Source organism: Chitinophagales bacterium (assembly GCA_020636495.1).
Lineage (GTDB): Bacteria > Bacteroidota > Bacteroidia > Chitinophagales > Chitinophagaceae > UBA5543.
Genome location: JACJXQ010000008.1, coordinates 1 through 57,671, shown reverse-complemented (window position 1 = coordinate 57,671; position 57,671 = coordinate 1). Strand labels below are relative to the sequence as shown.

The following is a 57,671-nucleotide window of genomic DNA, read 5'->3' as shown; positions in this document are numbered from 1 at the left end:
TATTGTGCGTGTATGCCGGCAGTGAATGTAAGTGCATTGCTCGGGCGGTATTTGTATTGGATGTAACCTTGTAACAGGTCAGTTCCGCCAACAAAATTAAGCCTGTGTTCCCATGTCTGTAAAGTGGGAGGATATTGGCGACTGCTGTCAACAAAATTCAGGTGGTAATAGTTGTTGATGATACCTGCCTTAATAGTATGCCTGTTTGATATTTTTTTATTGATGTACCAGTGTGCTACAGTGGTGTTTTTTACAAAGCGATAACCAAGTATGTATTTGAGAGAATCTACCTGGAAGTTATTATCCCTGAATACTTTGTAGTGTGTTGCATTGATATCTGAAGATGTTTCAGCCACAGTTAGTTTGGTGTAAGTGGATGAATTGATGATGTAGCTGAAGGAGCTGCCGATGATGCCTGTGTTGCTGCCAAAATACTGGTCGCGGTCCGACTCGCCATATAGCTCTTCTGGTTGTTCTGTCTGGTTGCTGACGATCAGGTCGATCTTGCTCAGACCACCAATGCCGAATATAGAAAGGTTGGCTTTTTTGCCCATCGGGAAGTTAAGTTTAACTGCAGCATCCTGGTAATTGGGAACTGAATTGGTACCTATCTTGATGTGCAGCCCTTCAAATAGCTTTAGCGTAGAGTATCGGTAAGTAACAAGATAGGAAGACCTGCTTTTCCTGGATATGGGCCCTTCGGCTGCAAGCTCAGTACCCAGCAAACCTATTTGCCCGGTCAGTTCGTGCCGGTCTGTATTACCATTTCGCATTTTCAGGTCAAATACACCTGCGGTAGAATTACCATATTCTGAAGGGAATGCACCCATGAAGAAATCACTGTTGGCTAGTGTTTTACTATTCAGCATAGAAACAGGTCCGCCTGTTGTACCTGAAACAGCAAAGTGGTTAGGATTCGGTATATCTATATCTTCCAGCCGCCACAACACGCCCTGCGGAGAGTTACCCCTGATGACGATATCATTACGCGAGTCATCAGCACCCACTACGCCGGCAAAGTTTGAGGCCATACGGGCAGGGTCGGCGCGGCTGCCGGCATATCTTTCCGTTTCCTGTACATCGAAGGTCTTAGTACTTACCAGTGCCATTTCATTGATATGGTCGCGCCTGTCTGATATGATCACTTCATCCATCTTACTGGCAGACTCTTCCATTTCAATATTAAGAATAGTCTCTTTGGCAGAGGTGACAAGTATGCCATTCAGTGTGGATCTGCCATAGCCCAGGTACGAAGCTTGTAAAGTATGTTTGCCAACAGGTACTTCTTTAAGGATAAACCTCCCCTGGTCATCGGTCACTGTGCCCATATGCGGTTCAACATCTGTAATTACGATAGTAACACCTATCAGGGGTATTCTTGATTCTTTATCGGTAACGCTGCCTTTTACTACCTGTTTGTATTGCGCAGATAAAGACAAAGGGAATATAAGCCAGGTAAAAACAAAAGAAAATAGTTTCTGCATGCTATGTTTTATGTCTGTTTAAACTTACTTCTTTTATTTATTAAGAGGAAATATCATCCATCGGAACAGTGGCTGCAGAATACCGTACAAGAATTGTAGAAAAGATATTATATTAATAATCAAATAGTTGCGTCAATAGTTCTTATTTGACTGATTATAAGCAGGTTAAAAATGATAACAGGTACTATGAAATGATCAAGATTAGGTTTAACTTTTCATTAAACCATAGACCTTTTTACCAGTCATTACGTCATAAATACAAGACTATGGGCAAAGTCAGCCGTCGCGAATTCTTCGAAGAAATGATAGCGACAAAAGCGGATCAGGCTACAACTGTTGCAGGCAATGATCCTATATATGAGAAGTATGCCAACAAAGAACTTCCCCGGGGATTAAGCAAAACAACAGGCTCGCTGAATGAATACACCGGGCAATGGACGGATAAAGAAATCATTCATCTGCTCAGGCGTACCATGTTCGGTGTCAAATATGAAGACGTGGTAGCATTGCGAACCAAGACCATGGTGCAAGCTGTAGATGAATTGTTGTCAGCACAAACAACGCCCGCCCCGCCTGTAAATAACTACAATACTTCGTCTTACTTTGACCCCACAGGAGTAGCACTCGATGATACCTGGGTAACTGCTCCTTACGGAGATAGTACGGTAAACAGTTTTCGTCGTTTGTCTATGACCAACTGGTGGATAGGCAGGATGATATACCAGCCGGAGAGAAGGATAACGGAAAAGATGACCTTCTTCTGGCATAACCATTTTGCAACAGAATATACAGTGGTGGCTTACGCCCACATGATGTACAATCACCACATGATATTGCGTAACAATGCACTAGGTAATTTCAAAACACTGGTAACCGCCATTACCAAAGACCCGGCTATGCTGCGGTACCTTAATGGTTACCTGAACACCAAAACAGCACCTGATGAGAACTATGCGCGTGAGCTGTTTGAGTTATTCACGTTGGGTAAGAATTACACACCTATATACACAGAAGACGATATTAAAGCGTCTGCCAAAATACTTACAGGTTGGCGATATAAAACAACTGACTGGTCAAGTTATTTCAGCTCAACACTGCACGAAACATCAGATAAGCAGTTCTCGTCTTTCTTCAACAACAAAGTGATTACGGGTAAGACAGGGTCAGCCGGTGCGCAGGAAACAGATGAACTGATAGACATGATCTTTTCAAAGTTCGAAGTAGCCAAATTCATTGTTCGTAAGCTGTACCGTTTCTTCGTATACTATGATATAGACCAGACCACCGAGAGTACGGTAATATTGCCACTGGCGTCGCTTATGATGAGTACGGGTTGGGAAATAAAACCTGTACTGAATAAGTTGCTGAAGAGTGAGCATTTCTTTGACGTATTGAGCAGGGATTGTTTTATACGAACACCAATAGATTATGTGGTGGGTACATTCCGTACGTTTGATATACAGTTGCCTTCAGGCTGGCGCTCTGATAATGAATATAAAGTATACAACTATCTGCGCAGCTATATGTCGCAACTGGGGCTAGAGCCGAACCTGCCACCTAACGTTGCCGGCTGGCCAGCCTTTTACCAGGAGCCTGATTATTACGAGAAATGGATCAACTCCACCACCATGCCACGACGCATGCAGTTTATGGATATGATGCTCAACTCAGGTTTTTCTGCAGGTACAGGTACCGCTATTAAGATAGACCCCATGTGGCTTGCGAAGAAATTCTACAGCCCGGCAGATCCTAACTTGCTGATAGATTTCTATACCGACCTGTTGTTGGGGCTGGGCTTGTCCAAGACACTTAAGGACACTTACAAGATAAGCACCTTGCTGACAGGACAAACGCAGGATTACTACTGGAGCAATGCCTGGGCCACATATATCTCTAACCCCAACACTACCAACACCAATATTGTGAAGACCAGGTTAGTGAGCCTGCTGACGGAACTGACACATTTGGCTGAACACAATTTATGTTGATCATTAAAAACTGCTACAGATGAAACGCAGGGACTTTTTGAAAGTATCGCAGGCAGCCACGCTTGCTTATATGATAAACGGCACACCAATCGGTGCATATGCCAGGAATCCGTTATTGGAATTGCTGGCTAAACAAACAGCTGCCAATGGAAGGGTGTTGGTGATGATTCAACTGAATGGTGGTAATGATGGCCTGAATATGGTCATCCCGTTGGATAAATATTCTGAACTCTCCGCAGCAAGGAGTAATATACTCATACCCCAAAACAAGGTACTGGCACTGAATAATACGATAGATACCGGGCTGCATCCTGCAATGACAGGCATAAGGGACTTGTATAACAATGGTTACGTGAACATTTGTCAGAGTGTTGGTTATCCCGACCCTAACTTTTCGCATTTCAGGGCTACCGATATATGGATGTCCGGCTCCGACTCAAACCAGTATGTAGATACAGGCTGGCTGGGGAGGCACCTGGATGAAGCATATCCAGGTTATCCCGTCAATTATCCTAATACCACCATGCCTGATCCGCTGGCTATACAGATAGGTTCAGGAGTATCTAACCTTGTGCAGGGAGCTAATGTCAACCTGGGTATGTCCATAGCAAGTATTGATAGTTTTTACAATATTATAAACGGAACGGTAGACCCTGCACCCAACACGCCTGCCGGGCATGAACTTTCATTTATCCGGTACATCAAGCAGCAAACAGAAACTTATACCAAAGTGATACAGGCTGCTGCTCAAAACGCGAACAATATCTCTAACAAGTGGCAGACAGGTAACAGGCTGGGCGACCAGTTGAAAATTGTTTCACGCCTGATAGCAGGAGGATTGAAAACGCCGATATACATTGTGAACCTGGGCAGCTTTGATACACACTCGCAACAGACAGATGCTACGGATACGACCGTGGGTAACCATGCCGACCTGCTGGGTTATATATCAAATGCAGTAGAGGCGTTTTTTGATGAAGCCAAGCTATTGAATTTCGAAGAGCGAGTGGCCGCAATGACCTTCTCTGAATTCGGTCGTAGGATCAAGTCGAACGCGAGTGGTGGTACTGACCACGGTACTACTGCCCCGGTAATGGTATTCAGCAAATACGTGAACCCCGGATTGATAGGCACTAACCCTACATTGCCTAAAAATGCAGCTGTGGGCGATAACCTGCCACTACAGATAGACTATCGCACGGTATATGCTGCTGTTCTGGCCGACTGGTTCCAGATAGATACACAAACAATGAACAAAGTACTGATGAAACAATACGCTGTTCAGCCGATCTTCCAGAAAACCAATAATATTGACGAGACCACGGTCTCTGGCAGCGACGAGATACTGGGCCAAAACTATCCTAATCCATTCCGCAGCACTACTACCGTGACCTTCGGTTCTGACGGTGGTAATGTAACACTCCAACTATTTGATGTAAATGGCAGGCTTTTACAAACACCGGTTCAAAAGCAGATGGATAAAGGAAAACACAGCGTAACGCTGCAAAGAGGTGACCTGCCGCCGGGTGTTTACTTCCTGAGACTGACCAATGGCAGAAACCAGAGTACCAAGCGGATGAATGTTGTGGATTAATCCGCCCAGTCGTGCTTTCTGAGTTGTTTTTTCAGTGAGTCGCGGCGTTTTGATTCTTTGCGGCGCTCTTTGATGGCGTTGGGCAGTTTGGTGGCTTTACGCTTTTTAGGTCGCAGCAATGCTTTCTCTACCAGCTCCGTCATTTTCTTCAGTGCTATCTCTTTGTTCTCCAGTTGAGAGCGGGTCTCACTGCTCTTCACCACCAGGTTGCAATCTTTATTGATACGCTTCATCAACTTGTCCAGTATCAATATCTTTTCTTCAGGGGTAAATAGTTTTGAGTCATCAACATTCCAGATGGCTTCTACTGCCGTTTCTACCTTGTTGACGTTCTGTCCGCCTTTTCCTCCGCTCCGCGATGTGTTGTACTTTACTTCTGAACTAATATCTTTCATGGGTATTGTCCTCTTTATGTATGTTATTCAATTGCTCAAGAATAGTCAAAAACTGTACCAATTTCGCACAACGTTATCCTGCCCTGATTGCTCAGTACTGGCAAGTAATACCCTGAAAGACGCATGTTTACTGGCAAAACACCATTTCGGCACATGAAATTACTATTGCAATTTTACATTATGATAACATTAAGCAATTATGTCAATGTGGCTTTAATATTCTTCGCTACTGTCATCATCACCGCCAAAGCTCATGTTCATCATGCTACCCAGTATGTCGCCAAAACTATAGCCACCCGTCTCTACTCCTTGTTTGCTGATGAGTGAGAACTCTGCCAGCCCATGCAGCAGAAACTCCATCAGCAGGGAGGTCTGTACCTCGTCGGCTTTGGGGTAGTACTTTTTCACCGCGCCGTATAAGCCGTCTACTTTATACAATGCATTGCGGTATTGTTCGTCGCTGCAGTCGTTAGGTAGCATGATATCATTCCCTTTGCCAAACCAGTCAATAATAGGCTGGTAAGGGTTAGACCTTGCTTTGGCTGTTTCAGGATTACGTCCCGCTTTTTTGAACGATTGCGGGTCGGGGAAGTAAGTGATAAACAAGCTGCGGATGGCTTTGCCCAGCAGACTGTAGGCCACATTAGTTGGGCCTTCCTGTTCACCTTCGTACACCAACTCTATTTTCCCGGTTATTGAGGGTATCACGCCTGTAAAATCGGCTATGCGTGCCTGTGTGGTGCCATCACCATTCAGTAGTGCCCTGCGCTCAGCAGTGCTCACCAGGTTCTCATAAGCCGATATGGTCAGCCTGGCTGAGACCCCGCTTTTCTGGTCTACGTATTCGCTTTTGCGTGCCTCCATAGCTATCTGCTCTATCAGCAGTTGGCACATATCGGGCATGCTTACCTTAGCTGCCTGTTCATCAGTAATATCAGCCTCCTGTTCGGTAATAGCTTTTGATATTTCTACCGTCCTTGGATAGTGCGTCACGATCTGGCTTTCTATCCTGTCCTTTAGTGGTGTTACGATGCTGCCCCTGTTGGTATAGTCTTCGGGGTTGGCCGTAAAAATAAATAGTATGTCCAGCGGCAGGCGCAGTTTAAAACCGCGTATCTGTATATCTCCTTCCTGTAGTATGTTGAAGAGCGATACCTGTATCCTTGCCTGCAGGTCAGGCAGCTCGTTGATCACGAATATACCCCTGTGTGAGCGTGGTATGATACCATAATGTAACACCCTTTCATCTGCAAAGCTCAGTCGCAGGTTGGCTGCTTTTATCGGGTCTACATCGCCTATCAGGTCAGCTACGGACACATCAGGTGTCGCCAGTTTCTCTCCGTACCTGTCGCTGCGGTGCAGCCAGCCAATAGGTGTGTCATCTCCTTTTTCCGCTATAAGTTCACGCGCATATATAGATATCGGCGCGAAAGGATTGTCGTTTATCTCGCTTCCATCTACCACGGGTATCCACTCATCCAGCAGGTTAGTCATTTCGCGCGCCAAGCGTGTCTTGGCCTGTCCCCTTAGCCCTAGGAACAGGATATTATGGCGGGATAATATGGCCCTTTCCACATCCGGTATCACAGTATCTTCATAACCCAGCACACCTTTAAAAACTTCTGTTTTATCCTGTATTGCTTTGATGAGGTTCTCTCTGACCTCTTCCTTTACCGTTTTGAATGAATAGCCTGATCGCTTCAGTTCGCCCAATGTCTTTATCGCAGGTTGTTGCATAATATCGTATTGTGTAGGTAATAAAGGTACAAGATGTAACGATGCGGACAGGAAACAGTTGCCAATAGGCGTATAAATAAATTCTTATGGTTGGTACCAACTGCTATTTCCATAGCAATTCTTCAAAGGTCTTATCCAGCTTGAAAAGTTTACGGTCTTTTATTTCTTCTTTTTGTTTCAGGTAGGCTTCATATTCTGTTTTGTCTCTTACAGATGTCCATGTACCTGTAAAAGTGGTGCCTTGTAGCTTCAGTTCCATAACACCCAGCTCTTCTTCTGATAATACAAAAGTTCCGTCAGGTTTCAGCTCTACCTCCAGCATAATATAGTCATCCAGGTCGCCGAATTTATACATGGCTTCCCAGGAACATATCGTTTCCGGGCAGCTACCCTTCAATGCGCGCATATACAGTTCTACTGGAATATTCTTGTCAAAATATCCTGTGTATAGCCTCCGTTCGATGATGTCTTTGTAAAAGGTCTGTGGTTTATCTTCTTCATCTTCATCGTAAGCCGAAGCCCCTCCGGGATATAATTTGTTCTTCCTGATGCTGTCCCTGGCAGCCAGTATGCTATCCAGCAGCCCCAGTTCTTTGGCCCGCATCAACCGTTCCAGTTCTTTACTTTCTATGGCCAGCGATTCTTCATATTCTATTGCGCTGCTGGCTTCAAGAATATTGAGTATTGTGCCTCCATACCATTTGTCGTTAATGAGGAATATATCACGTATGGCAATACCATATCGCTTGCGTGTAAGCATGTCCCGAATGAAAATATATCCTTGTAAACGTATAGGCGCTATTAGTTCAAACCCGATCAGTTCGTATGGCAATCGTTGTTTATCCAATTCAAATTTTGCTATTAGGATATCACCCCAATGCACACCTGAGTCTGCTCCTTTCTGCCTGACAAAATTCATCATATCGATGATCTTAGGGTTCATTTCAGGGTCAAACTTCTTTATATGGCGCATATTGTTGCGTATCCTGTATATGCGTTCCTGCTGAAAACTGTCTTTGGGCTGAAAGGCAAAAGCCACCTCAGCTATTAACTTATAGGTAGGGAAAAGTGAAGCGTATGCTGAGTCATCGCCCGTTTGCAGGTAGGTAAGTATATCATATACCAGTTCTTTTTCTGTGGTACGCTGTGCCTGCGCGTGTGCAGCTGCAAACAAAAAAAGGAGGAAACATAATATGTAACGGCTTAACCTCATTTAAAGGATATTCAGGCTATCCTTTAAAAATACGAAAACTATACCCGAATGCGAAACAAAGAAATGTTATAACAGCTCCAGAACCTTCTCAGGTGGCCTGCCTAATATGGCCTTGTCTCCTTTAATGAGTATGGGTCTTTCTATAAGTATGGGGTGTTCGGCAAGTATCTTCAGCCACTCTTTTTTAGTAAGCTTTTTGTCCGCATAATTTTCCTTGTACAAAGGCTCTTTCGTGCGCACCAGCTCTATGGGTTTGCAGCCTAGTTTTTTCATCAGTTCCGCCAGTTCTTTTTGCGTTGGTGGATCTTCGAGGTAAAGCCTCAGTTCAGGTCTTACGCCGTGATCTTTGAGCATTTTCAGAGTGGAGAGGCTGGTACTGCAATTTGGCTTGTGGTATAATATATAATCAGACATTTATTGTTTTTAGCTTACAACTGTATCTCTTTCACATCATCGGCTATTGTAAGGCGGCCTTCGGTTTTGGCCTTTATCTCTTCAATGGTTACTCCCGGTGCATATTCAATACACACAAAGCCATCTTCTGTAATGTCAAATACTCCTAGGTCGGTAACCACTTTTGTGATGCAATTCACACCGGTAAGGGGCAGCGTACACTTCTTCAGCAGCTTGCTTTCCCCGGCCCTGTTGGTGTGTTGCATGGCTACAATAATGTTCTTTGCGGCTGCTACAAGGTCCATAGCGCCACCCATACCTTTCACCATTTTACCGGGTATTTTCCAGTTGGCTATATCCCCGTTGTCAGCTACTTCCATAGCGCCCAGTACGGTCAGGTGCACTTTGCCCGCACGTATCATACCAAAGCTCATAGCACTATCAAAAATTGCTGACCCGGGTAATGTAGTAATAGTTTGCTTCCCCGCGTTTATCAGGTCGGCATCTTCCGCTCCTTCAAAAGGGAAAGGTCCCATACCCAGTAACCCATTCTCACTTTGCAATACTACATTTACACCATCGGGTATGTAGTTGGCTACCAGAGTAGGTATGCCAATGCCCAGGTTTACATAGAAACCATCTTTCAGTTCTTTGGCTATTCTCTGAGCTATCTGCTCTTTATTTAGTCCCATGTTTAATTTCTTTTTCTTGTTGTGCGTTGCTCAATACGTTTCTCATAATTCGATCCCTGGAAGATGCGATGCACATATATGCCGGGGGTATGGATAAAATTCGGATCCAGTTCGCCTGGTTCTACCAGTTCTTCAACCTCGGCAATGGTAATTTTGCCGGCCATAGCCATCATAGGGTTAAAATTGCGGGCAGTATCCTTGTATATCAGGTTGCCCATAGTATCGCCTTTCCATGCTTTTACTATAGCAAAGTCTGAATCGAAGGCTTCTTCCAGCAGGTATTCTTTGCCGTTGAAAGTGCGGGTTTCTTTTCCTTCTGCCGCTTCTGTACCTACACCTGCCAGCAGGTAAACGGCTGGCATGCCGTACCCGGCAGCCATGCAACGTGTGGCAAGTGTGCCTTGTGGTACCAGGTCTACTTCAAGCTCGCCACTCAATAGCTGGCGCTCAAATTCCTCATTTTCACCTACATAGGATGATATCATTTTCTTTACCTGCTTTGTTTGCAGCATCAGCCCTATACCGAAATCATCTACTCCTGCATTGTTAGAGATACAAGTAAGGTTATTCACTCCCTTGCGTACCAGGGCAGCAATACAATTCTCAGGAATACCACATAAACCAAAGCCGCCCAGCATCAGGGTCATGCCCGATTCTATGTCTTTTATTGCTTCGTCTGCGTTGGCTACTACTTTGTTCATCAGTCAGAATATTTGCGCTAAAATAGTTAATAGTTTACAGTTTGGCGACAGGATAAACAGCTGATCATTTATTCTATTGGACTTAAGAAAAGAAATATTGATATTATGGCATAGATATTGTGATTAATATTATGCTGATATTTACATCCTTATGATACGCTATACTTGGATCCTATTAATAGCCCTAACCTTTGTTTTGGTAGCTACCGGCTGCCAAAATCAAAAAAGCAATGTTATTCCTGAAAAGGAAACCAAAGAGGAAGAAGGGGATGGGACGACTCCGCCCTATGATTTTACCTGGTCAGACGAAACTGTTTCCGACAGGACGATCACTTTTACGTCGAATGTAACAGATAAGAAACTATTGTGGGACTTTGGCGACGGTTCCACTTCTGCAGAGTTGAAACCTGCGCATCAATACAATAAAAAAGGTTTTTATACGATCAGTCTTACTGTTGATGGTGATACGGCTAATACAGTAACCAGGGAGATAGGCGTAGGCTACCCGATTTACTTCGGATATACAGGATTACTCCTGGTGGGCGAAAAAATTGTTTTCGAACCTAAACAGAGCTTTGGTACAATACCTGAGGGTACTAAGTTCCTCTGGAGTTTCGGAGATGGCCAGACCTCAGAAGAGCCTGCGCCTGTTCATATATACAAAGACACAGGTCTCTACAATCTCAGTCTGAAAATAAACAACAACTACAATGCGTCGGGTTATTACCAGATACAGATTTCAGGCAGGCCTGTCAATGCAGAAAATATTGCCGGTACACGCACATTTAAGTTTACACATATTGTAAAAGGTGGAGGGTATGATACTACGTACCAGTTGCCCGACCAGGCTGTCAACATACAGTATATCAATCCATTAACGATTCACCTGGCTAAAATACCCGGCTGCAATGCTCCCGAAACGGACTTGACATACAACAAAAAACTATCAAGCAACACGGTACATGTATATTCCTATCAACAGGATTATACAGAGATGAAAGTATATTATGATTACGTAGCGGATACTGTTATGATCTATGATCGTTTTACTTATGTAGGGCCCAACAGTTCCGGAGGTGTTGTCATTTATTACGATAATATAGGAAGGGACCATTAGCTACATCTTTTCTTTTGGCAACATTTTAACAATCCTTGTATATATATTGCGCAACTATTGCAGTTAAGGCATGTTATAGGTTTAAACAAATTACTCCGGTAAATACAGCCGTTGATAAGATGTGCTTATTGCAATGCAAAAAACTATAATTTCGATATCCAATACATACACACAAAAACACAGATTTATGAAAGCAGCATCACTAGCGCTTACTACATTGGCACTCGGATTTTTAATGACCGGTTGCGTAAGCCAGAAGAAATATAAAGAACTGCAGGGCAGGTATAATTCTGTTCAATCACAGAATTCTGAAATGCAAAAGGAAAAACAGGAATGTTACTCCAGTCTTGCTTCTTCTAAAACAAGGGTAGCAAGCCTTGAAGAACAACTGGCTTCTGAACGTTCTAACCTGGTGAACCTGCAGTCTGCACTGGAAAAATGTCTTACGTCGTCTACACAAGGAGGTGTCAATATATCTAAGTTATTAGATGAGATAAAAGCATCTAATGAATATATTCAGCACCTGGTGAATCTGAAGAACAAGAGTGATTCTTTGAATATGGTACTCACCAACAACCTGACACGCTCGCTGAGCAGGGAAGAGATGCGTGATGTGGACGTACAGGTACTGAAAGGTGTGGTGTATATTTCATTGTCTGACAATATGCTTTACAAGTCGGGCGATTATACAATATCTGACCGTGCGGGAGAAACTCTCAGCAAGATCGCAAAGATCATCAAAGACCATAAAGACTATGATGTACTGATAGAAGGTAATACAGATAATGTGCCCATCAGCAAACCTAACATACGTAACAACTGGGATCTGAGTGCACTCAGGGCATCATCAGTGGTACAGGCTTTGCAAAATACCTACAATGTCGACCCCCAAAGGCTTACAGCAGGCGGACGCGGTGAGTATAATCCGATAGCTGATAATAGCAGCGAAGCAGGAAAAGCCAAGAACAGGCGTACACAGATCATCATTACTCCGAAACTCGACCAGTTCATGGATCTGATAGGTGAAGCACCGGAAGAAAGTAAACAATAATTTCTTGTAATTAATATCAGGCAAGGCCCCGCAACAGCGGGGCCTTTGTTGTACATAAGATATATTTACACCTATGAAACTTTACTCTGTACTAATACTGGCTATACTTACATCAGGTTGTTATGACGAAACAGCCCATTCAACAAAAAGTACCACACATGAGCATTATGTAACCTCGCTGGCTGATATGCATAAAATTGTAGTGGGCAACGGGGAGACCGTATACCAGGCCGAAGGCAGGAATATTGATATGGAAACTATGTCGTTTGTGATCACAGAAACACGACCGGGAGGTGGGCCACCCTTGCATGTACACCCGGTAGAAGAAGCGCATGTTGTATTAAGTGGTACAGTGAAGTACTTTATTGCCGACAGTGTATTTACCGTATCTGCTCCCTTTATCGTTAATATACCACCCAATGCCCCGCATACATTTATAAATGCCGGTGATACGGTGCTCAACCTTATAGGAGTTTTCGGGCAGGACAACTATGGCCCGTACAAACCGATGGGGGACAACCCCTTGATTAACTAAGTAAATAGCAACAAAAAAGCGGTATGATATCATACCGCTTTTTTGTTATAAATGCTTTACTGTTAATACCACCAGGGTATTTTGTTAGATTCTAACCTGTATATCAGTTGAATTGAGAAGGTAGAATAACCGTCTAACACGTCCTTGTTACCACGAGGAGAACCGGGAGCGTTAGTGTAAGAAGGCTCAATGTACCATGACTTATCGTACACCTGCTTAGCTATAGCTGCATCTTTCGGATCCAGGTACCTGTCATAGTAATCAGGAGATAAGTAAACACTGCTTACATTATCCAGCCTGTCAGTTGTGGTCAGGCGGTAGCTCCATTCAACACCAATGTTCATTTGTTTACCAACATTCCAGCGCAGACCTGCACCTACAGGTACGCACAGCTGCCACAGATTCCTGTTGATAGCGTTTGAATTTGGCAAACCTTCACCTTCCAGTTTCAGATCTTTGGTATACACCCATTTTTTATGTCCTGTCAATGGATCGATAAGAGATGTTTGCGGCCTGTAATGGAAAGCACCTGCCCCAAATGCTATATATGGTTGCATTTTTTTGTTGGCCATTTTCGATTCTGAGTTGAACCTCAGAGGCATGATCTCAAACATTACTGTACTTTCCCACACATTAGCACGGGCATCCTGATTGCGTAAATAGCGTTGAAAAGCATCGTCTTCAACCGATTTAGCCTCTTTGGCTTTGTTAATATTCCAGTCGTCGTTGGCATACAGTGTACCATAATTCAGGTTGATCCTGAAAGCTAATGACGGGTGTGCACAGAAACGCATGAAAATACCGCCCATGAAATGGGGTTTGCTCCAGTAGCGTTCGTTACCATAGTGGTCTATTACACTCTGTGTACCTACGTCGCCCCACAGGTCAGACAATCCGAAGTTCATACCTACCGACACACCGGGGTTCTCAACATACTTTCTGGGTATGGCAGGTTGTGCGTAAGCCGATATCGTGGTTGCGCTGATTCCTATTACCAAAAGGCTACGGATTAAACTTTTCCGCATGATCTCAATGTTTTTTAGAACGATGAAGATATAAAATATTATTTCCCGCTAAAAGCGGCTTTTCTTTTTTCTAAAAAAGCAGTAGTTCCCTCGCGCATGTCTTCTGTTTCAAAACATTCGCCGAAACGTGCCACCTCATTATCAAAGCCACTCGGATCTGCTTTCGCAGCATCGTTAACACAAGATATAACTTTTGCGATAGCAATGGGAGCTTTTGACTGAATTTTTTGCAATATTTCTTTGGCTTTGCCCAACAGGTCGGCCTGTGGAACCACATGATTCACAAGACCTAAGGCCTGTGCATCAGCAGCGCCTATCATATCTCCGGTCATCATCAGCTCCATGGTCTTGCCTTTTCCTATCAGTTGTGTCATCCTTTGTGTACCGCCATATCCGGGTATCAGGCCCAGGTTCACCTCAGGCTGGCCAAACTTCGCATTCTCAGAAGCTATGCGAAAATGGCAGCTCATAGCCAACTCGCAACCACCACCCAGCGCAAAGCCGTTTACCGCAGCCACAACGGGTTTCGGGCAGTTCTCAATCTTATTGAAAACACCATCCTGGCCTGTTTTGGCCAGTGCAGCACCACCTTGGGCATCCAATGATATGAATTCAGAAATATCGGCACCGGCAACAAATGCTTTCTCGCCAGCACCTGTTAAGATGACAGTTTTTACATCCGCATTATTCATCACTTCGTCCATAGCCTGCGACAACTCGTTTATCACGTCTTTGTTTAATGCGTTCATCTTGTCAGGACGGTTGATAGTAATGGTCATGATACCATCCTGCAGGTCAGTCAATAATGTTTGATACATACTTTTCTTTGTAATTTATATTCGATTATAATAATTCTTTTCTATGCTCTGCTACCCAACCGTTAATGTAGTCAGCAATTTCTGAGGTAGGTGCGCCGGGGGCAAAGAGTTTGCCCACACCCATGTTGTTCAGTTCTTTCATGTCCTCTTCGGGTATGATACCACCACCTGTAAGCAACACATTATCCAGCCCTTTTTCTTTCATCAGGGCTATCACCTTGGGGAAAACTGTCATGTGTGCGCCGCTTAGGATGCTTACGCCAATGGCATCCACATCTTCCTGCAGTGCGGTGTTCACTACCATTTCTGCCGTCTGGCGCAGGCCTGTATATATTACTTCCATACCTGCGTCGCGCAGGGCGGTTGCAATTACCTTTGCTCCCCTGTCGTGTCCGTCCAGCCCTATTTTGGCTACCAATACCCTTACCGGCCTTTGCATACTGTCATTGTTTTATCAAAAAAATGCCCGTAAATGTAATAATAAATAAGTATTGTTAGTTTTATGTCATAAAGCCTTTATATGAAGCGCCTTACCCTGCTACTTTCTATCCTCATTTGCCTTTCTTGGTTCAGTTGTCAAAAAGAGCCGGGGCAAGCTGTGCCTTATGCAAATGATACTTCAGGTATTGACATCCCTTCTGTTCCCCTTGATACGCCTGCAGCCGTGCCTCCCAACCCTGCCGATACATTTGTGGGGGTGTATTACGGCACAACACGCAAAACATATATTCTGTCTCAGCCTCGCGGTCCTGTAATAGACAGTTTTGATACCACTTACGCAGATAAGGTGGTGATATACAAGGATGCAACAGACAAGTATAATACGTTCCATATTATATACCCTGTATTGTCTCACTCGGACTATACATATTATGATACCCTGAAACTAAAATATGACCTGACCAATATTTATAATTACTCATTTAACATGAACGAATATATACAGCTTAAGGTTTTTACCGGCACTGACAGTATTTACCTTAATTATGGTGCCGGGGCAAACTGGTATGGAGAGTCGGTCATCTTCTCCGGTAAAAAGTAACGTGGCTACAGGCTTAGTGCCACCCGATGCCATTCACCAATTTCCCCCCTGAATAGCTTACCTTTGCCACCTGCCAAAACAAGAGCGGTTTATGAGCGAAGAAAAGTCACTCAACTTTATTGAAGAGATCATAGAAAAAGACCTTGCCGAAGGAAGGTATCCCTATATACACACCCGTTTTCCGCCGGAGCCTAACGGCTACCTGCACATCGGGCATGCCTCATCTATATGCCTCAACTTTGGCCTGGCCAAAAAGTATGGCGGCAAGTGCAACCTGCGTTTTGACGATACCAACCCCGTGACCGAAGACACTGAGTATGTAGACAGCATAAAGCGCGACATACTGTGGCTGCTGGAGGCCATAGGCATACAGTGGGATGGCGAATACTACGCCAGCGACTACTTTGAGACCTTGTATGAATACGCTGTTAAGCTCATCAAAAAGGGCAAGGCCTATGTAGACGACAGCAGCGCCGAGGAGATAGCCGCTACCAAAGGCAACCTGACCGAACCCGGCAAGGAAAGCCCCCACCGCAACCGCAGCGTTGAGGAGAACCTGCAACTGTTTGCCGAAATGCGCGAAGGCAAATACAAAGACGGCGAAAAGGTGCTGCGTGCCAAAATAGACATGGCGCACCCCAACCTGCTGCTGCGCGACCCCCTCATGTACCGCATCAAACATGCGCACCACCACCGCACGGGCGACAAGTGGTGCATATATCCTATATACGACTTTGCCCACGGGCAGAGCGATAGCATCGAACATATTACACACTCCATCTGTACGCTGGAGTTCATACACCACCGCCCGTTGTACAACTGGTTCATCGAGCAGCTGGAGATATTCCCGTCTCGCCAGTATGAGTTTGCCCGCCGCAACCTGACCTATACGGTTATGAGCAAGCGCAAGCTGCTGCAACTGGTGAACGAGAAGCACGTGGCCGGCTGGGACGACCCCCGTATGCCTACCATCAGCGGTATGCGCCGCCGTGGTTACCCCGCACAGGCTTTGGTGAACTTCAGCGATACGATAGGCATTGCCAAGCGTGAGAACATCACCGACATTGCCCTGCTGGAGTTTTGCGTGCGCGAGCAGTTGAACCAGACCGCCAACCGTATGATGGCCGTGCTGGACCCTATGAAGCTGGTGATCACCAACTACCCCGAGGGACAGACCGAAGAGCTGCATGCCGAGAACAACCCTGAAGACCCGGAAGCGGGCAGCCACGTGAAGCCATTCAGCCGCGAGCTGTGGATAGAGCGCGACGACTTTATGGAGGAGCCTCCGAAGAAGTTCTTCCGCCTGGGGCCGGGGCTTACCGTGCGCCTGAAGCATGCCTACATCATAGAGTGTACGGGCTTTACCAAAGACGACAACGGCAACGTGACCGAGATACAGGCCACATATATACCCGAGAGCAGGAGCGGCAGCGATACCAGCGGCATGAAGGTGAAGGGCACCATACACTGGGTGAACGCCGCTACGGCACACACCGCAGAGGTGCGCCTGTACGACCGACTGTTTAAGGTAGAGGACCCGGCCAATGCTGAGGGTGACTTTAAAGACCACATCAACGAGGAGAGCCTTGAGGTGCTGCCTGCGGTGTATATAGAGCCTGCACTGGCCACGGCGCAGCCGGGCGATACCTTCCAGTTTTTGCGTAAGGGCTATTTCTGTGCCGACAAGGACAGTACTCCCGAAAAGCTGGTCTTCAACCGTACGGTGGGCCTGAAAGACTCATGGGCTAAGGAACAGAAGAAGGGGTAAGGACCCTCCGAGCCTCCCTGAAGGAAGGTGTTGTTGCATTTTGTTGTGTTTTGTACCGTTTTATTATACGTTTTTTCTAACCCGCTGTTTATCAGCGGGTTTCTTTTTTGTGATGTTGCAATTTGTTGTGATCGCACATGCTTTTTTCCACTCACGTCACTGCGAGGAACGAAGCAGTCTCACGGAATAGTGGGTAAGTAATGTTCCTTTTGTTTCCAGATTGTTTCCATTTTTGTGGGTGGGGGCAACAAAATATTCTGTGCAATGGGTTGATATACATGCTATTGCGCGGGGATTGTTTCCAAATGTTTCCTGGAAAGCGGAAAAAATAAAAAAGCGGGGTAAGCGCACGAAAAATACAGGGCGGTGTTCTCACAGGCGATATGTCAAAGAGCGGGAATAGCGGGGCGCTATTATTATAGCAAATATACGTAAAATGTGCAATTTTATGAAATTTAATGTTAGATCAGTTTTAAGTACAACCTATAATAGTCTTTATTATTTTCAGAATACTTTATAGAAGATAATGTTAGCCAATCGAATAGGTTGTTTATTAAACTCCTGTAGTCATACACGGTATAGTATTCAAGCTCATTGTTTTGTTTTACAACATAGCAATTATCCCTCAGCCATTCTGCACGCCATACAGTAGTAGTGAAGTTAGAGGCAACTATTGCCTCTAAAAGTCGAAATAATTTTGCATTGAAAAACCTAAGCTGAAAATTAGCAGGGTAATGAGGTAAGCCAACCTTCGCCGCTTGAGATATCGCTTGTTTGAGAGGAATGCCGTTTATACTATTCAACATAATAAATACTAAGTATTCAGGCATGTGCGTGTCTATTACTCTTAGGTTGCCATCTAATATCTTGTTGGTACAAAATATACCTGGACAGGTATGGCCTTCAACCATGTTTTTGAGATAGTTCCTGTCTTGTATGGTGAATATATACGGAGTGTCATCAAAATACTCATTAATGAATGTTTTAAGGTTGATGAATTTTATGTTGCCAGTTGGTTTATTTCTTATAAATGTGTTCATAATGATATTCTAGAAACTGCTTATCAGGTAAGAATTTATGGGGTTTTATTATTGGTTTTTTGTCAAATTGCGTAAAGTATTCATTGATAGTGGCATCCTTATAGTCTGCTAATTGTTTCGATACTTGAATAGTATAGTTTGGTAATACTGTTATATATCCTTTATCAAAAGCTTTGTCGTGTAAGGCATTCAAACACAAACCGTTTTGTGGGTTTGTTCTATTTTTCTCATCGTCTTTCCACGGTACGATGTGACTAGCAATTAATAAGCCTGGAACTTTTAAACCTGTTATACAGCATGTTTGTTCGTATTCTGCTAATACTGCTTTCCGAAAGAAATCCTGATATATCCTTGTTTTTACTGATCTTATTTTGGTCTCTCCTTTGGGCAGGTCATTAATATCAATATCCAGTAATGATTCGATAGGTTTCTTTTTTACCTCAGCTATCATTTTAGTGCTTTCGTAAGCAAGTTTGTTCCAATTGGCATGGAACTCATGCCAGATTTCTTCGTCTAATTTGCTTCTATTTCCAAGACCTTTTACTCCTCGTGCTTTAAGCTCAGGGTCTAGGCTGCCAAAGTTGCCCAATTTGCGAGCTACCGCGCCGGGTGTACGTCCAACAATTTTTGCTACTTCCTGAACTTTAGCGTTTCGTGAATGAGCTTGACCAAACGGTATTTCGCAATATAGCTTAAAGGCTATAATAGTTTGTTCACGTGTCCATACATCTGTTCTTGGCATAGAGTGAAATTTTCATGAATTTACTCCCTATTATTAGAATACGAAAGTATTGATACTATATAGTCCGTACAATCGGAAATAAGTGAACTTTACTCCTCGCAAGCAAGGAATGTACAAGCGCATTCCTCATTCAAACAAAAATGTACTTGCAACTTGCCATTGGTATGGAGAAAGCAGCCAAAGTCTGTTCTGCTAGCACATATATGACATATTGTAGGTTGGTCGTTTAGTAGAATGAATGAACTTGTATCAAGCATGATACAAAGCTATAAATGTAATTCCTATCTACATTTGCTTTTGCGTCACTTCAAACTGTTATGACGAGATTGCTTTGTCGATATTTGCCTTCGCAAATACCTCCGCGCAATGACGGACGGTAGGAATTACTTAAACTGTGTCTCAATACTGCCCATCCATTATTTTCCGCCGGGCGGCAACCCAAAGAGATAACTTTACGTATATGGATAAAAAAAGTGTCTCCCGATGCTGACGCCATACGGTGTATGGCGCTCCTTCCATAGTGTAGCCCCCGCATTGCCGGGGGCTTTTTGGCAAAAAATGGGTGATTTCCCCCTTTTTCAGAGGTGGGGTATGGTGTACCTTTGCTGTGTTAATAGCGGTATTTATATCCCTGTTATGAGGAGGAAGCCGTTATTGCTCTGTTATAAAGCCCCGCATGTGCGGGGCTTTTGTTTGCCAGTACCCATTACGCATAAAAAATTGACTTTTAACTTAACTTTCCCACATCTGTGTATTTCTTTTCGTGGCAGGCAGCGACAGCTTGTTTAATTTCGGTGTAACCTTAAAAAGGACAGAAGTATGGATATAGAACATTTAATGCCGCATATAGAGGCGCTGGTTTTTGCCAGCGAACGCCCCATAACACATATGGAGATGGTAGACTTGCTCAGCCAGACGTTTGAGGAACCTGTTGAGGGTGAGCGCATCTCGGCCTGTATAGATGCTATACGCGAGAAGTACGCCGCGGGCTACTACCCCTTTGAGCTACGGGAAGTAGGCGGGGGCTACCAGTTCCTGACCAAAAAAGAATACCACAAGACCGTACTGCAACTGAACGGCGACAAACATATCAAGAAATTATCGCTGGCGGCTATGGAGACATTGGCTATCATTGCTTATAAGCAGCCGATAACCAAAGGCGAGATAGAGTTCATTCGCGGTGTGAGTGTAGACTACTCCATACAAAAGCTGCTGGAAAAAGAACTGATAGTGATAGCGGGCCGCAAAGAGGACGCCGTGGGCAAGCCGCTGGTATACAGCACGTCGAAGAATTTTATGGATTACCTGGGCATCAACAGCCCTGAAGATCTGCCGGCACTGAAAGATATTACGAACATTGAAATAGTAATACCTACCAACGGCACGGATGCAGAGCCGGGGGAGCACCCCGAAGCCCTGATGACAGTGGGGGCTGACGGCACACTGAAAGAAGAGTCCGGGGAGTAAGAGAGGGGATTTTAATAAGTAGCAAAACCATGTTCCGCATAATGGAACATGGTTTTGTTGTTTAATAGTACCTTTGCAGCCCAAACAGAAAAATATGCAAACCGGTCGTTGGTTATTATCCATTACAGCAATAGTGCTTTTTGTGCCTGCCATGGCGCAAAAGGTATCGGACAAGAAAGTTGTCAAACAACTGAAAAAAGACATCGGCTACCTGGCTTCGGACAAACTGGAAGGTCGCCGCACAGGCTCTGAGGGCGAAAAGCTTGCCTCTGACTACATCACTAAATACTATGAACAGCAGGGCATTGCTACTTACAAGAGTAAGGATCTGTACCCGTTCACCTTTACCATAGGCCGCACGCGTGGCGCCGATAATCATATGACGGTGAATGGTAAGGAGCTGGTAAAAGGTGAGTGGTTCCCGATATCGTTCAGCGCCAATGGCAAGGCCGCCAGCGATGTGACGCCCGGCGTGATGGAAGGCGGAAAGATATGGATGGAGCCTATGTTTGAAGATGAGGAGCAGTCCAAAGACCCGCACTTCAACTGGGAGAAGGATGCTTTTGAGCGTTGCGAAGAAGCGGTAAAGCAGGGCGCGAAAGCGGTAGTGTTCTACGATGAGTATGACGCTAAATATCCTGCGGTGTTCAACAAGAAAACCGAGTATGAGGCGCTGAGTATTCCTGTGGCTTATATCACTTACAAGGGTTATAAGCAATATGTGTTCCCGCACCTGGGAGCGTCTGTACAGCTGGCTTTTGAAGCTGACCTGAAAGACAAAGAACTGACGGGGCACAACGTATTGTTCAGCATAGACAACGGTGCCAAGTATACCGTGGTGCTGGGTGCGCACTACGATCACCTGGGCCATGGTGAGGACGGCAACAGCCTGTATGCCAAGAAAGACGGTTCTATACACAATGGTGCCGATGACAACGCCAGCGGTACGGCTGCCCTCATGCAGATAGCAGGATGGGTGAAAGACGCAGGGCTGAAAAATTACAACTACGTATTTATGCACTTCTCGGCCGAAGAACTGGGGCTGATAGGCTCGAAGAAGATAGTGGAAGAACTGGGACTGGACAGCAATAAAGTAGCCTATATGATCAATATGGATATGGTGGGTAGGCTGAACGACAGCACGCATTCGCTGACGGTGGGTGGTGTAGGTACTTCGCCCGTATGGGGCAAGGTGGTAAACACCAACGATGAGCGTTTTAAGATTGGTTTAGACAGTTCAGGTGTAGGTCCTTCTGACCATACTTCTTTTTACTACAAGGGGATACCTGTGTTGTTCTTCTTCACGGGTACGCACTCTGATTATCATAAGCCAAGCGATGATGCTGATAAGATAAATTACGAAGGTGAAGCTGCGGTGATGCACTACATATTTGACATTGTGAAGCAAATGGATGGTATGAGCAAACCCGCCTTCAGGGAAACCAAGCAGACAACGGTAGGAAAAGTTCGTTTTAAAGTAACGCTGGGTGTGATGCCTGATTACGCTTTCAACGACGGCGGACTGAGGATAGATGGAGTGACCGATGGTCGCCCGGCCGCAAATGCGGGCCTGAAAGGTGGCGATATTATCATCAAAATGGGTGATAATGAGATACGTGGCATACAGACCTATATGGAGGCGCTGGGCAAGTTTGAAGAAGGCGACAAAACAACCATCACTTTCAAGCGCGACGGCAAGGAAATAACCAAACCACTGGTGTTTACACCCAAACCGGAATAAGAGATAAGCATATTGACAGAAAGGGCATAAGTGTTTTCACTTATGCCCTTTTTTATTTCATGTGCTAGTGAAACAGGCACGATGTATGAGGCTATGCGTTATAAACTGTTATATAACAACGATTTATTTGTTTTTTTACGTTTTGTAGAAAAATGCAGACCTTCGCCCACATTACAGAGGATAATTATTTCATTACATAAGTTTTAGCGGAGGATAAGCATGCATCTTAAAACGGTGTTCAGGGTAACGTTTGTGTACCTGGTTTTTGGTATTTTGTGGATATACTTCAGCGATAGTTTACTGGAGCGGATATTCAGCCATAATGTAGCGTTACTGTCTAAATTACAGACATTCAAAGGGCTTATCTATGTTGGTGTTACCGCATTGTTGCTGCATTTTTTAGTAAAGCGGCACAGCAAAGAGTTGCAATTGAAAATAACCAGGCTACAGGAAAGTGAACAGGAACTGATACGTTCGGAACAGAAGTATAAAACGCTGTTCGAATCCAGCCCGATGCCGGTATTTATATACCAACCAGAGACAGATAAGATACTGGATATAAATAATGCTGCCATAGCGCATTATGGGTATACGCAGGGTGAATTCTCCAGTATGACCATACTACAGATAGAACATGATGAGGATGTGGAACTGCTGGAGTCGAAACTGAACCTGCCCAAGCGTTCGGACATGGCCCACTCTACGGGTATACACAGGCATAAGAAGAAAGACGGCGAGTTGATATACGTGTACACACAGGGTACTGATATAGATTACAAAGGCATCAAGGCGCAGATAATTATTGCCAACGACATCACCCGCCAGTTGAGATACATTGATGCTGTAGAAAAGCAGAATGAAAAGCTGAACGAGATAGCATGGATGCAATCGCACGTAGTGCGTGCACCTTTGGCCAGCCTTATGGGGCTAATACATTTGCTGAAAGATGAGGAGCACAGCGTGGAAGAAAAAGAGGAAATACTTGATAAGATGCTGATCTCTGCCAACGAACTGGACCTGGTGATCAGGGAGATAACCAATAGTGCAGATACTACAGAGTACTCGATAGATTCATAAAAAAAGCCGCACCGCAGGAATGCTGTACGGCTAAATACATGTTAATATGTCTGTCTTACATGGAAGGTATTACATTTTAGGGGCAATGGCCTGCGGCACCAGGTTCTCAACAGGCTTAATACTTTTCAGGTATTCAAATATCGCTTCGATGTCCTGGTCTGAAAACTGTGCATAGTTTTGCCATGGCATAGGCGGTAACAGGGGCCTTGAGCTTTCTATTCCTTTGTATTTACCTTTTCTCAGAGCCGTTCGGAAGTTTTCCAGGCTCCAGTTTCCTAAACCGGTACCATCGGGCGTCAGATTGGCGGCAAAAGATACCCCCCACGGGCCGGCCGCGGCAGTCATCTCTCCACTAAAGAGTGCCCAACGGCCACTTTGCGCCAGTGTAGTGTCATATTCACCCAACGGGTTATTGGCGTTGTAACCGGACAGGTACCTCTCCATGTCGGGTTGTGGCCCTTGTGCTGTCATGACCTTAGGCGTATGGCAGTCACCACATCCGGCTATGGTTACAAGGTACTCGCCGCGATGTATCTTACTTACCTGTGCTTCCAGGTCTTTATCGTAAGGTTGCTTTTCTTTATTACTGCCAGCGCAGCCGATGAGTGCAACCGGTAGCGCAAGTAATACTACATAAACTATATTTTTCATAATTTAATTTATTGTCGTTTTATTGTTGTTAATAAAATATTCTTATTGTAATAGCCTTTTAAGACAATAGCTCATTATTGGTCTGTAATATTGCTGAGTTGGTAGAACTGATTCCCTTCGGCTACTATGCTTGAAGGGATAGTACCTGTGAATTGTTTAAAATCACGAATGAAGTGCGCCTGGTCTGCATACCCGAAACTATGTGATATATCTAACCAGGACAGGTTATCGTTCTTTACTTGCTGTGCGTATTCATATGCGTGTCTGAAACGAATGATACGCGTATAGGTTTTAGGTCCTGTACCATATACTTCTTTAAAGCTTCGTTGCAGTTGCCTTTCGCTGACATAGAGTGTTTTGCATAGCTGGTCTACACTTATTTGTCCCTTACTGTTGCGAATGATGTCAGTTGCTGCAGCAAGATAAGGTTTAGTAGAATAGTTGAGGCTCAGTCTTGATCGCAGGAACTGCTCAGACGCGTCTATGAGTTTGTACACATCCGCCGCACCAAACAAACTATCTGTAAATGAGTGTATGCTTTTATCCAGGAAACAACTCAGCTCTGCATATCCATTGAACATGGTAGACACCGGCGCTTTGAACAAACGCTCTATACTTTCCGGTTTAAGACATATGCCAAAGTAGGTAGAATGCCCTTTGGTTTTCCATATTACCTTATCGGTATAAAGGCCTACAACAAATATCTCCGGCAAGTATTGAACGTTCCCGTCTGTACCCACCAGGCATTTATCTCCTTCCAGGTTAATAATGATCTGGGCCATGCCCAACGGCAGGCAAACCTGCAATGGCGATTCCTCGTCATTGTTACCGTCAAATTCCTGGTACCAATAGCTTTCGACATATGGTTGCAGGTCGGTAGATGGTTTATATTCCCTATAAGAGATGATCATATGCTGTGTTTTGAACGTTTGTAAGCGGCCAATTCAAATATGATTTGCAAAAGTATCATGATATTTTCACAAGTGATTGAAAAAATCCGACATAATCAGACTGTTACGGCAGAAGCAACATTTTCAATAGCTGCAGAGATAGCCAGCCACCTTTCTGCTGATAATTCACTAATAGCCAGTTGTTTGTATGCGTCAAATGCCTCTCCGGGCGCATGCAGCTTAACGCCTGTTAACCAGCCGGTTATTTCTGCGTCATTCAGGCTGCGCATCATCCAGGTACTTTCTATCATCAGGATATCTATTGGTATACTGGTCACAATAGCTACTTCTGCTTCATGTAATTCTTCATCTGTATAATGTTTCCATAATGTAAACAGCAGTATACCTTCCTCATTGTTCATATGGTACAGGTTAAAAGCAATGAACTCATTGAAAGCCATAAAGATGTTGCGGCCGGTTTCCAGTTTCTCATCCGCAGTTTTTGCTTCAGTCCAGCTTTTTGTCAGTGCCCTTAGTTTTTCAGATAATTCATGGTCAACAACATGGTCTTTTTCAAAACCCTGCACAAGAGCGGCATTATGTTTTTGTACCAATGGTAAAAGATACTTGTCTTCATGATGTGCATGTTCATCAAACAAATTAAGGACAAGGTTCACTTGTTCAATTGTTTCAGTAGCAGTATTGGTGCTGAAATCTTCGCGCTGTATGCGCATAGCAGTGTCATACAACAAGCCACGCAGGCCTTTGTGTATGAGGTTGAAAACGTTGTTACGATTCTGTTTCATTTTATATATTTTTTGTGCAAAAGTAAAATGAGTGATATATGCCGGCATTGAATAAAAACGACAAGTTTTTAATTCAATATTGTTTTACGGGAAGGAACCATTCTATGAGTAAATTATCAGGATCTTCGTGGTTGGGCAGTGAGCTAAACCTGAAATAAGAAATTCCTGTTCCGTGTTTCAGGCATGCTTCTTCATTCATGTGTTTGTTTACCAGTAAGGTGTATTCTTTATACTTGTCAACCGGGCAACAGAATTTGTAACGAGCAAATTTTCCTCCCGGTATAGTACTCCTGAAATACTTTTTACCCTGTAAGGCCTTTTTGTTTTTGGGCACAATGGCTGCGTCATACCTGGACGGACCGGGGGTTACATTCTGACAGTTATGCAAAATGCCATAGTAGTCAAAGTCTTTTTTGTTCAGTTGTTCATGATCCAGGTAATCCTCAACATCTTTCCAAACTTTGTAGATACTTTTATCAAAATAGTCGCCTATGCAAGGAAAGATTATTGCCTCCTGTTTTAGCAGTTGTTGTATATCGTAGCTGAGAGACAGATAGTTGACGGATAATCCATTTGCTTCTTTTTTCAGAATATTATTTGCTCGAAAATTCCGGGGTGATACATTCATGATACTACTGAATGCTTTTGAGAAGCTACTGTCGTTGGTGTAACCTACCAGGTATTTTATTTCAGCTATCGGGGTATCTGTGAGTACCAGCAACTGTGCCGCAGTTTCTATACGCTGTTGTTTGATGAAGGCGCCTATGGTCATGCCCAGTTCTTGTTTTATTACCCTGTGCAGGTGAAACGGAGAGTAACCCGTAAGACGAGACATCTCTTCCAGTTTTATCTCTTCATCAAGTCTGTGACTGATATATGCCAGTAGTTCCTTTATCATTTCAGGGGCAAAAATATTGCTAATGTATTAATAAGAGTTTGCCGATATTGCTAATCGTAAAGTAAAGCTTTAAAAAGCCGCACGGTAAGAATACGGCGCGGCATCTATGCATGGTCTGCTTGCGTGAATGCTTAAAAATCTATGCGGTAGGCGATGTTAGGGAATATGCCCAGCTGGTTAACAGTTTTGACGGCCCCGGCTTTATTGTCGTAATAAGAGTAATAGAAATTAGCCCTGTTGGTTACGTTCTGTATATCTAATTGTATACTATGGGTTACGCGTTTCCTGTTGATCTTGTAATACACACCCAGGTCAAAACGATAGTATGCAGGCACCTGGTCGGTGAAGTATTGTTTGGGTATATAAACCGTTTCCCCTGTTTGTCTTGATGTGCTGATGTCAATAGGTGATTGTCTCATCCCGCCACTGTATAACACCTTACCATTCAGGCCAAGTATCTTTCTGCCTTTCCTGTCCACTACAAATTCTTTACCTCCTACAATGTTCAACTGGTAACCACGGTTGAAGGTTGTGTTGTACACATCGCCATAATAGTCGGTATAGGTAGACTTGAATAGGGATGCCGTTGCCAGCAGGTAGTAGTTGTCTGCAAACGGGCGCTCGATGCTCATGTCAATACCATAGTTTTGCCCTGTGCCTGTACTTACCAATTGGTTGGTGTTGTACAGCGAGTATATATCCATTGCGTTGATGATGGAGAAACCGGAATTGCTGTTTTTTTCTACCGGTATGTCATACAGGTACTGGTAGTACACTTCTGTTTTGAATCGCATTTTTAATGGTAGTAGCCTTTCATATCCCGCAATGGCGTGATATGCTTTCAGCAGGTCGAGGTTCTTATTAGGGTAGGTGGCAGCCTGTCCTTGTTGGTTGTTCTGGAACAGGTAGGTAGAGATGTGTTCCGGCTTGCTGTGCAGCCCCGTAGCAACAGACCATGTGTTTTTGCCTGAAGTGTAAACAGCGGCTACCCTTGGCTCAATACTGTATTTGCCATTGAGTGCATAGTAAGAACCATGTACGCCACCTGTCAGGGTCATGTGCTCAGACATACGATGTTTCCATTGCGCGTAAGCCTGGTAAAATTGTGTGGACCCGTCTCCTTTCAGTACAGATTTCCATACGTCCTGGCTTTCGTCATAAAAGTTGTTGTCCAGTCTGTAAGCCAGTTGTTGCGCTATTGCTCCGAAACGAACTGTATTCTTACTGTTTAGTTTTGTGTTGTAGAGTATGGATAGCTTGTAGGTGTTGTTGATGAATGATTCATCGCTTACATGAATGGGGCGGTAATCCTGCGTAGGGTTAAGTGTATCTACCAGTTCTTTATTGCTTTCGTATGAGCTTGATATGATAGTTTTGATATAAGAATTCTTTCCCGTGAAATACACGTGGTTGATACCGGCAACTCCCATCATATTATCTCCCTTCAGTACAAAATTAGGGTTGTCGTCGGTCCACAATGTGCTGTCTTTGTCCGGGTCTTTATAAGCGCTGTTGTACCCACCCAGTGCCCATACTGAGAATGTACCAGCTTTCTCTGTAGGAAAGTTGAGTTTCAGGGATGCATCCTGGTACTTAGGTAGTACACCGCCAAAGCTTACAATATTATCCAGCAGCGCAAGGGTAGAGTAGCGATAGTTGAACAGGTAAGAAGATCTGCCACCTTTTTTAAACGGGCCTTCGCTGGCCAGCTCTGTACCTAATGCGCTCAGCTGAAAAGTATGTTCATGTTTTTCAGTATTCCCGTTACGGAACTTCATGTCAAAAACGCCTGACAATGCATTACCCATCTCTGCCGGGAAGGCTCCGGTATAGAAATCTGAAACACCCAGCACATTTGCATTCAGCATACTTATTGCGCCTCCTGTAGTACCCAGCGAGCTGAAGTGATTGGGGTTCGGTATCTCTATTCCCTCCAGCCGCCAAAGAACGTTTTTGGGAGAGTTACCACGAACGATAATTCCATTGAACATATCGCCGCCATTGGATACGCCCATAAAGTTCTGCGCCATCCGCGCAGGATCTGAAAAGGCTGCAGCATAACGTTTGGTCTCTTCAACAGAAATAGAACGTGCACTGATGGTCGCGAATTCATTTTCAGCCTTACCGTCTTTGTTGGTAGCAGTTATGGTCACTTCGTCCAGTTGATGCAGGCGTTCTGTAAGTGAAATGTTCAGCTCCAGCTCTTTGCCTGATGTTACCATTACTTCGTGTATGGTGGCTGGCTCATAACCTGCATACTGAAACAGGAATGATTGCCTGCCTATGGGTACATTCTGTATCGTGTAATAGCCGTCACCATCGGTCATGCCGTTAAGCTGGTTGTTCGATTTTGTGATGACTACCACACCTGCAAGCGGCTGGTTGGATTCCGCATCCAGCACACGGCCGCGTACCTTCTGTGTAAAGGCTTTGACTACTGTTGTTTCTTTATCTTGAGCCGATACATAGTTTGTATATATGCCGGATAGTATCAGTGTTGATAAGATGAATTTTCTGAACATGATCTCTGGTTTTTTATACAGGCAAAGCGGTGCTACCTGTCATGTATTGATGAACAGTATGAGCGTTGACTATTTAGTGTTACCCTATATGTCGAAATGCAAACCTGCCAGGCCTCCTATGTGCATACTCTGGTAGTAGCCGGGTTGCGATCTGCTCCACAGGTAGTTGGTTCTGGCGTTGAAATATTGCAGGTCGTCTGAGAATGTGTAATGGAATACCGGGCCTGCAAATATCTCGAGTCTTTCACCCAACTTCAGTGCAGGCATCACCCTGAATGAATTATCCACCTGCACAGAGTTCCAGAAGTCGGACAAAGAGATAGTCGACAATTCAAGGTTAAAGCGGAAATGCTTAGCCACAGGAATGTGTCCACCCATACCTGCTTCAAGAGCATAAACAGGGTCTGCATAACTGAAGTTGGCGCCCGCACCTACAATGCCATACAGGTATTTACCACCTGATCGGAATGTAACCATGGTTGTATAGTAGTCGTCAAATGTTACACCCAGAAATTTCTCACCTTTCCTGCTGATGTTAATCAGACCGATAGGGAAATCGCAACTATCAGCGATATTCATAAAGCCTGATACCTGCACGCCTTTTACATTCTTCGCGATATTGAGGAAACCCGATGCCTGTGAGTGCACATTTCCGGCTTTGTTGAAATAGCCTGATAGCTGTACACCATTCACATCGCCTGCAACATTGCCAAACCCTGCTGCCTGTGTGCCCGTTACTTTATCAGCAACGTTCAGAAATCCTGCTGCCTGGAAACCTTCTATCTTTTTAGACAGGTTCATGAAACCACCAAGCTGAACACCGCGGTATTTACCTGTATTGATGTTGGCGAATCCACCGGCCTGCAAACCACGGCCACGACCAGTGATATTGGCAAACCCTGCGGCCTGCATACCGATAGCTTCGTTTTTAATAAAGTTGGCGAAACCTGCTGCCTGGAAACCTTTGGCGTTATCCAGTATCACATTGCAGGAGCCTGCCAGTACCGCTCCATTGCCGTCATACCTGATGATATTGGCGGTGCCTGATGCGCAAAAGCCTTCTTCTCCTGCAGAAACCCCGGCTATGGCATGAAGAGAGAACCTGTTCTTATAGTTGATTGCATCTACCCAGTTGGTACTGAGCGGGTAGATAAAACCAATATGAGCGTTACTTTCTTTTATCTTGCCTCCTTCCTGCGCATGCAACCCGGTAGCTGAAAGTAATAATGCGATTGCTGTTAAAGATCTTAATGTCATTGTTTTGCTATTTGAAATAATGACACCCACGGGGCTGTATACCCCTATGCGGATCGTTTAAAAAACTGTGATACCCGCCTGCCAGCCTATCCAGCTGCTGAGACCGGTGCTGTAGTTATTCTTTTTATACCCTGCAGGCAATACCTCAGTGGCAAATCCATCTACTTTGGGTTGTTTGTTGTCCCAGTACATGACAAATGAAGGGCCTGCATATAAAGAAACATACTTGCCGAAATGTACATTGACATTCGCCTGCAGCCTGACCATAGAGTTGAGTTCTTCCCAGCTACCTAAGTATATACCGTGCCCCGTCAGTTCGGGATTGATGGTGAACCTTTTGCTCAACGGCAACTCACTGCCAAAGCCCATACCTATCATGTACTTTTTATTCCTATCGTCGAAATTGCAACCTACTGTGTAGACATTGTGCAGCCATTTGGTACCTGTTTTTACGGACATGGTATAAGGCATCGACTCGTTGGTGGCGATGGTGAATTTGTGATAGCCTTTCAGTACAAAACTGAACAGCCCTATTGCTGCGCCCGATGAACTGTCGGCGATATTAACGAGGCCTAACTGCACCCCTTTTACGCGCGTGGCATAGTTGACCAGGCTAGCTGCCTGTATGCCGCGCATAGTGCCGATACATACATTGACATTACCCGCCAACTGTGCACCTTTTACATCTTTCACACAGACATTCACTATACCTGCTGCCTGCAAGCCAGTTACATCCTGTATTGCGCCATTCAGCACACCGGCCATTTGCACACCGGTATATTTTTGTATACTCGAGTTGAGAATGCCTGCACCCTGCAGCCCGGTGAAACTATCTATGGCCGTATTGAGAATGCCCGCCAATTGTGTGCCCCTAACACGGCCAACGGCAAGATTGTATATACCCGCGCTTTGAACACCGGTCACCGATTTGCGCACTACGTTGCCAATGCCCGCCATTTGTATACCTACTGCCGTATCCAGTACTGTATTAACGATACACGCTGCCTGTACGCCTTTCATGTCGCCGCCTACCATGTTGAGTACACCCGCCATCTGCACATATTTTACATCCTTTTTGTTGATGTTGAATATGCCACCTATCTCAACACCTTCTACACCGGCAGTGTAACCACCCACAAGATTGAAGGATAAGCTGTTGATCATCTGCGAGGCCATTTTGCCCTGAGAACTCAACCCCGGTACTATAGAACCCTGGACAGGCATTTCAACAAAAAACTTGTTCAGGTTCAGGCTCTGCATCCTTTGTTTGGACGAAAGGAAAAACTTGCCGAACCATGTGCCTTCTACAAAGTTGTCTTTACTACTGATGACCACGTCGTTCAGCTCAATGTTTTTCGGGCTGATACTCACCTTAACTTCCTGGTCTACACCGGGCATGACATTGACGAAGGTGTCGCGATATAATGATTTGCTGACAGCGATGGAGGTAGTTGGTGTCCTCTCTTTCAGCCTGAGTTTGAAGTAACCCTGGTCGTTTGTCATACAGGCTACCAACTGGTTGGTCTCAAACACACTCACATCACGCACACGTTGCCCGGTCAGCTCGTCTGTTATATAGCCGCTTACATACCAGTATTGTCCCTGCGAAGGGTATTGAATGATAACGTGACTACCGGTTACTTTATATTCGAACCTGCCTTTGAAAATAACATCAAGGGTTTGTTTTACCGTCTTGTTCCAGACGTCAATATCGATCAGGCTATCGGCGGGAACGATATTGCTGTTGTACGAAAAGAAAAATCCCCCTTGCTTGCCGATGATGTCCAGCACTTCGCCAAGGGGTTTTTGTTTTGCTTTTACAGATACACCTTTGTTCAGGTACGATTGCGCGCCACATACAAAGGGTGCAATGGTTATCAGTATTATAGTAACTAAGCGTAATGCAGGTCTCATTCCCGTTGCCGGATTATTTTATCGTAATGTATTTCCCTTCCTTCTCTATGGTCACATTCAGCGACTGGCTGATAACGTCCAGGATGCTTTCTATCGGTTCATTTTTGAAAGTCGTGGTTATCGGCCTGTCTTTCAAAGATGGGTCGCCTATGGTTATCTGCACGTCATATGCATCGTTCAACACATTTACCAGTCGCCACAATGGAGTGTTCTTACACACCAGTTCTTTGGTGCGGTAGTAGTTATACAGCACATCGTCCACTTTCTCTTTTACCAGTTTTTCGCTGTTTTGCAATACGGTTGTTTTTTCGCCGGGGGTAAGTTTTACCATCGCCTTCTTTTTACTTACCTCTACGATGCCCGTCTCTACTATCACCTCTGTTATTTTTTCTGAGCTTTTTACATTGAATGAAGTACCCACTACTTTGATGCTGGCATTATCTGTTGTTATGATAAATGGCTTTTTCTTGTTGGGGGTCACATCAAAGAACGCCTCGCCCTCCAGTTTAACATCACGTGTATTACCGCTGAATTTGCTGTCGAATGTTACAGACGCACCTGCATTGAGTGTTACCACCGTACCATCGGGCAGGGTCTCGGTAGTTACTGTTCCCTGTGCTATGTAAGTAGTGGTGCTGCCCATGAATGTGTAATAAGTAAGCCAGCCGAAACCTATAAGGAATACCAGAGAAGCCGCTACGCGCATCCAGTTGAATTTATTGCCGGAGAGTGGTATTGTTTTGGTGGCTGGTTGCTCTTCAGCCTTCACCCTTTGCTGAAAGCGTGTCCATGCTTCGTTCTCGTCCACCGTGCTTTTTGCTGCCAGTAGCTTACTGTCGTTCCACACACGGCGGAACTGCTCGTAATGTTTCCTGTTGGCCTCATCTGCCTCTATCCATGCCTGCACTGCTGCCTGCTCGGCCTCTGTAGCTTCGCCCAGCAACTGTTTTACCAGCAGGCCCTCGTCAATATGGTTGTGTTTGCTGTTCATTTTCGTTTAGTTTACCAGGGTTATTAAAAACAGCCCTATAACGCTGATATAGTCTGCAAGTTTTGTTCGTAATATTTTCAAGGCCTTACCCATCTGGTTCTCTACCGTTTTTACTGACAGGCCCATTTTGTCTGCTATCTCCCTGTACTTCAGCTCTTCAAAGCGGCTCATCTGGAAGATAGTGCGGCACTGCTCGGGCAGGTCTGCCAGGGCCTCGCCAATGCGCTTTTCCAGTTGCTTGGTATCGGCATTGTCTTCTGGGCGGCTGGCTATGTTACCATGGTGTACGGCATGCGCCTCGTAGGCCATTTTTACCTTTTCGTGCTTCACGAAGTTCATACACTCGTTGTGTACGGAGCGGTACAGGTAGGCCGGTACCGACTGCAATTCGCCTATTTTGTCCTTTTTCTCCCAGAGCTTATAAAAAACGTTCTGCACCATTTCCTCCGCATCGTCACTGTCTTTTAATATAGAGCAGGCGTAGGCGTGCAGATTCTTAAAGTGCTCTTTAAAAACCTGTTCGAATACTGCTGTGGTGTCAGTATTATGTATAGTTATACCGATGTCCGGCATGTGCTTTTGTACTGATTTACCCGCAAAGATAGTTGCTTCACCCATGGCATACATAGTAAGATGACTCCCTGCGAGTTCTTTACCCCTACGCAGGCAGAGAAAAAAGTTAAAATTGTTAAGTAACTGAAATGGGGGTTTAACTGAGGGGAATACAGGACCTTTGCAAATATCTGATAATGAGTTTATTGAGAACAAACTGTTAAGTAATGTTAAGTAAAAGGGAAGGCTGACTGTACTTAACAAATAAGAAAAAGCCCGGCTTTGAGGGCCGGGCTGAGTATAGATATTATTTATAATGTTTTTTTGTAGCATGGTGATGATACTCTAGTCTCTGAGTTTATTTACTAAAGCAAAAATACAATTAATTGCCATTAAATGCAAATTTAAATAAGTGAAGAGTGTGCGATTTGTCAGGGTGCTTATACAGAAGACCTGTGAGGAACGTATTTCCACCTATCACCCTCCCGCCGAAGCGGGATGATATTCCGGGGAGACTAAAATAAATTACCTCTGTTTTGTACACTTACAACTTTACTAATAATGTATCTATATTTTTGTCGTTGCCGTACATTCTTCACTTGCAACAATTTTTGGTACTACCTGCTTTTTCCCCCTATCGTCTTTTCAGCTATAGCGGGATGATATTCCCGTGAGACCAGGAGTGTGTTTTACTGTGTAAGGGTAGTTTGCGCTTACCTGTAGCTGAGTGATACGACCATATTGGCAGGATTCTTCTCTCCCGGGAGGGCTTTTTCGGGGAGCCACCCGTGGCCGCCGAGGAACCGCATATAGGTTCTGATCTCAGGGATATATTGCGTCATGCGCAGGAAGGGTGCCGTATGGATATGTTTGCCTTGCTCTTTAAGTTCGGCCCTTTTTGTGTGGCCTATCCACTCAATACCTACAAATACAGATGAGGATGAAACATAAATATCTTCGCCTGACAGGTCTTTGCGGAACGCAATAAGATTGGCGTCTTTCTTTGTGAGCAGGATATCTTTTGTCAGTAGTTCCTCGCCCGGTGTATCTGCTGGAGTTGCAGCATATATATGCAGCCTGCAGGGGTTTTCTTCGTTCAGTTGCTTAATCCTGATGCGTACCTCGGTCAGCTTTTTTAGCTTCCCGCTGTCCTCAGGCGGAAAAGGAATGCGGGTGGCCAGCTCCATGCCCACACTGCTGGACCAGGTAGAAGGCATACCCCGTTTGGGGTAGGGTATGGTTTTTACAGGTGTGTTGGCGCTGATCACCACTTCGTTCATTGTCCGGCTCAGCGGTTGCAATGCGATTGTTCCCGGCAGTTGCCCGGCGGAGCGTGTTACCCGCTCATAACCTACGCAATAAAAGGTTAGGCTGTCACCGGCCGGAAATACAGTTGCGTCGAACACGCCCTGCTCGTCAGTATATATCCCTTTGCCCGAGTGGCTTGTAACTACGGCATATGGCAGACCTGTTTGGGTTGTGGCAGAAACTACTTTTGTTGTTGAAGTGTTTCCTTCACCTGCAATACAGTCTGTAACGGGCATGTTGGTGAAGAACACCAACATGAGGATAAAGAGGGTAGTATAAGCGGATATTTTCATAACCTGAAAATAAGGAAGCAGGATGTAATGTTTTGTTATTTGTTGGTGAGGGTATTAAATGCCGGTATGGTAACCTGGCCTGAAATCGGTAAATTGCAAGTATTAATACTGGTGTTATGACATCTACTGCATTACGGACAAAATTGTATGATTACATCAGGGAGGCGGATGATAAAAAGCTGAAAGCTATCTACCGCCTGCTTGAAGATGATATTGAAGGAGCCAGCGAGTGGTGGAAAGATAAACACATGGTAGCCGAACTGGAAGAACGTTACGAGGCACTTGTTTCAGGAAAAGATAAAGGGCTGAGTAAAGAAGAGCTGTCTGCAGCAATAGATAAGGCGAGAAAAAAGAAATATGGCTGATAAGTCAGTATATACTACTATACTATCTACCAGGGCAGCTAAAGAGATCATTCATTCATGGAATTGGTATGAAGACAGGCAAAAAGGTCTTGGTGACCGTTTTGTTGCTGAAGTGTATCGTAAAATAGAGACGATAGAGCATAGCCCTGAATTATTCCCCGCAAAATATAAGTACTACAGGGAAACTTTAGTTGCCGTTTTCCCTGTGCTTATTATCTACCGTATAGACAAACGTAAAAAACTGGTACGAATTGTTTCGGTATTTCATACAGCAAGGGGTGCGCGTAAAAAATATTGATGATACTTATTGGTTTTCCCCCTATCCCCCTGAAGGGGAGACATGGTGTCTAGAATTGTACATATCCAACTCGTGCGGAAATAATTCATTTGAATAGCCCCTTCAGGGGGATAGGGGGACTCGTAACATAAACTATACACTACCTACGAAGCAGGTACAGACCTGCCCGTCACCACTCTGTACGAATTAGCCCATGCCTTCGGCATGAGTATGCATGAGTTTGTGGAGGGGATGTAAGGGGAAGCGGGATGCTTTATTTATCTGGGGTCTCAGCGAGACGTTGAGACAAGTGGGGGAGTATATTAAGAGTGAAACAGACTTAAGTAAAGAAGCAAAAGAAATAGCAGAAAGGATATACAACTTTATTGCAGACAGCAACAAGTAGCGCACATTCCGCGAGACTGCTTCGTGCCTCGCAGAGACGTGTACACAATTACCTGTACAGTAACCCCGGCAACTGGTCGGTATACAGCGGGCTCATCCTGTAGGCTGGTGTTATGAGCCTGTGGGGTGTTCTTCTCAGTTCCAGCAGTGCGTTCCATACTACCTGCTTGTTACGGTTCACTATGAAATACCTGTTGGGTGCGCCCATGCACACCAGTATGTCACCGTTGCGCAGCTCGTACACATTACCGCCACGTGTAGAGTGCCCACTGGCGAAGCTGTCTATATCGCAGTTGAAGCTCCAGAGTAGTTGCGGTTCTGTACTGTCACCCTGTGGCTCTTTCAGTATAACAATATGCGATCGGGGTTTCTTACCCACCCATGTGCGCCTGCTGTAATTGTTGTTGAAGAGGTAGAGGTTACCCTCGTTATTGATACGGCATGCGTGCTGCCCATAGAACAAACTATCGCCATGCACACCGGGATTGTGCGAGTAGCCGCTGCCATAAGAGTTGATGACCTTTCCCGAAGGGTAGCTTATTTTCACGATACGACTCACGTCGCGGAAGCTGGCGTAGATCACACTGTCTGCCTCGTTGAAGAAAAAACCATTCAGGTGGGTATCGGTAAATAAACTACCATCGGGCAGTGGGGTGAACAGGTCTGAGTCGTTAAAATGTTCTCCCGATACCCACGACCATACAACGTTGCCCGCACTGTCATATTCTATCAGCGTTCCGGCTTCGGTGTCTATATAATACCCGTCCTCACCGGCATATATTTTCCTTTCGGACGACGTATGCCTGCTGACGTATTCCGGCAGTTTTCGTGGCATAGTCTTGTTGCCCGCCATCATATAATGTCCGTTGCCCAGGCGGGTGAGCTCATGGTGGTAGTGTTCCATGTTCTCTCCGCTTACCTTGCCGTCGTCAGGCGCCTGCCACAGCATATGCCCGTTGTAATCTATTTCGCAGGCATATATATCTGCCGAGAGGAAGGTGATGGTGTTTTGTGGTGTCAGCTTCAGGTCGCGTATCTTATAATTGTTGTTGCTGATGCCCGGTATATCCGGCAGGAACCATAACGCCTCGCCCTGCATATTGTACAGCGTCCTTGAGTTGTCGTTGAACACCATGAGGTCTTTATGCGCATCACTCGCGGGGGTAAGTATCCGCAGTTTGGTGATGTTGGTATCGGAATACGGATTGCTGCGCACGGTGAAAAAGAAAATGCCTGTCGAGTCGATGTATTTATGTTTACGCTTTTTGTACAGCACCCTCCAGCAATAGCTTTTGCCAAACTCCGGCACAGTGGCTATGATGTGGTTGCCGGTATCGTCCTGCTGCAGCAATGGTGTTGACGCCAGTATTGTACGGCTGTCCTCAGCATAAGGAAAAACCTGGAGGGTGTAGGTAGTGGCTTTTTCGTGTTGCGGCACGCTGAAGCCTATGAGCCTGTAATGCAGCGAGTCGCGGTTGCGGGGCCACACCTGCGCCTGTGCCGATGTATATAAGATACATGACAAGATGAGGCATATATAGACGGGGGTGTGTCTCATGTATTCTGGTCTGTAATAAAGGTAGGGGTTTCAAATCTCACCGCTGCATAAGAGTTGCCCTTATATATAGGTTATCCCCCCCGCATGCGCTAAATTTGCAGCCTGATGTTAGACAAGGAAATACATATCGGCGTACTTGGCGGAGGTCAGTTAGGCGCCATGCTGATTCGCCACGCGGTTGATTTCGGGATATATATACATGTATTGGATGTAACTACGGATTCCAATGCAGCACGCTACACCAGCAATTTCGTGGTGGGCGACCCGCTGAATTATGATGATGTACTGGCCTTTGGTAAGGGCAAGCATATCATGACCATTGAAAAAGAAGCGGTGAATGTAGATGCACTGGAAGAGCTTGCCAAACAAGGTGTGCAGGTGCACCCCAGTCCGCAGGTGATAAGGATAGTGCAGGACAAATACAGCCAGAAGGAGTTTTTGCAACAACATGATATTCCCGTGGCGGGCGGTATGCTGATAAAGGACAAAAAAGAGCTGGAAAGCTACAAAGACAGGCTGCCCGCCTGCCTGAAGCTGTGCCGTGACGGATATGATGGTAAAGGTGTAATGATGCTGCGCACGCCTGCTGACTTTGCAGAGGCCTTTGATGCGCCTTGCGTGCTGGAAGAACTGGTAGAGATAAGGAAGGAGCTGTCGGTCATCGTGTCGCGCAACGAACTGGGCGAAATAAAATGTTACGACCCCGTTGAAATGGTGGTGAACAAGAAGCTGAACCTGCTGGACTATCAGCTGGCGCCGGCCGAGATAACAGAGCGCAACGCTGCTCAGGCCCGCGACCTGGCCGTAAGAACGGCACAGGCGCTGGAACTGGTAGGTATAGTGGCTGTAGAGATGTTCCTGACGCAGGATGACAAAGTGATAGTGAATGAGCTGGCACCACGCCCGCACAACAGCGGACACCATACTATAGAGGCTTGTGTAACCTCGCAGTACGAGCAACTGCTGCGCGCTATAACAGGTATGCCCCCGGGCGATACTACAGCGCACAAAAAGTCGGTAATGATTAATATCTTAGAGCCTGCAGAAGGTAAAAAAGAAGAGCTGGAACGCACATTTAAAGCAGCATTGGGCACAAAGGACGCGCACCTGCATTGGTATGGCAAGAAGAACAGCAAGGAAGGCAGAAAAGTAGGACATATAACCGTAAATGGTGACAGCATATCTGAGGCTATATCTAAAGCGGAAGAAATAAGGAACAGCATAAAATAACCGGTATGAGCAATCCTGTAGTAGGTATAATCATGGGCAGCAGCTCTGATAAGGATGTAATGAAAGCAGCGGCTGACGTATTGAAAAACTTTGGTGTACCGTATGAGTTTACGGTAGTATCGGCGCACCGCAGCCCGCAGTGGATGTATGAATATTGTGAAAAAGCCCAGGATAAAGGGCTGAAAGTGATAATTGCCGGCGCCGGTGGGGCAGCGCATCTGCCCGGTATGGTGGCTGCGCTTACTACACTGCCTGTAATAGGCGTGCCTGTAAAATCGCGCAATTCTATTGATGGTTGGGATTCCCTTTTGTCTATTGTGCAGATGCCCAATGATGTGCCTGTGGCTACCGTTGCGGTAAACGGGGCGCACAACGCCGGACTGCTGGCAGTAGAGATGCTGGCTATCAGCGATGCAGGCCTTATGGAGCAATTACACGCCCTGAAAAAGGCCAACCGGGAAAAAATTGATCGCCAGCAAGAGGAAGTGAAAGGCTTGTAAATAGCTAATTAACTGCCTTTCAACCCCATCGGGCAGAAAATATTGATGATATTTTTAAATATACGTTTAGAAATACTGTATAAATTATTTACTTTAGAACACAATTGAATAAGTTATTAACAAGGCTTATCTAAATAACCTTTTATGAAAAGACTGGTAGTATTGTCAATGTTGCTTTTGGCATACAACGCGAATGCACAAAAATTGAGTTTAGCCGTAGGTGTAGGTGGTGCTGTAAATGGTGCTCCTACAGGCAATTTGATATATAAAGGCGATCAAACGATATTGAATTATGCCACAACCGCAAAACTTACAAGGACTACAATAACGAATTGGCAATATGGTATCGTGGGGCATATGCATGAGCTGTCCAGCAAATCATCAATAAAATACCCGGGTTTCCCTAACCGCCACCTGTTGATCGATTCTATTGGTGGTGATGGGAAAAAACTGGTTTATGCTAAATACACAGTTTCTGCCTGCGCATTCCTGAATAAGAATTTCCAACTGAACAAGAAGACATCTATTTACCTGGGTGTGGCTGCCGGCTGGGGTTTTGCGAGGAATAATTCATTGTATTATGCAGAAAATGAATCGTACAACGGACCTGATGGTGGTGATGGAATGTGCCTAGGTGGCCAGTTAGGTATCAATGCTTATATGAATGACTATGTAGCATTCTTTATGGATGTTTCAGCCAGGTACTACAACTTCAAGTTTGATAAAGAAGTGGAAGCACCTACAGTAAGGCCTTTCGAAACACTGGAATATTCAATACTGGCAGTTCCTGTAACAGTAGGGTTGAGTTTTGACCTGCATAAAGTAGCTGAAAGTACCCGCAATACTTTCAACGTAAGGAAACAGAAGTATAACTAACAATCATATTCAATATATCAACGCCCTGTTTTGAGCAGGGCGTTTTTTTATGTCCTGAGCTTACTTGTATATCTTTAACAGGTTAACTACAGAGTGATGACCGGACCATTACAGGCACAAAAAGACTTTTATGACCGCTACTGGCAGGGTATGCAGCCATTGGGCAGTTATAAACTGAACCGGGCCAAGTGGATCATGGATAAGTTGCTGATGGTGCGAAAGAAGTCTGCGGGGGCAGCACTTAAGCTCCTGGACCTTGGTTGTGGTGATGGCAGGCTGGTGCCGCTGTGGCAGGCGATTACCGGAGCAGAAGCACATGGATTGGATCTTTCGCCGGGCGCTATGCAGGTAGCCGGGCAATTGTATCCCGGTATTATCTACAAGGATGGCGATGGTACACAGACCGGTTATCCGGCCAACTCATTTGACATCATAATATGCCAGGAGGTGTTGGAGCATATTGAAGAACAGGAAATGCTGATAGATGAATGCTCGCGTATCTTGAAACATGATGGTTGGCTGATACTCACCACGCCTAACAAGTTTTATTTTGACCGCAGGAAAGGGGGGAATTATTCTGAACAACCCATTGAAAACATTATCGACAAAAAAGCGCTATTGCAGTTACTTTCTGCACATTTTGAAGTGCTAAGCTATGAAACGTTGGTGTATGCAAAAGGAGACCTGGGTATTTACCAACTGCTCACCAACCGGTATCTGCTGGCCATATTAAGACGTTTTGCGATGGAGCAGACCTGGAAAAACAAGCTGCTGCGAAAGGGCTATGGTTTGCATATGGCTGTAGTATGCCGACGGAAGACGAGAAGCTGATAGTACAGTATTTAAAAGGAATTAAATTTCTTGAAAATAGTAACTGAAAGTTAATAATCGCTGCAATTTAATTTGCGCTCAGACTTATTAGGTTATTGACAATGTGATTTCTTTATTAAGTTTAAGCTTCAGGTAAACAACAGAAAAAATGAAGTATTTTAACAAGACATTCCTCTCCCTGTTAATGGTAGTCGTGACCGCCTATTTATCTATGTTCAACTATAGCGGATCCTATGTTTCCAATGGAGGCAGAACAAATGCTCCTTTTGATAATGGTAACTGCGGAACAGGCTCGGGCTGCCATAGCGGCGGTTCATACAACCCGTCTACCACTATTCAATTACTGGATGGAAGTACCCCGGTTACCACTTACACCTCAAGCAAGAGCTATACGGTAAGATTGACGATCAGTGCAAGCGGCACCAGCTCCAGCACGAGGTATGGTATGCAAATGGTTTGCGTACAATCTTCCAATAGCAGCAATATTAATACCTGGGGTTCGATACCATCGGGTTTTCATACCAATACGATCAGCAGTCGTACATATATATCGCACAGCAACCCAAAGACTACCAACGTAATGGATTTCCCCTGGACATCTCCTGCTACCACTACCGGTAATATTACCTTTTATGCATCAGGATTGGTAGCTAATGGCAATAATAACCAGACATTTGATAATGTAGCATCGGGCTCATTAACTATCACGCCGGCGTCTTCGGGTGGTTGCACAACACCTTCAGTGAATATGAATATTACTCATGTCGACTGCTATGGCAATAAGACAGGTGCGATCAATGTGTCTACTACGGGAGGCTCTTCGCCTTTCAGCTTCGACTGGACCGGCCCGAACTTCAGCGCCAATACACAGAATATCAGCGGACTTGGTGGCGGAAGTTATACACTCATTGTAACCGCAACAGGAGGATGTAAAGACACATTCTATGCAACGGTAATAGAACCCTCTAAATTCACTGCTACTGTCAATTCGAACAGCCCGGTATGCCTGGGCGACCTGATCGCATTGTCTGCATCGGCCAGTGGCGGCAACGGTGGTTACAGTTATACATGGACAGGACCCGGCAGCGCATCGTCGAGTTCATCAACATTAAACATTCCTTCTGCTACCGCAGCCAATACCGGTGATTATATCCTGACCATTAAAGATGGCAAGAACTGTATCGTGAAAGATACAGTAATGGTAGAGGTTGATTCACTGCCGCAGCTGGATAGTATTACCATTGATATGCAGACACACAATACTTATAAGTTTACCATGGCTAACCCCCGTTTTGTAACCTCCACCCAATGGTTGTTTGGCGATGGTAAAAGCAGCACAGCTACGTCTCCTACTAATACATATACCGCTAATGGCAGCTATAAAGGCAAACTGATATTAACCAACCAATGCGGTAAAGATACTGTTGATTTCACCGTCAACATCTGGCCTGATGGCGTCAGCAGGATCGATACGAAAGAATTAAGTGTTTTCCCTAATCCGGCCGATAAGTATATTGAAGTACAGGCGTCGACAAGTATAACTGCTTGTAAGCTGATAACCATGCAGGGCGTAACAATATATAGTAGCGAAATAAACGGGCAAATCCATAAGCTGGATGTAAGCAGTTACGCGACAGGTATGTATATTTTGCAACTGGAGACAAAAAAAGGAAAACAATTGCTGCCGGTATATGTCAGACACTAAATAGTCAAAAAGTATGTTTATAAAAAAGGGGAGCCATGCTCCCCTTTTTTATCATGTAAGAGGAACCTGTATGGATACAACCGTACCTTTGTTACGGCCGCTGTCCCATTCTACTGTACCTTTAAGGTATTGTATGCGGCTTGCAATATTTTTCATGCCGATACCATCAAATTTCGTTTTATCAGTTGTGTCAAAACCGATGCCGTTATCTTCTATGGTCACAGATATTTCATGGCCATCTTTGATAAGTGAAATATCCAAAATGTTGGCTTTTGCATGTTTGATAACATTGTTCACACATTCCTGCACAACGCGATACAGCATTATTTCAATATTCTCATCCAGTTTCTCATTCAGACCTTCGGTATGAAGATTTATCTTCAGCACATGCTGATCTATCTTGTTGATAAACGTACGCACTGCAGCTGCAAGACTATTGCGCAACAATGAATTAGGCATGATATTATGAGATACAGTGCGTACTTCTGAACAACTGTCATCAACAAGTTTCAGGGCATTTTCAAATCTTGTTCTTTGTTCTTCGCTGGCAAAGGTGATACCGTCACTAACTGTGGACAGGTTTATCTTTGCAGCGCTCATCATTTGCCCTACACCGTCGTGTAGGTCGCCCGCAATCCGCTGCCTCTCGTTCTCCTCTGCTTCTATTATTGCTTTTGTAGCCAGTTCCTGTTGTTTCATTACCGCAGCCTGCAAGGCAGCGCTTTGTTTCAGTTGATATCGTTTGTACCAGGAATAGCTGAGTAGCGTCAGAGCTATAAACAAGGCAGCAATGCCGGTAAGCATGTAATTTTTCCTGGTGAGCTGAAATTCCTGCTCCTGTATCCTTTTCTCTTTTTTTTCTGTTTCGTATCTCGTGTTCAGTTCCGCTATCAACGCCTCGTTGTCCATTTGCCTGATAGAGTCGCGGTAGGATTTGTAAAGCTGCAGGTACTTGTATGCAGAGTCGTACATTTTATTGCGCGCATAAAAATCCGACAAGCTTTCGAGGGCTTCGTAGTGCTGTTTGTTGTTGGCTATCTGAATAGCCAGTGTCAGCGCTTTTTTGATATAGAGCTCTCCTTGTTCCAGGTCGCCTTTTCGTTCATAATTTTCTCCCAGGTAATTGTAGGTGTATGCCAGTTCAATGAGTTCGTTCATACGTTCACGCATCTCGATAGACTTTACCAGGAAGTATTCGCCACTGTCCAGAACCCCCGATTTGGAATATATGGCACCCAGATCGTTGTATATGAATGCTATATCAGATGAATCACCTTTTGTAAGATATATCTCCCTTGCCTTGTTGTAGTAGACCAGCGCTTTTTTATACTCGCCCCTGTCGCGATTGATAATGCCAAGGTTATCGTAGCAGTCAGCCATGCCGGGCGTGTCTTTTGTTTGTTCGCACATCTGTAGCGCACGCAGGTGCCATTCTTCGGCCTTTTCGAGGTTATGAATGGTGGCGTAATAGGATCCCAGCCCTGAACAGGCATAGCCTACAAAGGTATCGCCCAGGTGTTCTTCTGTAACTTTAAGGCAAGCCATATAATTGACGAGTGCAGAGTCGTAATTGGCCTTTCTGCGATAGAGCATGGCCATATTTCTGTAAGAATAGTATTGATAAAGGTAGTTGTCTCCCTGCCGGGACAGGTCTAGCGCGCTCTGAGCAGATGTCATCGCCTCGTCCAGATAACCGGCCTCAATATCAGCACTCGTAAGTATCAGGTTCGATTTTATGATCTTATCGGTCAGCCCGTTCTCAATTGCAAAGGACCGCGCTTTTGTTGCCCACCCGATACTGGCCTGCAGGTCGGAACTGATGGTCATAGCAGCCAGTTTGTAGTACAGCTCAAAACGCAGTTCTTTATCCTTTTCTGCATCAGCTGCGGCGGCCAGTGAGTCTATTTTGCTACCGGCAAAAGCAGAAAAGCTCAGTAATGTAAATAATATGCATATGTAGTAACGTGTCATATATCTTGCTTTTACAGCATACAAAATACTAATTCATGCACTATTTCCCTTTTCCAGCGGGCTTTTTCCTTATTATGTAAATCCTTTTTCCCAATTGTTAAAGTGAGCAGATCATACCGGAGCTACATTTGCGCTCTCAATTCATCAAAGAGCATGTTAATGAAAAAAGTGATCATACCGGGACTGGCAGTAATGGCTTTGCTGACAACATCCTGCAACAAAAAAGAAAACACAGTTATACCTGCTACGTCTGAGCAAAAAATTCCTTATTCATCCCTTTCATCCTCAACCAGTTACTTTTCTAAGTTCGTGGATGATAACGGAAATTCAACGGTTGACTTCAGCGGTCAGACCACACGTACCATGATGTTCTCAGAAATAGATGCCTACATAAAAACAGGTACTACCGGTACGCTTAGTGCGGTTAAGCTGAAAAATATGTTTGAGAATAAGAACAATCCTTTCTCCGATGCATCTCTTAACAGTGCGACTGACAAAGTCATCTCTGCCAAGACAGCGCAGTCATTCTCAGCTACGAATGCTGATGCAGAACGCCAGGTGTTCCTGGGATATTTTGCAGAACTGGAAAGGATCAGCGCCCTGAACGGACAAACAGCAGAGCAAGGTAAAGCAGGCTTGCTGGGTGGTAAAAGACTGGTAGACGAAAAAGGCTTTGAATATGCGCAATTCATCCAGAAAGGTTTGATGGGTGCTATGATGCTGGACCAGATATGCAATGTGTACCTGGGTGATGATGAACAATCGGCTGATAATACAATAACGGTAGAAGGTAAGAACTATACCGCACTGGAACATCACTGGGACGAGGCTTATGGCTACCTGACGAAGAACGAAGTGTACCCGATGAAGGATCCTGCAGATGCTACTAAGTACCTGGAGAGCTACCTGGGTGGTTATGTACGCCAGGTGACTGCTGCTGCGGGAGGCGACCCTGAAGGCATATTTCTGGCATTTCTGAAAGGGCGCGCAGCTATTGTGAATAAAGACATGGCTACTCGTGATGAGCAGATAGCTTACCTGCGTACCAACCTGGAGAAAGCCGTAGCAACTGTTGCCGTGAGCTATATGAACAAGACAATGGCAGAGTCTGACCCCGCTTCAAGGTTCCACGAGCTTTCTGAGGGTACGGGTTTTGTGTATGCTCTGCGTTTTGCGCACAATGCAAAGATCAACAGGGTAAAGTCTGATGAGTTGTTGAATATACTGAGGGGTAAGAAAGATGGCTTCTGGTCGCTGACAAATGCCGACCTGGAAAATGTACGTAACCAGATAGCAGATGCATTTGGTATAGATAAAAATGTTGAAGTGAATCACTAACCGAAACAAAATATTGGTGGTTTGTAGAGCGGCACGACATAGGTTGGTCGCTTTACATGTTTAAAAGAGTAAAAAGATATTGATGAAAAAATGGCCATTGTTTTTAGGTTTGATGTTGGTAGTAATGCTGGCAGCTATATCGTGCAATAAGGAAGGCAACGAGCCGGCACCTATAGCCCAACTGGACAGGAAACCTATGCTGGAGAACTATGCGAATAATTTTATCGCTCCCGCATATGCAAAAATGACCACCGATGTTGAGGCTTTGGAATCTGCAGTTTCAGCCTTTGTTGCGACACCTGACCAGACAAAATTCATTGCTGCACAACAGGCGCTGGCAACTGCTTATCTTCAATGGCAAAAGACTGACCTGTATGAATTCGGTCCGGCAGAAGGCGCGCAACTACGTTCTTATATGAATACCTATCCTGTAACGGTAAGTAAAGTGACAGATAACATCAGCAGCGGCACATACGACCTGGAATCATTTGGGAACAGGGATGCACAAGGCTTCCCTGCGATGGATTACCTGCTGAATGGTACAGATATGAGCATGTATACAACAGGTGCGAATGCAGCTGGCAGAAAAGCATACCTGTCTGCCGTTGTTGCCAAGATGGCGGAAAAAATAAAAGCGGTGAATACGGATTGGTCTACCTACAAAAGTACTTTTATTGAAAGCACGGGTACGGATGTGAACAGCAGCCTGTCGCAGGTGGTGAATGGCTGTGTACTGTATTACGAGCGTTACCTGCGTGGTGGTAAAATAGGTATACCTGCGGGTGTTATGTCCGGTACACCTTCGGTTGGACATGTCGAGTCTTTCTACTCGCCTGAAAATTCTATTCCATTTGCTGTTGCAGCATTGAACGAGGTGAAAAACTTTTATACCGGCGGAACGGCCGCAAGTATGCAAACTTACCTGGCAGCCATTGGTACAAAAGATGATAATGGCATGCTGATGGCAGATCTTATACAGCAGGAGATGACAGAGGCTATCAACAGCATGAAAGGATTGAACGGCACACTGATCGATAATATCAACAACAACAGAACTTCCGTTTTACAAGCTTATGATGAGATACAGGACGTAGTACCATTGCTCAAGGTAGACATGGTATCGGCATTCAGTATATCCATAACATATACAGACAACGACGGTGACTAACCGATGAAACAAAAAATAGCGAACATAGCATCAGCAGAACAATTTGAGAAGCCGGTATACTCGGCTTCTCTTGCTGTTTTCAGGGTAGTGTTCGGTTTCATGCTTTTTTTCAGTACCGTTCGTTTCTGGTTGAAAGGGTGGATAGAAGAATTATATATCAACCCGAAGATGTTCTTTACCTACTGGGGTTTTGAATGGGTGCACCCGTTGGGACAATATACTTACCTGTTGTTTATTGTTTGTGGTATCAGTGCATTGTTCTTTGCATTGGGATTGTACTACAGGATAGCTTCCATTCTGCTCTTTCTCAGTTTTACTTATATAGAACTGATGGACAAGACCAACTACCTGAACCATTACTATTTTGTAACGCTTGTACTGTTCCTGATGATGTGGTTACCAGCTAATGTCAATTTTTCGTTGGACGCTATGCGCAAACCACAGATAAGCAAACGCTTTGTGCCACTGTGGACGGTAGGCAGCATACGCATGATGATGAGCATCGTGTATGTGTATGCAGGACTGGCCAAATTAAATTCGGATTGGCTTATAGAAGCTATGCCACTGCGCCTGTGGTTGCCCGCTAATAACGATATGCCTTTGCTGGGACCACTGTTCAATCATTTGTGGGTGGCGTATTTTTTTAGCTGGTTCGGAGCATTATACGACCTGACCATCCCTTTCTTCCTGCTCAACCGCAAAACACGACAATATGCCTATGCAACGGTTGTCGTGTTTCACCTGCTTACGGCTGCTCTGTTCCCGATAGGGGTATTCCCATATGTGATGATCGTATCTGCATTGGTATTCTTTGATTCAAAAGATGCGGACAAGTTCGTGCAGCGAATGAAAGAGTTCTGGCCGTTTTTACATGCAGATGATGATAAGGACATGTTTGGCTACAAACCCAAAAGGGCAAAGTTGTTGCGCAGCATGTTTGTGTTGTTTTTTACGATACAGATCATCATGCCATGGCGCTACCTGCTGAATAAAGGAGAGTTATTCTGGACAGAAGATGGTTACCGCTTTTCGTGGCGGGTGATGCTGATGGAGAAAATGGGTTATGCGCAATTTATTGTGAAAGATGCCGCAACAGGCAATAAGATAACGGTGAATAACAATGAATTTCTGACGCGTAACCAGGAACGTATGATGGCAACGCAACCGGATTTTATACTGCAATATGCCCACTACCTGCACGACGAATTTACTACACGCGGTGTGCACAACCCGGAAGTATATGCTACTATATATGTTGCTATGAACGGACGCAGAAGCAGGCTGTATGCTGATACTACTGTTGACCTTGCCAAAGAGACCGACACCTGGAGACCTAAAAAATGGATACTTGATTTTGACGATAAGATACATGGATTATAGAAAGATATTGACGGGTGTTTTATGTTTGTTGCCGGTTGCATTGCTGGCACAAGACAGCACGCGTAATACTTTGAATGAAGTAGAGATAACTGATGACAGGCAATCTAACTTCGGGCATATGTACCAGGTAGATGGTATGAAGATAACAGCGGGTAAGAAATCGGAGGTAATCAATGTAGAAAAGCTGACCGTAAACAAAGCGACCAACAATACACGACAGGTATACGCAAAGGTAGCCGGGCTGAATATATTTGAAAATGATGGATCGGGCCTGCAACTGAGCATTGGTGGCAGGGGGTTGGATCCTAACCGTACTTCAAACTTCAACGTTCGCCAGAATGGTTATGATATAAGTGCGGATGCTTTGGGCTACCCTGAGAGTTATTACACACCACCTGCTGAAGCTTTGTCGAAGATAGAAATACTGAAAGGAGCAGCCGGGCTGCAATACGGTACCCAGTTTGGCGGGTTGTTGAACTTTGAGATGAAACAACCGGGAGGTAAAAACGCCTTTAATATCGAAAGCCGCCAGACGGTTGGTTCGTTTGGGTTCTTCGGTTCTTATAATGCTATCAATGGTACAAAAGGCAGGGTTTCTTATTACGCATATGCACAGTATAAGCGTGGTAACGGCTGGAGGCCTAACAGCGGGTTTGAGTCTTTTAATGGGTATGCGCATGTAAATTATAAAGTGAATGATAAAAACACATTGGGTATAGAATACACGCATCTCAACTACTTGTCTCAGCAACCCGGCGGACTGGATGATAATATGTTTGAGCAGGACCCAAGACAAAGTAACCGTATGCGCAACTGGTTTGCCGTAACATGGAACCTGCTGGAGGGGGAATGGGATTATCGTATGTCTTCGCGTACACGCTTGCAGACGAAGGTGTATAGTCTTGTTGCCACAAGGGATGCAGTAGGTTTTCGTCCTAACAGGCCTTCGCAGGCTGATATAGGCGGTCAGCGTGATCTGCTGACAGGCGAGTTCAGGAATACAGCTATGGAGTCGCGCCTATTACATCGATATACTATAGGCGGCCAGCAGCAGGTATTGCTGGCAGGCGTACGCGCTTACAGGGGTAACAACAGCAATAAGCAGGGTTATGTAAATAATGGCGCTGGTGCCAACTTTGAATTTGAGGATGAGACCTCACAGCTTATTTCCAACTATTCATTCCCTAACCTGAACCTGGCTGCTTTTGCAGAGCATATATTCAGGCTGTCGTCAAAGTTTACGGTAACACCCGGTGTACGTGTAGAGTATATCCGTACGGAAGCCAATGGTTCTTACCACGACCGTGTGTACGACCTGCGCGATAGTATAGTAAGCGATGTAGAAACACAAGAGAACAGGTTGTTGCCTCGCGCATTTGTGTTAGGTGGGGTGGGCATGAGTTATAAGCTGGCCTCAAATACTGAAGCATATGGTAACTTCTCGCAGAACTACCGCTCTGTAACGTTTAATGACATACGCGTGGTCAACCCATCGTTCGAGATAGACCCGGCCATAAGCGATGAACGTGGGTGGAGTAGTGATATGGGTATGCGCGGCAGTATTATGAATACGTTTCGTTATGATGTTAGTATGTTCTACCTGTATTACGGCAACCGGATAGGCGAGTATTATGCCGTAAAAGATCGTAACAAAGTGATACGCCGAAGGGGTAATGTTGGTGTGGCACAGATATACGGACTGGAAACTTTTATGGAGATGGACCTGCAACGCTACTGGAAGCCTGTACTGGAAAAACTTCAAGCAACCGTTTACTCAAATCTTGCTTTGACCAATGCTACGTATACCAAAAGCCCGATAAAGAATATACAAGGCAAAAGGGTTGAGTATGTACCCTTCATTAACTGGAAGGCCGGGGTTCAATTGGGTTATGAAAAATGGAAACTAACTTACCAGTTCAGCTACCTGAGTGAACAATATACGGATGCCACCAATGCAGAAACCGGTGGTTATAGTGCTGTAAATGGTAAGGTGCCTGCTTATTATCTTATGGATCTTTCTGCAGGGTGGACACATAAATGGCTGACCCTGGAGGCAAGTATCAATAACGTAATGAACGTAGCTTATTTCACACGCCGGGCAACGGGCTATCCCGGTCCGGGTATCATCCCCGGCGATGGCAGAAGTTTCTACCTGACTGCAGGGGTGAAGCTGTAGCTCTTACCTGAAAACATAATGTTTAATACCCTCACCACCTTTCAGGTTCAGCAGGTAGTAGGTGATGTGGAAGTCAATATAAGACAAGTGCGGGTAAAAATCACCCGTAAATACTGAACCGTATGTGCCATTGCCAACCACAGTTTCTACATGATATTTGCCTGCCGTTGATAGTGGGAAATGATACCTGATACCATAGTCAATCAACCCGACACGACGCAGAATAGCGTTTATTTTAAAGCCCGCAATGATGTTTACCCAATTGGTCTTTACCCCGGCAACGGGAGCGAAATTCATACCATTACTCACCGAAGTGCCTGACTGACTATAAGTAGTTGCCCCATAGGCATAACCGGTAGTTGTGTGCATTTCGTATGAAGCACCCAGCAGGCCGAAGAGATCATACGTAGTTTTCTCTTCGTGATGGTCTAAAAGGAAACCTACCTGCAGGGGGATGGCTATGGCGTAACCCGTACTGCGTTGGTCGCTATAGCTGGATATGCTGGAGCTGCTACCTATATTATTGTAGCTGTACTCATCCAGCTTCATTCTGAAGGTAACGGACCTTGTCGTGATATTACCTCCTGTCTCAATGCACATTTTGCCAAACCTCAAATTGATATTTGCTCCGCCGGATGCATTGACGATGACCCTGCGTGCTTTTAGTGCGGGGTAGTTGGTAGTTGTTCCCTTGCCCATAACAGGTATGGTAGCTATGGGGCTGAAGTGCAGGCCGAGGTTTACTTCCTGTGCCGATGCAGATGAAAAAGCCAGTAATAAGATATATGCTGCAAAGAGCCTCCTGTTCATCCAAAACATACTACACACAAACGTACAGCGATAATTTTTATTTTCTGTGGTGTAGCCTTGGTAACATACAATATCAATTGCATTAATCCTGTCTTCAGCATTCGCAATAGTAGTTACAACGCAAACCTTTTACCTTTACGCTCACTTATTATGATAACGGTAATATCAGGAACAGACAGGAAAGACAGTATGACACTCAGAGTAGCAGCACTATATACCAAGCTGCTTCGCGATAAAACGGAAGAAAGCGTGCATCTGCTATCGCTTGAGGGGCTGAATGTTTGGGATAAGCAAGGCAAACTGAAAGAAGCGGAGCAAAGGCTCCTCATCCCCTCGGAAAAGTTTGTATTTATCATGCCGGAGTATAATGGCAGTTTCCCGGGTATTTTAAAGACCATGATAGACAATAGTGATATACGCAGGTGCTGGTGGAATAAAAAGGCAATGCTGACAGGTGTAGCTGATGGCCGGGCGGGCAATCTACGTGGTATGGATCATATGACAGGTGTGCTGAACTACCTGAAAGTAAATGTATTGCACAATAAGATACCTCTCAGTCGTATAAATGAAGAAATAGACAAAGACGGTAACCTTCTGAAAGAAGAAACTGTTAAAGTTATCAATAACCAGGTAGATGAATTCCTTAAATTTTAATTTCGTAACTGCATAATGAGAACACGTTTCCTGATCTTTCTTACCGTTGTAGGCCTGGCCGAAATATATAGTTTCATTGCGGTACGCTCTGCCCTGAAGCCTATGCCGGGTGTCTGGCGGACGATCCTAATGGGGTTGTACCTGTTTGCTACTACTGCTACCTGGGCCAGCTTTATCCTTTTCAGGCAGTTGAACTGGGCAGCAATGCCCCATCTAATCAGGAATATTTTTGTGGCTTTCACTATCGGTTTCTGGGTAGGTAAAATATTGGTAGGCGCAGTGATGATAGTTGATGACTTGCGCAGATTGTTCATGTGGGTGATCAGCAGCTTTCTCAGCCCGACGGTAAAAGAAATGAAGACAGACCTTGGCTTCGGTACAGGCATTACCCGTTCCGTTTTCCTGAAAAGAGTGGCATTGATATTGGGTGGCACAGTGTTGGGTGGTTTTCTGTATGGTATCACCAACCGGTATAATTATAAGGTAAGACGTATCAGCCTGAAGTTTGACAATTTGCCTGCTGCTTTCAAAGGGTTGAAAATTGTTCAGATATCAGATATCCATTCGGGAAGTTTTGACGATCATCATGCTGTGGAACGGGGTGCACAAACAGTTATGGCCGAAAACCCGGACATCATCTTTTTTACAGGCGACCTGGTGAACAATAAGGCAGATGAGATACAACCATATACCGATATTTTCTCCAAACTGAGTGCGCCACTGGGCGTTTACTCAACTCTTGGTAATCATGACTATGGCGACTATGTGCAATGGCCAAGTGATGAGGCTAAAAAGGAAAACCTGGAGTGGCTGAAAAAGACCCACAGTGATATGGGTTGGAAGCTGATGATGAACGAACATGTGGTGCTGGAAAGGGGAGAGGATAAGATAGCAATAGTAGGTATTGAGAACTGGGGGGCGAAAGCGGGTTTCCCTAAATATGGGGATATGAAAAAGGCCTATGCAGGATTACCTGAAAAACAAGTGCCTTTCAAAATATTGCTCTCGCACGATCCATCGCATTGGGACAACCAGGTGCAGCAGGAGTATCCTGATATTGACCTGACACTGAGTGGCCATACACACGGCATGCAATTTGGCATAGAAATACCCGGATTTAAGTGGAGTCCGGTAAAATATGTGTACAAGAACTGGGCTGGTTTGTACCAGAAAGGCAGTCAATACCTTTATGTAAACCGCGGTTTTGGATTCCTTGGCTATCCGGGCAGGTTGGGTATACTGCCTGAAATAACAGTTATAGAACTAGCCTAACGCCTTGCTCAACAGTTGTTCGACAGCTTCTGCCCTAGGCGAAAGCAGGTCTTGCTCTGCCTGCAACAATACGTTCCTGAGGTCACGAACCAGTGCGGGTAAGCTATTGTCACGTGTAGTTGCCTCGTCGGGAACTTCGTGCTGAGATGGTTGGATAACTGTAAAGTGATTAAGTAAAGTTTTATTCATTTAAACGGCTTTTCAACTTAAACGAGGCTTGCCTGTTTTTATTGTATGGTAAAAAGAAAATATGTACAAAGTGTTATTTATATAACATAGGCTGATTAGTATTTGTAGGGAAATTAATCTATTTTTAATCTGCAGTGCCGACCAGTGTCGGTACACAGCACCTGGAACGATATGAAATATATAGGCATAACTGGAGGTACTGGTTTGGTTGGCAGACATCTGTCGAAACTACTGGCCGATGATGGTTATGAGATAATCGTCTTTACCCGCAAGCCGGATAAGAACCGTAAGTATATTAAAAATACCACTTATGCCGAGTGGGACCCCCTTAAGAATAAGATAGACACAGCACAACTGGCTAAAGTAGAGGCCATGGTACACCTGGCTGGTGAAGGCATAGCTGACAAAAGGTGGACCGAGCAGCGCAAGACTGATATTGTAGATAGCCGTGTAATAGGTACTAAGTTTCTGGCAGAGCAGCTTAAGGAGCATGGAAAGAACTGTAAAGTGCTGGTATGCTCGTCTGCCATTGGGTATTACGGAGCAGATACAGGTGAAGATCCTTTCAAGGAAACAGCTTTGCCGGCTGATGACTTCCTGGGGAGAACCTGTGTACAATGGGAGGCTGCTTCTGAACCGGCCAGTGACTTTGTTCGCAGAGTTGTGCTAAGGTTTGGAATTGTACTGGGCAGGGAAGGTGGGGCATTCAGGGAGTTCAACAAACCCATGAACTTTGGTATCATGCCCATACTGGGGTCGGGAGACCAGGTGGTGAGTTGGATACATGTACGGGATGTAGCCCGGATGATTCGTTTTGCTATTGAAAGAACAGAAGTGTCGGGCATATTCAATGCAACAGCCCCGCTGCCTGTAACTCATTCAAACCTGGTGCATAGTATGGCCCGTGCTAAAGGTGGAATAAAAATACCGATGCCCGTGCCTGCTTTTTTGCTGAAACTGGTATTGGGCGAAATGAGTATAGAAGTGCTCAAAAGCTGCACAGTAAGCAGTGGTAAAATAAAAGGAAAGGGTTTCCGATTTGAGTTCCGAGATATAGAAAGTGCGGTTAGCAACCTTTGCACAAAACCTGCCAAAAAATAATGCTACTTATATGCGTAGTCAGACAAGTATTCATACTCTGAAGTCAACTTCCCGTTTTCGCAAATAGTTGCCCGGCGGATGATGTCGCTATCTGTGCTTAACAATTCTTTCAGTACATATTTTTCAAAATGTGCTCCGAAGTAGTGGGATGCATCCTTGGGCAGCTCATTGGGCAGGGTGTCTACAGCCATTACATCTATGATATCTGTTACAGGCTGAAATGGTGCTGTCTTTTCCAGTGTTTTCCTGTCAATACCATAAACCGGGTCGGCAATTGTGGTGGCAGCTACATTAATGGGCACGGAACCGTTGATATCGCAGGTAATATCTGCTATAACACTGATGCGCCAGTCTTTTCGTTGAATGTCTTTCTTGTCAAAAAGGCGTGCAATGTCTTCATCCCAGTATATGCCGTTCATCAATATGTCTGTCTGGGTTATATAATTAGAGAACAGGCACTTATACATGTCCGGGTTGGCATGAAAATCGTCCCGGTAAAACTTGTCATTGTCTTTACGCGCATACAGGTGACTTCCTTTTAGTTGGGTGTATACAGGATAGTCATAATTATGCGTCAGGTAGTCTTCCGGCTCTACAGATTCTATATCCAGGTGGGTCATTACCTCTACAATACCCGCTGCTACCCTTCCTGAACCTGTTACTGCTATTTTGATAGCCGGCAGTCGTTTGCGGCGGTAGGTATTGATAAGTGCAGGGAAATCATCTACCGTATGTGCGGGAGGCAGATCATACTGCCCGAATTTTTTGCCGTAAGTAAGCAAGCCGTTGTGCGCACCTACTATACCTGCAAACAATCCGAAGCCCAGTATTCTTTGTTCATCTTTAAAGGTGAGGCATTCGTAATCTATCATGCGTATGCGCTTCTCTATGAGTGCGTGCATCAGCTTTTGGTTGTAAGGTTGTTTCTTTTTGGTATGAGAGAAGAAGAAATAAGTTTTGTCTTCCAGCAGGTGGTCTACAGATGCTTCTTTTATGCCTAAAAGGATATCGCAGTTGCCCAGGTCTTCGGTTATGGTTATTCCTTCAGCTACGTATTCAGCATCTTTGCAACAGCGTGTTGCAGATGGTTCCACTACTATCTCCACATTATCGTATTTCTCCATAATATGGCGGCATTGCACCGGGGTGAGTGCCACCCTGTTGTCCTGTGGTTGTTTCCTTTCTTTTATTAATCCTATTCTTATCATGGCCGGCAATTTTGTTATCAAAGATAACATACGCATTTTTGCCAAATGGTTAACTATTTTGAATTATACGATATACCTGTAAGTTTCAATCCTGACCAGGCACTGGTGAAGAGCAAATACTTTGAACTGAGCCGTAAGTACCACCCTGACCGTTTTACGCTGGCAGGCGCTGAGCAACAGGCTGAAGCTTTACAGATGTCGTCGGCCAATAACCAGGCATATAAGGTGCTGAAAGACCCATATGCTACCATGGCTTATATACTGAAGCTGAAGGGTGTGCTGGAAGATGAGGAGAAATACAATCTGCCGCCCGACTTCCTGATGGAGATGATGGACCTGAATGAGACTGTAAGCCAATACGAAATGGAACCGGAAAATGTTGAATTACTGAAAGAATCGCAGGAGATGCTGAACAGCCAGCTGGAAGAATGGGAACTGGAGGTAACACCCCTGACCACGCTGTTTAATGAAGGAGGTGAGACGGAAACGCTGCTGAACGATATAAAGGACTATTATTTCAGGAAGAAATACCTGTTGCGGGTTAAGGATAGAGTTGATGAATTGTCTTAATGTAACGCTGTAAATAAGTGAAATAAATATTGCTCATTCACTAAAGAATAGATACTTTTGCTACCCCAATTCTAGAAAAGCGCCCAGATGGCGGAATTGGTAGACGCGCTAGACTCAAAATCTGGTTTCTTTACGGGAGTGCAGGTTCGATTCCTGTTCTGGGCACATTGATTACCAAGCAGTTACGTATAAACGTAGCTGCTTTTTTGTTTACTCTCATTTCATTTTGCACTAAAATTTGCACTAAACTTATAAAGGAGGCCAATATTGGTCTTTATTTGAGTAACAAACATGCGCGTCTTGCTGAATAAATTCAGCATAGTCCAATTCCACCATCTGAGCTTAAAAAACTTGAAGTATTCCAGTAAATAAGTATATTAGGTAT

General features: G+C 44.8%; 52 protein-coding genes and 1 tRNA gene (1 of these 53 running past the window's edge). 26 read left to right on the top strand and 27 right to left on the bottom strand.

The genetic code is table 11. The annotated features are described in order from the left end of the window. Window positions 1-1,484, bottom strand: partial view of a TonB-dependent receptor gene (locus H6550_00330; GenBank protein MCB9044558.1) — the 5' portion only. The gene continues 919 nt to the left of window position 1, outside the view; only the first 1,484 of its 2,403 coding nucleotides appear in the window; it begins with the start codon at window positions 1,482-1,484; its stop codon lies off the left edge, out of view. 266 nt (window positions 1,485-1,750) lie between these two features. Between H6550_00330 and H6550_00325 the strand changes: the two genes are divergently transcribed. Both H6550_00325 and H6550_00320 read left to right on the top strand, forming a co-directional pair. Continuing rightward, window positions 1,751-3,472, top strand: coding sequence for a DUF1800 domain-containing protein (locus H6550_00325; GenBank protein ID MCB9044557.1), 1,722 nt, complete (start codon window positions 1,751-1,753; stop codon window positions 3,470-3,472). 19 nt (window positions 3,473-3,491) lie between these two features. Next, complete coding sequence (locus H6550_00320; protein MCB9044556.1) at window positions 3,492-5,066, top strand: DUF1501 domain-containing protein; 1,575 nt, start codon at window positions 3,492-3,494, stop codon at window positions 5,064-5,066. Here H6550_00320 and arfB read toward each other — a convergent pair. From arfB to H6550_00290, 6 genes are all read right to left on the bottom strand, one after another. Further along, window positions 5,063-5,461, bottom strand: coding sequence for an aminoacyl-tRNA hydrolase (arfB, locus tag H6550_00315; protein MCB9044555.1), 399 nt, complete (start codon window positions 5,459-5,461; stop codon window positions 5,063-5,065). The two genes, H6550_00320 and arfB, sit on opposite strands and share 4 nt — an antisense overlap. Window positions 5,462-5,674: 213 nt before the next feature. Continuing rightward, on the bottom strand, window positions 5,675-7,198 hold the full coding sequence (locus H6550_00310; protein MCB9044554.1) for a sigma 54-interacting transcriptional regulator: 1,524 nt from the start codon (window positions 7,196-7,198) through the stop codon (window positions 5,675-5,677). Window positions 7,199-7,301: 103 nt separating this feature from the next. After that, the gene (locus tag H6550_00305) at window positions 7,302-8,372 is read right to left on the bottom strand and encodes a hypothetical protein (protein ID MCB9044553.1); all 1,071 of its coding nucleotides are present in this window, start codon (window positions 8,370-8,372) and stop codon (window positions 7,302-7,304) included. A gap of 105 nt (window positions 8,373-8,477) precedes the next feature. Further along, entirely contained in the window at window positions 8,478-8,825 is a 348-nt protein-coding gene (arsC, locus tag H6550_00300; GenBank protein ID MCB9044552.1) for an arsenate reductase (glutaredoxin), read from the bottom strand. A 14-nt stretch (window positions 8,826-8,839) separates the two neighbouring features. After that, on the bottom strand, window positions 8,840-9,496 hold the full coding sequence (locus tag H6550_00295) for a CoA transferase subunit B (protein ID MCB9044551.1): 657 nt from the start codon (window positions 9,494-9,496) through the stop codon (window positions 8,840-8,842). 2 nt (window positions 9,497-9,498) lie between these two features. Continuing rightward, window positions 9,499-10,200 carry a CoA transferase subunit A gene (locus H6550_00290; GenBank protein MCB9044550.1) on the bottom strand — a complete coding sequence of 234 codons (702 nt, stop codon included), beginning with the start codon at window positions 10,198-10,200 and terminating at the stop codon, window positions 9,499-9,501. A 148-nt stretch (window positions 10,201-10,348) separates the two neighbouring features. Here H6550_00290 and H6550_00285 point away from each other — a divergent pair, with 148 nt between their 5' ends. The 3 genes from H6550_00285 to H6550_00275 all read left to right on the top strand — a co-directional run bounded on the left by H6550_00285 (window position 10,349) and on the right by H6550_00275 (window position 12,900). Beyond that, window positions 10,349-11,314, top strand: coding sequence for a PKD domain-containing protein (locus H6550_00285; GenBank protein ID MCB9044549.1), 966 nt, complete (start codon window positions 10,349-10,351; stop codon window positions 11,312-11,314). A gap of 187 nt (window positions 11,315-11,501) precedes the next feature. Further along, window positions 11,502-12,365 (top strand): OmpA family protein, encoded by an 864-nt coding sequence (locus H6550_00280; protein ID MCB9044548.1) that lies wholly within the window; start codon window positions 11,502-11,504, stop codon window positions 12,363-12,365. 73 nt (window positions 12,366-12,438) lie between these two features. Then, window positions 12,439-12,900 carry a cupin domain-containing protein gene (locus tag H6550_00275; GenBank protein MCB9044547.1) on the top strand — a complete coding sequence of 154 codons (462 nt, stop codon included), beginning with the start codon at window positions 12,439-12,441 and terminating at the stop codon, window positions 12,898-12,900. A 62-nt stretch (window positions 12,901-12,962) separates the two neighbouring features. Here the strand turns inward: H6550_00275 and H6550_00270 are convergent, their stop codons facing one another. Genes H6550_00270 through H6550_00260 form a run of 3 tightly spaced genes read right to left on the bottom strand, consistent with a single transcriptional unit; the run spans window position 12,963 to window position 15,182 of the window. Then, window positions 12,963-13,925, bottom strand: coding sequence for a hypothetical protein (locus H6550_00270; GenBank protein MCB9044546.1), 963 nt, complete (start codon window positions 13,923-13,925; stop codon window positions 12,963-12,965). A 38-nt stretch (window positions 13,926-13,963) separates the two neighbouring features. Continuing rightward, the gene (locus H6550_00265) at window positions 13,964-14,743 is read right to left on the bottom strand and encodes an enoyl-CoA hydratase/isomerase family protein (protein MCB9044545.1); all 780 of its coding nucleotides are present in this window, start codon (window positions 14,741-14,743) and stop codon (window positions 13,964-13,966) included. A gap of 25 nt (window positions 14,744-14,768) precedes the next feature. After that, a complete protein-coding gene (locus tag H6550_00260; GenBank protein MCB9044544.1) occupies window positions 14,769-15,182 on the bottom strand; it encodes a cobalamin B12-binding domain-containing protein in 414 nt (137 codons plus the stop codon). A gap of 81 nt (window positions 15,183-15,263) precedes the next feature. Between H6550_00260 and H6550_00255 the strand changes: the two genes are divergently transcribed. Then, entirely contained in the window at window positions 15,264-15,785 is a 522-nt protein-coding gene (locus H6550_00255) for a hypothetical protein (protein ID MCB9044543.1), read from the top strand. 91 nt (window positions 15,786-15,876) lie between these two features. After that, window positions 15,877-17,553 (top strand): glutamine--tRNA ligase/YqeY domain fusion protein, encoded by a 1,677-nt coding sequence (locus H6550_00250; protein MCB9044542.1) that lies wholly within the window; start codon window positions 15,877-15,879, stop codon window positions 17,551-17,553. Between the two features lie 461 nt (window positions 17,554-18,014). Here H6550_00250 and H6550_00245 read toward each other — a convergent pair whose 3' ends face one another. Together H6550_00245 and H6550_00240 are read right to left on the bottom strand one after the other, a co-directional pair. Further along, window positions 18,015-18,593 (bottom strand): hypothetical protein, encoded by a 579-nt coding sequence (locus H6550_00245; protein MCB9044541.1) that lies wholly within the window; start codon window positions 18,591-18,593, stop codon window positions 18,015-18,017. Beyond that, a complete protein-coding gene (locus H6550_00240; GenBank protein MCB9044540.1) occupies window positions 18,571-19,335 on the bottom strand; it encodes an HNH endonuclease in 765 nt (254 codons plus the stop codon). The genes H6550_00245 and H6550_00240 overlap by 23 nt, the downstream gene beginning before the upstream one ends. Before the next feature lie 819 nt (window positions 19,336-20,154). Here H6550_00240 and scpB point away from each other — a divergent pair. From scpB to H6550_00225, 3 genes are all read left to right on the top strand, one after another. Continuing rightward, entirely contained in the window at window positions 20,155-20,802 is a 648-nt protein-coding gene (gene scpB / locus H6550_00235; GenBank protein ID MCB9044539.1) for an SMC-Scp complex subunit ScpB, read from the top strand. Window positions 20,803-20,896: 94 nt separating this feature from the next. After that, on the top strand, window positions 20,897-22,543 hold the full coding sequence (locus H6550_00230; protein MCB9044538.1) for a M20/M25/M40 family metallo-hydrolase: 1,647 nt from the start codon (window positions 20,897-20,899) through the stop codon (window positions 22,541-22,543). 219 nt (window positions 22,544-22,762) lie between these two features. Continuing rightward, window positions 22,763-23,620, top strand: coding sequence for a PAS domain S-box protein (locus H6550_00225; GenBank protein MCB9044537.1), 858 nt, complete (start codon window positions 22,763-22,765; stop codon window positions 23,618-23,620). A 69-nt stretch (window positions 23,621-23,689) separates the two neighbouring features. Here the strand turns inward: H6550_00225 and H6550_00220 are convergent, their stop codons facing one another. The 10 genes from H6550_00220 to H6550_00175 all read right to left on the bottom strand — a co-directional run bounded on the left by H6550_00220 (window position 23,690) and on the right by H6550_00175 (window position 35,702). After that, entirely contained in the window at window positions 23,690-24,271 is a 582-nt protein-coding gene (locus H6550_00220) for a c-type cytochrome (protein MCB9044536.1), read from the bottom strand. Window positions 24,272-24,345: 74 nt separating this feature from the next. Continuing rightward, on the bottom strand, window positions 24,346-25,182 hold the full coding sequence (locus H6550_00215; GenBank protein ID MCB9044535.1) for a helix-turn-helix transcriptional regulator: 837 nt from the start codon (window positions 25,180-25,182) through the stop codon (window positions 24,346-24,348). Window positions 25,183-25,277: 95 nt separating this feature from the next. After that, on the bottom strand, window positions 25,278-25,967 hold the full coding sequence (locus H6550_00210; GenBank protein ID MCB9044534.1) for a hemerythrin domain-containing protein: 690 nt from the start codon (window positions 25,965-25,967) through the stop codon (window positions 25,278-25,280). Window positions 25,968-26,040: 73 nt separating this feature from the next. Further along, complete coding sequence (locus H6550_00205) at window positions 26,041-26,865, bottom strand: AraC family transcriptional regulator (GenBank protein ID MCB9044533.1); 825 nt, start codon at window positions 26,863-26,865, stop codon at window positions 26,041-26,043. 131 nt (window positions 26,866-26,996) lie between these two features. Beyond that, window positions 26,997-29,387 (bottom strand): TonB-dependent receptor, encoded by a 2,391-nt coding sequence (locus tag H6550_00200; GenBank protein MCB9044532.1) that lies wholly within the window; start codon window positions 29,385-29,387, stop codon window positions 26,997-26,999. Between the two features lie 84 nt (window positions 29,388-29,471). Continuing rightward, window positions 29,472-30,644 (bottom strand): hypothetical protein, encoded by a 1,173-nt coding sequence (locus H6550_00195; GenBank protein MCB9044531.1) that lies wholly within the window; start codon window positions 30,642-30,644, stop codon window positions 29,472-29,474. Window positions 30,645-30,701: 57 nt separating this feature from the next. After that, window positions 30,702-32,558 (bottom strand): hypothetical protein, encoded by a 1,857-nt coding sequence (locus tag H6550_00190; GenBank protein ID MCB9044530.1) that lies wholly within the window; start codon window positions 32,556-32,558, stop codon window positions 30,702-30,704. A gap of 13 nt (window positions 32,559-32,571) precedes the next feature. Further along, window positions 32,572-33,549, bottom strand: coding sequence for a FecR domain-containing protein (locus H6550_00185; GenBank protein MCB9044529.1), 978 nt, complete (start codon window positions 33,547-33,549; stop codon window positions 32,572-32,574). A 6-nt stretch (window positions 33,550-33,555) separates the two neighbouring features. Next, the gene (locus tag H6550_00180) at window positions 33,556-34,122 is read right to left on the bottom strand and encodes an RNA polymerase sigma-70 factor (GenBank protein MCB9044528.1); all 567 of its coding nucleotides are present in this window, start codon (window positions 34,120-34,122) and stop codon (window positions 33,556-33,558) included. Window positions 34,123-34,814: 692 nt separating this feature from the next. After that, on the bottom strand, window positions 34,815-35,702 hold the full coding sequence (locus H6550_00175; protein MCB9044527.1) for a hypothetical protein: 888 nt from the start codon (window positions 35,700-35,702) through the stop codon (window positions 34,815-34,817). 116 nt (window positions 35,703-35,818) lie between these two features. Here H6550_00175 and H6550_00170 point away from each other — a divergent pair, with 116 nt between their 5' ends. Together H6550_00170 and H6550_00165 are read left to right on the top strand one after the other, a co-directional pair. Next, a complete protein-coding gene (locus H6550_00170) occupies window positions 35,819-36,067 on the top strand; it encodes a hypothetical protein (GenBank protein MCB9044526.1) in 249 nt (82 codons plus the stop codon). Continuing rightward, window positions 36,060-36,365, top strand: coding sequence for a type II toxin-antitoxin system RelE/ParE family toxin (locus tag H6550_00165; GenBank protein MCB9044525.1), 306 nt, complete (start codon window positions 36,060-36,062; stop codon window positions 36,363-36,365). The genes H6550_00170 and H6550_00165 overlap by 8 nt, the downstream gene beginning before the upstream one ends. 433 nt (window positions 36,366-36,798) lie before the next feature. On the opposite strand, the gene H6550_00160 is transcribed toward H6550_00165, so the two are convergent. Next, complete coding sequence (locus H6550_00160; GenBank protein MCB9044524.1) at window positions 36,799-38,307, bottom strand: aryl-sulfate sulfotransferase; 1,509 nt, start codon at window positions 38,305-38,307, stop codon at window positions 36,799-36,801. A gap of 105 nt (window positions 38,308-38,412) precedes the next feature. Here H6550_00160 and H6550_00155 point away from each other — a divergent pair, with 105 nt between their 5' ends. The 5 genes from H6550_00155 (at window position 38,413) to H6550_00135 (ending at window position 43,449) form a co-directional block, all read left to right on the top strand. After that, complete coding sequence (locus H6550_00155) at window positions 38,413-39,537, top strand: 5-(carboxyamino)imidazole ribonucleotide synthase (GenBank protein MCB9044523.1); 1,125 nt, start codon at window positions 38,413-38,415, stop codon at window positions 39,535-39,537. A 5-nt stretch (window positions 39,538-39,542) separates the two neighbouring features. Then, entirely contained in the window at window positions 39,543-40,037 is a 495-nt protein-coding gene (purE, locus tag H6550_00150; GenBank protein ID MCB9044522.1) for a 5-(carboxyamino)imidazole ribonucleotide mutase, read from the top strand. 144 nt (window positions 40,038-40,181) lie between these two features. Continuing rightward, window positions 40,182-40,913 carry a hypothetical protein gene (locus H6550_00145; protein ID MCB9044521.1) on the top strand — a complete coding sequence of 244 codons (732 nt, stop codon included), beginning with the start codon at window positions 40,182-40,184 and terminating at the stop codon, window positions 40,911-40,913. A 96-nt stretch (window positions 40,914-41,009) separates the two neighbouring features. After that, window positions 41,010-41,744 (top strand): class I SAM-dependent methyltransferase, encoded by a 735-nt coding sequence (locus H6550_00140; protein ID MCB9044520.1) that lies wholly within the window; start codon window positions 41,010-41,012, stop codon window positions 41,742-41,744. 148 nt (window positions 41,745-41,892) lie between these two features. After that, window positions 41,893-43,449, top strand: coding sequence for a T9SS type A sorting domain-containing protein (locus H6550_00135; GenBank protein ID MCB9044519.1), 1,557 nt, complete (start codon window positions 41,893-41,895; stop codon window positions 43,447-43,449). Window positions 43,450-43,500: 51 nt separating this feature from the next. On the opposite strand, the gene H6550_00130 is transcribed toward H6550_00135, so the two are convergent. Next, window positions 43,501-45,420, bottom strand: coding sequence for a tetratricopeptide repeat protein (locus tag H6550_00130; protein MCB9044518.1), 1,920 nt, complete (start codon window positions 45,418-45,420; stop codon window positions 43,501-43,503). A gap of 159 nt (window positions 45,421-45,579) precedes the next feature. Between H6550_00130 and H6550_00125 the strand changes: the two genes are divergently transcribed. The 4 genes from H6550_00125 to H6550_00110 all read left to right on the top strand — a co-directional run bounded on the left by H6550_00125 (window position 45,580) and on the right by H6550_00110 (window position 51,482). Beyond that, window positions 45,580-46,758 (top strand): DUF4856 domain-containing protein, encoded by a 1,179-nt coding sequence (locus H6550_00125; protein MCB9044517.1) that lies wholly within the window; start codon window positions 45,580-45,582, stop codon window positions 46,756-46,758. Window positions 46,759-46,840: 82 nt separating this feature from the next. Then, entirely contained in the window at window positions 46,841-47,926 is a 1,086-nt protein-coding gene (locus H6550_00120; GenBank protein ID MCB9044516.1) for an imelysin family protein, read from the top strand. A 3-nt stretch (window positions 47,927-47,929) separates the two neighbouring features. After that, window positions 47,930-49,306, top strand: a complete 1,377-nt coding sequence (locus H6550_00115) for an HTTM domain-containing protein (protein ID MCB9044515.1) — start codon at window positions 47,930-47,932, stop codon at window positions 49,304-49,306. Next, window positions 49,296-51,482 (top strand): TonB-dependent receptor, encoded by a 2,187-nt coding sequence (locus H6550_00110; protein ID MCB9044514.1) that lies wholly within the window; start codon window positions 49,296-49,298, stop codon window positions 51,480-51,482. The genes H6550_00115 and H6550_00110 overlap by 11 nt, the downstream gene beginning before the upstream one ends. 3 nt (window positions 51,483-51,485) lie before the next feature. On the opposite strand, the gene H6550_00105 is transcribed toward H6550_00110, so the two are convergent. Next, on the bottom strand, window positions 51,486-52,292 hold the full coding sequence (locus H6550_00105; protein ID MCB9044513.1) for a hypothetical protein: 807 nt from the start codon (window positions 52,290-52,292) through the stop codon (window positions 51,486-51,488). A gap of 150 nt (window positions 52,293-52,442) precedes the next feature. Here H6550_00105 and H6550_00100 point away from each other — a divergent pair, with 150 nt between their 5' ends. Next, complete coding sequence (locus H6550_00100) at window positions 52,443-52,946, top strand: NAD(P)H-dependent oxidoreductase (protein ID MCB9044512.1); 504 nt, start codon at window positions 52,443-52,445, stop codon at window positions 52,944-52,946. A gap of 15 nt (window positions 52,947-52,961) precedes the next feature. After that, on the top strand, window positions 52,962-54,218 hold the full coding sequence (locus tag H6550_00095; protein ID MCB9044511.1) for a metallophosphoesterase: 1,257 nt from the start codon (window positions 52,962-52,964) through the stop codon (window positions 54,216-54,218). On the opposite strand, the gene H6550_00090 is transcribed toward H6550_00095, so the two are convergent. Continuing rightward, entirely contained in the window at window positions 54,210-54,407 is a 198-nt protein-coding gene (locus tag H6550_00090; GenBank protein MCB9044510.1) for a hypothetical protein, read from the bottom strand. The genes H6550_00095 and H6550_00090 overlap by 9 nt on opposite strands. 171 nt (window positions 54,408-54,578) lie before the next feature. On the opposite strand from H6550_00090, the gene H6550_00085 reads away from it, so the two are divergent. Then, the gene (locus tag H6550_00085) at window positions 54,579-55,508 is read left to right on the top strand and encodes a TIGR01777 family protein (protein MCB9044509.1); all 930 of its coding nucleotides are present in this window, start codon (window positions 54,579-54,581) and stop codon (window positions 55,506-55,508) included. Between the two features lie 2 nt (window positions 55,509-55,510). Here H6550_00085 and H6550_00080 read toward each other — a convergent pair whose 3' ends face one another. After that, window positions 55,511-56,716, bottom strand: coding sequence for an alanine dehydrogenase (locus H6550_00080; GenBank protein ID MCB9044508.1), 1,206 nt, complete (start codon window positions 56,714-56,716; stop codon window positions 55,511-55,513). A gap of 45 nt (window positions 56,717-56,761) precedes the next feature. Between H6550_00080 and hscB the strand changes: the two genes are divergently transcribed. Then, window positions 56,762-57,286 carry a Fe-S protein assembly co-chaperone HscB gene (hscB, locus tag H6550_00075; protein MCB9044507.1) on the top strand — a complete coding sequence of 175 codons (525 nt, stop codon included), beginning with the start codon at window positions 56,762-56,764 and terminating at the stop codon, window positions 57,284-57,286. 81 nt (window positions 57,287-57,367) lie between these two features. Continuing rightward, window positions 57,368-57,451, top strand: a tRNA-Leu gene (locus H6550_00070). Window positions 57,452-57,671: the final 220 nt, after the last annotated feature.

Coding starts and splice junctions, on each gene's coding strand:
- H6550_00325 (MCB9044557.1), top strand. CDS start 1,751: ATGGGCAAAGTCAGCCGTCGCGAATTCTTCGAAGAAATGATAGCGACA.
- H6550_00320 (MCB9044556.1), top strand. CDS start 3,492: ATGAAACGCAGGGACTTTTTGAAAGTATCGCAGGCAGCCACGCTTGCT.
- arfB (MCB9044555.1), bottom strand. CDS start 5,461: ATGAAAGATATTAGTTCAGAAGTAAAGTACAACACATCGCGGAGCGGA.
- H6550_00310 (MCB9044554.1), bottom strand. CDS start 7,198: ATGCAACAACCTGCGATAAAGACATTGGGCGAACTGAAGCGATCAGGC.
- arsC (MCB9044552.1), bottom strand. CDS start 8,825: ATGTCTGATTATATATTATACCACAAGCCAAATTGCAGTACCAGCCTC.
- H6550_00295 (MCB9044551.1), bottom strand. CDS start 9,496: ATGGGACTAAATAAAGAGCAGATAGCTCAGAGAATAGCCAAAGAACTG.
- H6550_00285 (MCB9044549.1), top strand. CDS start 10,349: ATGATACGCTATACTTGGATCCTATTAATAGCCCTAACCTTTGTTTTG.
- H6550_00280 (MCB9044548.1), top strand. CDS start 11,502: ATGAAAGCAGCATCACTAGCGCTTACTACATTGGCACTCGGATTTTTA.
- H6550_00275 (MCB9044547.1), top strand. CDS start 12,439: ATGAAACTTTACTCTGTACTAATACTGGCTATACTTACATCAGGTTGT.
- H6550_00270 (MCB9044546.1), bottom strand. CDS start 13,925: ATGCGGAAAAGTTTAATCCGTAGCCTTTTGGTAATAGGAATCAGCGCA.
- H6550_00265 (MCB9044545.1), bottom strand. CDS start 14,743: ATGTATCAAACATTATTGACTGACCTGCAGGATGGTATCATGACCATT.
- H6550_00260 (MCB9044544.1), bottom strand. CDS start 15,182: ATGCAAAGGCCGGTAAGGGTATTGGTAGCCAAAATAGGGCTGGACGGA.
- H6550_00255 (MCB9044543.1), top strand. CDS start 15,264: ATGAAGCGCCTTACCCTGCTACTTTCTATCCTCATTTGCCTTTCTTGG.
- H6550_00250 (MCB9044542.1), top strand. CDS start 15,877: ATGAGCGAAGAAAAGTCACTCAACTTTATTGAAGAGATCATAGAAAAA.
- H6550_00245 (MCB9044541.1), bottom strand. CDS start 18,593: ATGAACACATTTATAAGAAATAAACCAACTGGCAACATAAAATTCATC.
- H6550_00240 (MCB9044540.1), bottom strand. CDS start 19,335: ATGCCAAGAACAGATGTATGGACACGTGAACAAACTATTATAGCCTTT.
- scpB (MCB9044539.1), top strand. CDS start 20,155: ATGGATATAGAACATTTAATGCCGCATATAGAGGCGCTGGTTTTTGCC.
- H6550_00230 (MCB9044538.1), top strand. CDS start 20,897: ATGCAAACCGGTCGTTGGTTATTATCCATTACAGCAATAGTGCTTTTT.
- H6550_00225 (MCB9044537.1), top strand. CDS start 22,763: ATGCATCTTAAAACGGTGTTCAGGGTAACGTTTGTGTACCTGGTTTTT.
- H6550_00220 (MCB9044536.1), bottom strand. CDS start 24,271: ATGAAAAATATAGTTTATGTAGTATTACTTGCGCTACCGGTTGCACTC.
- H6550_00215 (MCB9044535.1), bottom strand. CDS start 25,182: ATGATCATCTCTTATAGGGAATATAAACCATCTACCGACCTGCAACCA.
- H6550_00210 (MCB9044534.1), bottom strand. CDS start 25,967: ATGAAACAGAATCGTAACAACGTTTTCAACCTCATACACAAAGGCCTG.
- H6550_00205 (MCB9044533.1), bottom strand. CDS start 26,865: ATGATAAAGGAACTACTGGCATATATCAGTCACAGACTTGATGAAGAG.
- H6550_00200 (MCB9044532.1), bottom strand. CDS start 29,387: ATGTTCAGAAAATTCATCTTATCAACACTGATACTATCCGGCATATAT.
- H6550_00195 (MCB9044531.1), bottom strand. CDS start 30,644: ATGACATTAAGATCTTTAACAGCAATCGCATTATTACTTTCAGCTACC.
- H6550_00190 (MCB9044530.1), bottom strand. CDS start 32,558: ATGAGACCTGCATTACGCTTAGTTACTATAATACTGATAACCATTGCA.
- H6550_00185 (MCB9044529.1), bottom strand. CDS start 33,549: ATGAACAGCAAACACAACCATATTGACGAGGGCCTGCTGGTAAAACAG.
- H6550_00180 (MCB9044528.1), bottom strand. CDS start 34,122: ATGCCGGACATCGGTATAACTATACATAATACTGACACCACAGCAGTA.
- H6550_00175 (MCB9044527.1), bottom strand. CDS start 35,702: ATGAAAATATCCGCTTATACTACCCTCTTTATCCTCATGTTGGTGTTC.
- H6550_00170 (MCB9044526.1), top strand. CDS start 35,819: ATGACATCTACTGCATTACGGACAAAATTGTATGATTACATCAGGGAG.
- H6550_00165 (MCB9044525.1), top strand. CDS start 36,060: ATGGCTGATAAGTCAGTATATACTACTATACTATCTACCAGGGCAGCT.
- H6550_00160 (MCB9044524.1), bottom strand. CDS start 38,307: ATGAGACACACCCCCGTCTATATATGCCTCATCTTGTCATGTATCTTA.
- H6550_00155 (MCB9044523.1), top strand. CDS start 38,413: ATGTTAGACAAGGAAATACATATCGGCGTACTTGGCGGAGGTCAGTTA.
- purE (MCB9044522.1), top strand. CDS start 39,543: ATGAGCAATCCTGTAGTAGGTATAATCATGGGCAGCAGCTCTGATAAG.
- H6550_00145 (MCB9044521.1), top strand. CDS start 40,182: ATGAAAAGACTGGTAGTATTGTCAATGTTGCTTTTGGCATACAACGCG.
- H6550_00140 (MCB9044520.1), top strand. CDS start 41,010: ATGACCGGACCATTACAGGCACAAAAAGACTTTTATGACCGCTACTGG.
- H6550_00135 (MCB9044519.1), top strand. CDS start 41,893: ATGAAGTATTTTAACAAGACATTCCTCTCCCTGTTAATGGTAGTCGTG.
- H6550_00130 (MCB9044518.1), bottom strand. CDS start 45,420: ATGACACGTTACTACATATGCATATTATTTACATTACTGAGCTTTTCT.
- H6550_00125 (MCB9044517.1), top strand. CDS start 45,580: ATGAAAAAAGTGATCATACCGGGACTGGCAGTAATGGCTTTGCTGACA.
- H6550_00120 (MCB9044516.1), top strand. CDS start 46,841: ATGAAAAAATGGCCATTGTTTTTAGGTTTGATGTTGGTAGTAATGCTG.
- H6550_00115 (MCB9044515.1), top strand. CDS start 47,930: ATGAAACAAAAAATAGCGAACATAGCATCAGCAGAACAATTTGAGAAG.
- H6550_00110 (MCB9044514.1), top strand. CDS start 49,296: ATGGATTATAGAAAGATATTGACGGGTGTTTTATGTTTGTTGCCGGTT.
- H6550_00105 (MCB9044513.1), bottom strand. CDS start 52,292: ATGAACAGGAGGCTCTTTGCAGCATATATCTTATTACTGGCTTTTTCA.
- H6550_00100 (MCB9044512.1), top strand. CDS start 52,443: ATGATAACGGTAATATCAGGAACAGACAGGAAAGACAGTATGACACTC.
- H6550_00095 (MCB9044511.1), top strand. CDS start 52,962: ATGAGAACACGTTTCCTGATCTTTCTTACCGTTGTAGGCCTGGCCGAA.
- H6550_00090 (MCB9044510.1), bottom strand. CDS start 54,407: ATGAATAAAACTTTACTTAATCACTTTACAGTTATCCAACCATCTCAG.
- H6550_00085 (MCB9044509.1), top strand. CDS start 54,579: ATGAAATATATAGGCATAACTGGAGGTACTGGTTTGGTTGGCAGACAT.
- H6550_00080 (MCB9044508.1), bottom strand. CDS start 56,716: ATGATAAGAATAGGATTAATAAAAGAAAGGAAACAACCACAGGACAAC.
- hscB (MCB9044507.1), top strand. CDS start 56,762: ATGGTTAACTATTTTGAATTATACGATATACCTGTAAGTTTCAATCCT.